We start from the raw sequence: 57,414 nt of genomic DNA, 5'->3' as shown, positions 1-57,414 counted from the left end.
AGTTGGCGATGGACATGATCGGACGTGCCGGCATCTGGGGCATGGAGTTTCTGGTGATCGGGGCCGTGCTCTGGCTGCATCAGCGCAACATTCGCCTCTGCTGGCGCCCCCTCAACTGGATCGGCATGTACTCGCTGACCGTCTTCATCTTCCACAAGAGCATCTTCGTGCACCTGTGGGGCCCGCTCCTGCTGTGGTGGACCGCCCGCCAGGGCACCATACTGCCCAACAATTTCGGCCTCATCATGGCGCTCAGCGCTACCAGCGTGCTGCTCATCTACGCCTTCCAGCGCTCCGGCATCATCTGCCACCTGATGGGCATGCATCAGGATCGGGACTGGGTGCGGCTCTATGGCAACAAATAAGCACTGGCTGGTGCTGCTGCTCCTGGCGCTGCCGGTCTGCGCCAAGGAGCTGGCCATCGGCGGTCAGTGGCAGCTGGACAGCAAGCAGGCGGGCAGCGGCAGCAGCGACAGTACCCAGTTCTGGGTCGGCTACGAACGGGAGACCCAGGTCGGCCTCATCTTCGCCGACGGCCAGAGCGCCGGAGTGGCGCTGCCGCTCTACGACAAGAGCTTTATCGCCCTCGGCGTCAGTCCGATGGAGGTGATCGACCGTACCCGCTTCAGCGCACTCTGGCGCCTGGGCTGGCAACTGGATGACGATCACCAGCTGACCCTGGGCCAGCTCTATGACGTCAGCGGGCGCTATGGCCAGCTCTGGTACATGGAGCACAGCCTGCCGCTGCCTGCCGGGCTCTCCCTCAATCTCTGGCTGACCCGCGGCAGTAAGGCCCACATGGCCGCCTATGGGGCGGACGAAGGCTTGCGGGACTGGGGGCTCACGCTGGAGCGCAGCTGGTGCTGGCAGCAGTGGCGACTGGGCACCGAGATCGGCGCCAAGCAGTGGCTCATCAAGGAGCATGACTGGCAACCGGTGATCAACCTCACCTTGAGCTATCACTTCGGAAAATAACCAAATTGGGGGCAAATGAGCCCCCACCTCTTCCCTCCAGTAGGCTTCATGCCATACTGACAACACCTCAAATGACAAAACAGTCAATTTCGGAGTCCCGTGATGGGGAAAGAGCTTTTCGACGCCATGCCCGATCCGCCGCAGGCGGGGCAGTTGAGCGTGAACGAGCTGCAGCAGCTGTTCGAACTGGCCCCGTTTGGCATAGGCATCTTCGATCGCCACTTTCGCTGCCGCAGCGTCAACCAGACCCTGGCCAACCTCAACGGCCTCTCCCGGGAGGAGCACTACGGCCACACCCTGCGGGAAATAGTCCCGGCCCTGGCCCCCGTGCTGGAGCCCCTGTTCCAGCAGATCATCAGCAGCGGCGTCCCCCGGGTCGAGCTGAACCTGAGCGGCCATACCGCGGCCCATCAGGGCCAGCAACGCCACTGGCAGGCGATCTACAGCCCCATGCTCGACGAACAGGGCGTGCCCGACGGCATTCTCACCATAGTGCGCGACGTGACCGAACAGGTCGAGTCGCAGCGGCGGCTGCAACTGGCCATGAATGCCGGCCGGATCGGGGTGTGGGAGTGGCACGTCAAGGAGGACAGACTGCAGTTTGACGGCCGGGTCGAGCAGCTGCTCGGCACCGCCGCCAGCGAATTTCAGGGGGGAATGGAGCAGTTCATCAAGCGTTTCGACCCTCTCTCTGGCGAGCAGCTCAGGGCGGCGCTCAAGGGCACGGCCCCCATTCATCTCACCCTCGGTTACCTGGGGCCCGATCAGCAGCGAGGCTGGGTCGACATCCATGCCGATCACGTGGCGGCCAGCGAACATCTGGGGCGACGCATCACCGGGGTGATCCACGACGCCACCGATCGCTGCACCCAGGAAGACAAGCTGCGCCAGGCCAACGTGGTGTTCGAAACCGCCGCCGAGGGCATCATCATCATGGATGGCCAGCGCCAGATCATCTCGGTCAACCCGGCCTTCTGCAGCATGACCCAGTACGAGGAGGAGGAGGTAGTCGGCAAGTCACCGGAAGCCATCATGCACCCGCGCCGCCACACCGACATCGACTACCCCTGGCACACCCTGCTGCCCGGCAGCCACGCCTGGCATGGCGAGATGATGTGCCTGCGCAAGGATGGCGGCTACTTCACCTCCTGGCAGCATGTCAGCGCCGTCCACGACAGCCGCCACAACACCACCAACTATGTCATCGCCTTCTCCGACATCAGCGCCATTCGCAAGGCCGAGGCACAGCTCAACCACCTCGCCTATCACGATCCCCTGACCGAGCTCGGCAACCGCAACCTGCTGCAGGAGCGGCTTGAGCTGGAGATCAAGACCGCCCACCTCAACCGGCAGCAGCTCGCCTTGCTGTTTATCGATCTGGACGGCTTCAAGCTGATCAACGACACCCTGGGCCACCGGGCCGGGGACGAGCTGCTCAAGCTGCTGGCCGAGCGCATTCGCCGACTGCTGCACCACAACGACGTGGCAGCCCGGCTGGGCGGCGACGAGTTTCTGGTGCTGATCCCCTACTTCGAGCAGCCGGAGGAGCTGGCCAGGCTCGCCGAGCAGCTGCTGGCCCGCCTGCGCGAGCCGGTCGAGCTGGATCACGAGCGGGTGGCCGTCTCCGCCAGCATCGGCATCGCCCTCTATCCGGAACACGCCACCACCCCGGACACTCTGGTCAGTGCCGCCGACAGCGCCATGTACGAGGCGAAGAACCAGGGCCGCAACGGTTACCTCTTCTATACCCCGGACATGACGGAACAGACCCGGGAGCGACTGAGCATGGAGCAGGGGCTGTTCCAGGCCATCGAGCAGCAGCAGCTCTGCATCCTCTATCAACCCATGACGGATCTGGCCAGCAACCAGCTGAGCGGGCTGGAAGCCCTGCTGCGCTGGCAACACCCCAGCGAGGGCATGATAGGGCCGACCCGCTTCATTCCGGTGGCCGAGGAGTGCGGTCTCATCGAGCAGATCGGGGAGTGGGTGATGCGTACCGCCTGCCAGCAGGGGCAAGCCTGGCTGGCCGCAGGGCTGGCGGTGCCCAGACTGTCGGTCAATGTGTCGGTACGGGAGATGCGCTCGGCAGGTTACGTGGAGCGGGTCGCCGCCATCCTGGCCGAGACCGGTTTTCCGCCGCAGCGGCTGGAGATAGAGGTTACAGAGAGCATCATCCAGCGGGTCGACCAGAGTCTGCAGCTGTTCAAGCGGCTGAAGGAGCTGGGGGTGCAGATCGCCATCGACGATTTTGGCACCGGCTTCTCATCCCTGAGCCTGCTGAAAAGCCTGCCCATCGATCGGATCAAGATAGACAAGACCTTCGTGCAGGCGCTGCCCGATGACAAGCACAGCCGGGAGCTGTGCCGCACCATCGTCAACCTGGCCGACAGCTTGGGCATGATGGTGACCGCTGAAGGGATAGAGACCCAGGCCCAGCGCCAGTTTCTGCAATCCCTCCACTGTCAGGAGGGGCAGGGCTATCTGTTCAGCCATCCGCTGGCCGAGCCCCATCTGGCGGCGCAGCAGGCATCGGGCAGGAATCACTGGTGCTGAGCCCTGCACCAGGCGAGTGACAGCCACAGCCAACTCAATCGTTGAAGGTCAGCCTGGCGTCCCAGCCTTCGTCCTGCTGCCGACGTGACTCTTCCAGCAAGGAGTCCTGCGGATAAGAGGACTTTTTCTCCCCGAGGGTGACGGACACCGGCGGCTTGCGCGCCAGCCAGGCCTCGCTCAGCTGGCCGCTGATGTGATCCCGCAATGAGGGTGAATCGGGCTGTGTCGGTGTCAGTTCAAGACCGTTGGCATGGGGGGCGGCCAATGCGGCCTCATCGGTGACCTTCGGGGCCTCGAACTGCCAGAGGGAGGAGCAAAGAAGCAGGGTCAACACGGGGGCTGTCTCCATCGGTAAAAGCGACGTTTTACCCAATCGGCGATGAATTGTCATCGACGCGACTGTAAGCGGATGTTGCCATCTATCCAAAAGTCTAATTGCCCTCCCCCGCCAAAGGTATAAGTTGTTATCCAATCATTACAAAAATGTATTCAAAGGAGTGACACATGAGCGAGAGCAAGGTCTACCCGGTCAAAGCCCACATCAGCCAGGGCGCCCTGCTGGACAAAGCAGGCTATGAGGCCATGTACCAGGCCTCGGTGCAGAACCCGGATGCCTTCTGGGGCGAGCAGGGCAAGATCCTCGACTGGATGAAGCCCTATACCCGGGTCAAGAACACCTCCTACGATCCGGGCCACGTCTCCATCAAGTGGTATGAAGATGGCCTGCTCAACGTCTCTGCCAACTGCCTGGATCGCCATCTGAGCGAGCGCGGTGACAAGGTCGCCATCATCTGGGAAGGGGACAACCCGGCCGAGGATCGCAAGCTCACCTATCGCGAGCTGCACACCGAGGTGTGCAAGTTTGCCAACGTCTTGAAGGCACAAGGGGTGCATCGCGGCGACGTGGTCTGCCTCTACATGCCCATGGTGCCGGAAGCGGCCATCGCCATGCTGGCCTGTACCCGCATCGGCGCCGTGCACAGCATCGTCTTCGGCGGTTTCTCGCCAGAAGCCCTGGCCGGTCGCATCATCGACTCCGGCTCCACCATCGTCGTCACCGCCGATGAGGGGCTGCGCGGTGGCCGCCCGGTGCCGCTCAAGAAGAACGTGGATGAAGCGCTCACCAACCCGGAGACCAAGGTCAGCAAGGTGATCGTGCTCAAACGTACCGGCGGCAACATCGCCTGGCACAACCACCGCGATCTGTGGTGGCATGAAGCAACGGCTGCCGTCAGCAGCGACTGCCCGCCCGAGGCGATGGGGGCCGAAGACCCGCTGTTCATCCTCTACACCTCCGGCTCCACCGGCAAGCCCAAGGGGGTGCTGCACACCACCGGCGGCTATCTGGTCTATGCCACCCTCACCTTCAAGTACATCTTCGACTACCACGAGGAGGACATCTACTGGTGTACCGCCGACGTGGGCTGGGTCACCGGCCACTCCTACCTGGTTTACGGGCCGCTCGCCAACGGCGCCACCACCATCATGTTCGAAGGGGTGCCCAACTACCCGGCAACCAACCGCATGAGCCAGGTGGTGGACAAGCACCAGGTCACCATCCTCTACACCGCCCCCACCGCCATCCGCGCGCTGATGGCCAAGGGCAACGAGGCCGTTGAGGGTACCTCCCGTTCGAGCCTGCGCATCATGGGCTCGGTGGGCGAGCCCATCAACCCGGAAGCCTGGGAGTGGTACTACCGCACCATAGGCGACGAGCGTTGCCCCATCGTCGACACCTGGTGGCAGACCGAGACCGGCGGCATCCTCATCAGCCCGCTGCCCGGCGTCACCGATCTCAAGCCAGGCTCGGCCACCCGCCCCTTCTTCGGCGTGCAGCCGGCGCTGGTGGACAACATGGGCGAGCCGCTGGAGGGGGCCACCGAGGGCAACCTGGTGATCACCGACTCCTGGCCGGGCCAGATGCGCACCGTATTCGGCGATCACGAGCGCTTCGAGCAGACCTACTTCTCCACCTTCCCCGGCCGCTATTTCACCGGCGACGGCGCCCGTCGCGACGAGGATGGCTACTACTGGATCACCGGCCGGGTGGATGATGTACTGAACGTCTCCGGCCACCGCATGGGTACCGCCGAGATCGAATCCGCGCTGGTGGCTCATCCGAAGATCGCCGAAGCGGCAGTGGTGGGGGTACCGCACGAGATCAAGGGTCAGGGCATCTATGCCTATGTCACCCTGATCGCCGGCGAAGAGCCGAGCCGGGAGCTGCACAAGGAGGTGAAGGAGTGGGTCCGCAAGGAGATCGGCGCCATCGCCACCCCGGACGTGATCCACTGGGCCGAGGGGCTGCCCAAGACCCGTTCCGGCAAGATCATGCGGCGCATTCTGCGCAAGATCGCCACCGGCGAGACCGACAGCCTGGGGGATATCTCTACCCTGGCGGATCCGGGCGTAGTGGACAAACTCATTCGCGAGAAGTCCGAAGCCGCCTGATCCCGTCTGCCTTTTGCCTCCAAAGCCGGCCCAGTGCCGGCTTTGTCATTCCTGCTAGTGAGTGTTTTGACAGTCGACCGGATAGAGCAAAAAACAGACAGATGTAGAGATTAGACCAGTAAAATGCTGCTAATTTTCACGAAATCAATATAATTGCGAAATCTGTGTGCCAGTGCACACCGATTTGAGCAGAAAATGGCTAGATTTCTGGTAGTCCACAAGATAGCTGACAGATAGCAGCATTATCATCGAGGATGTACTCAATATGTCGCAAAAATACCGAATTCTCCTGCTCAACGGGCCGAACCTGAACCTGCTGGGCAAACGGGAACCGGGCATCTACGGCAGCAAGACGCTCGATGAGATCGTCGCCGATCTGACGCTAAGTGCCGGCGAACTCGGGGTCACACTGGAACACCTGCAATCCAACGCCGAACATGAGCTGGTCGGCCGCATCCACCAGGCCATGGGTCAGGTGGACTTCATCATCATCAATCCGGCCGCCTTCACCCACACCAGCGTCGCCATCCGCGATGCGCTGCTGGGTGTGGCCATCCCTTTTATCGAGGTTCACCTGTCCAACGTCCACGCCAGGGAACCCTTCCGTCATCACTCCTATCTGTCTGATGTCGCCAAGGGGGTCATTTGTGGGCTGGGGGCCGATGGCTACCAATTCGCTTTAACCGCGGCCGTGCACCAGTTGCGCGCGGCTTGATAATCACTGATCAGATAAAGAAGAAAGAGAATGCTAATGGATATCCGCAAAATCAAGAAGCTGATTGAACTGGTTGAAGAGTCCGGCATCGCCGAACTGGAGATCTCCGAAGGTGAAGAGTCCGTTCGCATCAGCCGCAACTTCTCCGGTCAGGTGACCGCTGCTCCGCAGATGATCATGCCGCAGGTTGCTGCTCCGGTAGCCGCTCCTGTCGCCGCCGCCCCGGCCGCCGCAGCACCGGCTGCAGACGCCACCCCGGCCGGTCACCTGATGCGCTCCCCCATGGTCGGTTCCTTCTACCGCTCTTCCAGCCCGGAAGCCAAGCCGTTCGTGGAAGTGGGCCAGCACGTCAATGTCGGCGATACCCTGTGCATCGTCGAAGCCATGAAAATGATGAACCAAATCGAATCCGACAAGGCCGGCGTGATCAAAGCGATCCTGGTTGAAAATGGTCAGGCCGTCGAATTTGACGAGCCGCTGTTCATCATCGAATAAGGGAAATCGCCACCCATGTTGGACAAAGTAGTCATCGCCAACCGCGGTGAAATTGCCCTGCGGATCCTGCGCGCCTGCAAAGAGCTCGGGATCAAGACAGTGGCCGTTCACTCCACCGCCGACCGGGAGCTCAAGCATGTGCTGCTGGCCGACGAAACCATCTGTATCGGCAAACCGGCCAGTACCGACTCCTACCTCAACGTGCCAGCGATCATCGCCGCCGCCGAGGTGACCGGTGCCGTTGCCATTCACCCCGGCTACGGCTTCCTCTCCGAGAACGCCGACTTTGCCGAAGTGGTCGAGAAATCCGGCTTCGTCTTCATCGGCCCGCGCGCCGAGACCATTCGCCTGATGGGTGACAAGGTCTCCGCCATCGAGGCGATGAAGAAGGCGGGCGTACCCTGCGTACCGGGCTCCGACGGTCCGGTTGACAGCGATGCCAAGCACAACGCCGCCATTGCCAAGCGCATCGGCTACCCGGTGATCATCAAGGCCGCCGGTGGCGGTGGTGGTCGCGGCATGCGCGTGGTGCGCAGCGAAGCCGAGCTGGCTGCCGCCATCGCGCTGACCAAGTCCGAAGCAGGCCAGTTCTTCAAGAACGACATGGTCTACATGGAGAAGTACCTGGAGAACCCGCGCCACATCGAGATCCAGGTGCTGGCAGACGGCCAGGGCAACGCCCTCTATCTGGGCGAGCGCGACTGCTCCATGCAGCGTCGCCACCAGAAGGTGGTCGAAGAGGCACCGGCGCCGGGCATCACCGCCGAGATGCGCAAGTTCATCGGTGAGCGCTGCGTGCGCGCCTGTATCGAGATCGGCTACCGCGGTGCGGGTACTTTCGAGTTCCTGTACGAAAACGGCGAGTTCTATTTCATCGAGATGAACACCCGTATCCAGGTAGAGCACCCGGTTACCGAGATGGTCACCGGCGTCGACCTCATCAAGGAGCAGCTGCGCATCGCCGCCGGCCAGCCCCTGTCGATCACCCAGCAGGACATCCGCATCCGTGGCCACGCCATCGAGTGCCGGATCAACGCCGAAGACCCGGCCACCTTCATGCCGTCTCCGGGCCTGATCCAGCGCTTCCACGCGCCGGGTGGTCTGGGCGTGCGTTGGGACTCCCACATCTACGCCGGCTACAAGGTGCCGCCCTACTATGACTCCATGATCGGCAAGCTGATCTGTTACGGTGAAAACCGCGACGTCGCCATTGCCCGCATGCGTCAGGCGCTGGACGAGCTGGTGGTGGAAGGGATCAAGACCAACGTCTCCCTGCAAAAAGAGATCATGAAGGACGAAAACTTCCAGCACGGTGGTACCAATATCCACTACCTGCACAAGAAGCTGGGTCTGTAAGACTCGCGTCCGCAGATCTTCTGCTGAAAAAGGGCCATGGCGACATGGCCCTTTTTTGTTATCCTTGCGCCCCTCGAAATTGTCGGAGGCCAAGGTGAACCGTTTTGCGCTCGCTCGTCGGGAAGCAGCACTCTGCCTGCTGCTGACCCTGCTCTACTTCCTTGCCTGGTATGGCACGGCCTATTTCATCCCCGAAGAGATCGAATTCTGGGATATGCCGCTCTGGTTCCTGCTCAGCTGCATTCTGATGCCGCTGCTGTTCATCGTGCTGTGCGGCCTGATGGTGGATCGCCTGTTCGTGGATATCCCCCTCGACTCCCAGCCCCTCGATGACAAGGAGCCTCCCCATGAATCTTGAGCTGATGCTGCCGCTGTGCATCTATCTGGTGCTGGTGCTGGGGGTCGGTTTCTGGGCCAGCCGCCACCGGGTGGGCGGTGACTTCGTGCAGGAGTACTTCATCGGCAACCGCAGCATGGGCGGCCTGGTGCTGGCCATGACCCTGGTGGCCACTTACACCTCGGCCTCCTCCTTCATCGGCGGGCCGGGTGCCGCCTACAAGATTGGTCTGGGCTGGGTGCTGCTGGCGATGATCCAGCTGCCCACCGTCTGGCTCACCCTGGGGGTGCTTGGCAAGAAGTTCGCCATCATCGCCCGCCGGGTCAATGCGGTGACCATCAACGACATGCTGTGGGCCCGCTACCAGAGCAGGGCCGTGGTGGTGCTGGGCTCGGTCACCATCATCCTCGCCTTCATCGCCACCATGGTGGTGCAATTCATCGGCGGCGCCCGCCTGCTGGAGACCGCCACCGGTCTCTCTTATCAGCAGGGGCTGTTCCTGTTTGCCGGCTGCGTGCTGCTCTACACGGTGATCGGCGGCTTTCGCGCCGTGGTGATGACCGATGCGCTGCAGGGGATCATCATGCTGATCGGCACCGGTGCCCTGCTGGTGGGGATCCTGATCGCGGGGGATGGTTTGCCCAACCTCATCCACCAGCTCAAGGCGATCGATCCCAAGCTGGTGAGCCCGCAGGGAGCCGGCGACATGCTGACCCAGCCCTTCATGCTGAGCTTCTGGGTGCTGGTCTGCGTCGGGGTGGTGGGACTGCCCCACTCGGCCCTGCGCTGTTTTGGCTATCGCGACAGCAAGGCGCTGCATCGCGGCATCCTGATCGGCACCATCGTCAGCGCCTTCCTGATGTTCGGCATGCACCTGGCCGGGGCGCTGGGCCGCGCCATCCTGCCCGGCATGGACAGCCCGGACAAGATCATGCCCTCACTGATGATGGAAGTGCTGCCCCCCTGGCTGGCCGGGGTCTTCCTGGCGGCCCCCATGGCGGCCATCATGTCCACCATCGACTCCCAGCTGATCCAGGCCTCCGCCACGTTGGTGAAGGATCTCTACCTCAACTACCTGAGCCCGGAGAAGGCCGGCCAGGAGAAGCTGGAGGTACGGGTGCCGCGCCTCTCCCTGCTCTGCACCCTGATCCTGGGTACCCTGGTGCTGCTGGCGGCGCTGCAGCCCCCCGAGATGATCATCTGGCTCAACCTGCTCGCCTTCGGTGGCCTGCAGGCGGTGTTCCTCTGGCCGCTGGTGCTCGGCCTCTACTGGTCACGGGCCAACGGCCCGGGAGCCCTGGCCAGCATGGTGTGCGGCATCCTCTGCTACGCCGTCCTGAGCCAGTGGGGGATCAAGCTGGCCGGCCTGCACGCCATAGTGCCGAGCCTGGCGCTGGGGCTGATCGCCTTCGTGCTGGTCAGCCTGCTCACCCCGGCTCCGAGCCAGAGCGTGCGGCGGCTCTTCGAACCTTGTTCAGCAATGGATTAATAAAGGGTTCCGAAACTATCCCAAAATGGGTGCTTTAAGGGTAAACTGTGCGCCATGTCACAAAACAGTGCGCCCTTATGCCCGTCCAAAACGCCAGACAGATCCTGACCCAAGCCCTGCAGCGACTCGGTTACGCCCTGTTGCTGCCGGTCTCCATCCTGCCGCTGGCGGCCCTGCTCTATCGGCTCGGCCAGCCGGACGTGCTGGATCTGGCGGTACTCTCCCTCACCGGTCGCGCCCTGTTCAGCCAGATGCCGCTCATCTATGCGGTGGCCATCGCCTTCGGGCTGAGCCGCCAGGGCGAGGGGAGCCAGGCGCTGGCCGGGGCGGTCAACTTCCTGCTGCTGAGCTCGGCGCTCGGCACCCTGGCCCCCGGCCTGCACAGCGACATGATCTGCGGCCTGCTGGGGGGATTGACCACCGCCATCGTCTACCCCTGGCTCAAGCGCCACCCCATGCCCCACTGGCTGCGGCTAATCAACGGCGATTTCACCAGCCTGCTCGCCTCGGCGCTGGCCTGTCTGCTGCTGGCCTTCCCCCTCGCGCTGCTCTGGCCGCTGCTGGAGCAGGGCATCACCCTGCTCGCCTCCGAGCTGCTCACCACCCCGCTCGGCGCCTTCTGCTACGGTGTGCTGAACCGGCTGCTGATCCCGCTCGGCCTGCACCAGGTGCTGGGCAGCCTCATCGGGCTGGGGGAGAGCAACCTGCAGGCGCTGGCCAGCGCCCAGCCGCTGCACGAAGGCTATGTGGCCGGGCTCTACCCCATCATCATGTTCGGCCTGCCTGGCGCCTGTTTCGCCATCTGGCTGCACCGCCAGCGCATGCAGCGGTTGCCGCAGGGGGGGCTGCTGCTCACCCTGGCGCTCACCTCGGCGCTGGTGGGCATCACCGAGCCCATCGAGTTCCTGTTCGCCTTCACCGCCCCCTGGCTGTTTCTGGCCCACGCCCTGCTGACCGGCCTGTCGCTCGCCACCTGCAGCGCGCTCGGCATCAAGGTGGGCAGTTACTTCTCCGCCGGCCTGCTGGACCTGGTGCTGAGCTACCACGCCGGCGAGCACAGCTTCTGGCTCATTCCGGTCGGCATCCTGTTCTTCGTCGCCTACACCTTGCTGTTCTATCAGCTGCTGGAGCGCACGCCCCTCAGCCTGCCGAGCAAGCCCATCGCCCCGGAACACTCGCGCCTTGCCAGCGTCGCCCCCTCCGACCCCCAGATGCTGGCGATCCAGTACCTCAAGGTGCTGGGGGGCATGGACAACCTGCAGGCAATGAGCGTCTGCCTGACCCGCTTAAGCCTGCGGGTGCGCGACATCTCGCTGGTGGATCAATCCCGTCTGCTGGGGCTGGGCTGCCTCTCCTGGATCCAGCTCAACGACCATCAGCTGGTGCTGGTGCTGGGCCCCAACGCCAGCCTCATTGAAGGGCAGATCCGCATGCTGGCGGAGCGCCAGTCGGTGCCACTCGGCCTCAAGCCCAATCAGGAGTCGGCCGGCCAGAGCGGCTGGTAACCTCAAGCAAACGGCAGGCGCTCGGCCACGAAATCCATCAGGCTGCGCAGGGCGGGGGCCAGGTGCTCCCGGCTCGGGTAGATGAGATAGAAGGGGTTGGGCGGCACGGCGAGCTCGGGCAATACCCTCTGCAAGCGGCCACTCGCCAGATCCCCTTCGCAGACGTGATGGGGCAGCAGGGCAATTCCCCCTTCGTTGATGGCCAGCTCCCGCAGCGCCAGCAGGCTGTTGCTGATACAGGCCCCCTGCGGCCGCCAGCCCCCCTCCTGCAGCGGCCACACCGGCAACGATGTGTGCACCAGGCAGGCGTATCGACCCAGCTCGCTCAGCTGTTGCGGCATGCCGTGGGCCGCCAGATAGGCGGGTGCCGCCACCAGATGGCGCGGCACCTGACCGATGCGCCGGCAGATAAGGCTGGAGTCTTTCAGCGGCGCCGCCCGTAGCGCCAGATCATAACCCTCCCCCACCAGATCGAGCTGCTCATCGCAGAGGGTCAGCTCCAGCACCACTTCGGGATAGAGGGCCCGAAACTCGGCCAGGATCCGGCCGAGCAGCAGGGTGCCGGTGGCCTCCGGCGCGGTGATCCGCACCCGCCCGGCCGGGGCCGCGCGCAGCCGCGCCATCGCCAGATTGGCGCTGCGGGCCAGCGCCAGCAGCGCCCGGCACTGCTCCACATAGACCTCTCCCTGCGGGGTCAGGCTCAGCCGGCGGGTGGTGCGCTGCAACAGGCGCACCCCGAGCTGGGATTCGAGCCGCGAGATCTTCTGGCTGACCGAGGATTTGGGCATGCCGAGCAGCTCGGCCGCGCCGGTAAAACTGCCCTGCTCCACCACGGTGGCAAACAGCCCCATCAGCTCCAGTTCGACATTGTTCATATATTCAAACAGTCTTTACCAATTACCCATCTTAATCTGAATAATCAACCAGACTAGAGTGGCTGGCAATCCCCATCCAACCGATTTGAAAGGAACTGCCATGAAAGCCATCGCCCTGACCCACTATCTGCCGAGCGATCATCCCGACTGCTTCATCGAGGCCGATCTGGCCGACCCGACACCGGGCCCGCACGACCTGCTGGTGCGGGTCAACGCCACCTCCATCAACCCGGTCGACACCAAGGTGCGCGCCCCCAAGGCCAAGGTCGAGAGCAGCCCGCGGGTGCTGGGCTGGGACGCCGTGGGCGAGGTGATCGCCGTCGGCCCTGAGGTGACCCTGTTCAAGGCGGGCGACCGGGTTTGGTATGCCGGCGACATCAGCCGACCCGGCAGCAACAGCGCCCTGCAACTGGTGGATGAGCGCATCGCCGCCCTCGCCCCCGCCAGCCTGAGCGACCTGGAAGCGGCCGCCCTGCCGCTCACCGCCATCACCGCCTGGGAGACCCTGTTCGAGCGCATAGGCCTCAGCCGCGAGAGCCGCGGACGGCTGCTTATCATCGGCGGCGCCGGCGGGGTCGGCTCCATCGCCATCCAGCTGGCCCGCCAGCTCACCGGCATGGAGGTGATCGCCACCGCCTCGCGCCCCGAAACCCGGGCCTGGTGTCTGCAGATGGGGGCCCATCAGGTGGTGAGCCATCACCAGTTGCAAGAGGAGCTCACCGCCCTCGGCATCAACCAGGTGGACGCCATCTTCTGCACCAATGCCACCGAGCAGCATTGGGATGCCATGGCCAGCCTCATCAGCCCGTTCGGCCATATCTGCACCATCGCCGAATCGAGCGAGCCCTGGGATCTCTCCCTGCTCAAGAGCAAGAGCGTCACCTTCAGCCAGGAGTTCATGTTTACCCGCTCCCTGTTCCAGACCCCGGACATGATTGAGCAGCACAACCTGTTGGGGCTGGTCGCCGCACTGGTGGATCAGGGCGTGGTCAAGAGCACCCTCAGCAAGGTGGTACCCGAGCTGACCCCGACGACCCTGGCTCAGGCCCATGCCGAGGTGGAAGCCGGCCGCATGGTGGGCAAGCTGGTGATCGACATGAGCCGGTTCGGCAACTAATCCCTTATGGGTAAAAACTGCACCATCATGGGGTGAACTCACCAGTGACAAGCCCCATCACTGCACAGCACATATCAGGCAACAGACAGTCACCACGCAGCTTCACCATAAAAAAGCCAAAAAAAGGGGCCATCCCGCCGGGATGGCCCTAAATACCTGAACGTTGGGGTAACAATCACACACATATCCTTATGCAGGACCTCTGAACCTTTGCAGCTAGTGTGCCAATCCCGCCCCCCTCCCCGCTTGCTTGCCACATTGTGCCCTGCCACCTGGGTCTGTAGCCCCCGGCCATTCTGCGGGCAAAAAAAAGCCACCCGAAGGTGGCTGAAAAAGATGACGGAACTTTCCTAGAGCAAAGCATTCAGCGGGAACAGGTTGCTTCCCGTCACCCAATGAGGAATACATGAACCGTGCCAACTCGGCAAAGTCCGCCTCCTCCACCACACTGCATGGGCAAACCACGACAGCACACGCCCATGATGATAGAATCCCGCGGTTTCACATTTATGAAGAGTCGACGCCATGCCCTGGATACAAATTCGAATCAACGCCACTGCCAAGACCGCAGACAAGGTGAGCAACATGCTGCTGGGGCGTGGTGCCCAGGCGGTGACCTTTATGGATGCCAAGGATGTGCCCGTCTATGAACCCATGCCGGGCGAAACCCCGCTGTGGGGCGAGACCGAAGTAATGGGGCTGTTCGACGCCGAAACCGATCCGGCGCCCACCATCGCCTTCTTCCAGCAGATCTTCGGCGAAGACGTGGGCTACAAGGTGGAGCAGCTGGAAGACAAGGACTGGGTGCGCGAGTGGATGGATCACTTCCACCCCATGCAGTTTGGCGAGCGGCTGTGGATCTGCCCGAGCTGGCGCGACGTGCCAAACCCCGATGCGGTCAACGTCATGCTGGACCCGGGCCTGGCCTTCGGTACCGGTACCCACCCCACCACGGCGCTCTGCCTGCAGTGGCTGGACGGGCTGGATCTGGCTGGCAAGACAGTGGTCGACTTTGGTTGCGGCTCCGGCATCCTCGGCATCGCCGCCCTGAAACTGGGCGCGGCCCGGGTCATCGGCATCGACATCGATCCGCAGGCCATCCAGGCCAGCCGTGACAACGCCAAGCGCAATGGCGTCGCCGATCAGATCGAACTCTACCTGCCGGCGGATCAGCCGCAAGATGTCGAAGCAGACGTGGTGGTCGCCAACATCCTGGCCGGCCCGCTGCGCGAGCTGGCGCCGCTTATCGCCGGCCACGGCAAGGCGGGCAGCCTGATGGCCCTCTCCGGCGTGCTGGAGAGCCAGGCGCCGGAGCTGGAGACCATCTACGGCCAGTGGTTCGAGATGGACCCGACCGCCGTCAAGGAAGAGTGGTGCCGTCTCTCCGGCCGCAAACTCGGCTGAGAAGCAACAAGCTATGGCGGCTGCCAACCCATCGGCCGCAAACTCGGCTGATAAGCAATAAGCCACGGCGGCTGCCAGCCCATCAGCTACAAACTCGGCTAAGCGGCACTTGCCAAACTATCAACGGGGCTCCTACACGGGAGCCCCGTCTGTTTTCGGCCCGCCGGCGGCAGCCGCTTCTTCGCTGATTCCACCACCCAGCGCCATACATGCTCATTTGACCACACAGCTCACCCCGTTTCCGGTAGGATAGGCCGCCAGTCCCCCCTGCGACACGGAGTGCTTATGCGGATTGCCATACTGGACGACTATCAGGATCAGGTGCGTCATCTGCCCTGCTTTACCCGCCTGGCGGGCCACGACGTCACCATTCTCACCCGAAGCGAACCTGACCCCGAGCGCCTTGCCGCCAGGCTGGCAGGGGTGGAGGCGCTGGTGCTCATCCGCGAGCGCACCCGCATCGACGAAGCCTTGCTGCGCAGACTCCCCTCCCTTCGGCTCATCAGCCAGACCGGCAAGATCAGCCAGCATATCGACCCCCTCCTGTGTCAGCGCCACGGGGTGGCCGTCGCCGAAGGCATCGGCAGCCCGGTGGCGCCCGCCGAGCTCTGCTGGGCCCTCATCATGGCGGCCTCCCGCCACCTCCCGGCCTATTGCCATGCCCTCGCCCAGGGGCAGTGGCAGCAGTCCGGCACACTGGGGCTGGGGCGTACCTTGCAGGGGCTGACGCTCGGCATCTGGGGCTACGGCAAGATTGGCAGACTGGTGGCCGGTTACGGTCGGGCCTTCGGCATGTCGGTGCTGATCTGGGGCAGCGAGGGCTCCCGCCGGCAGGCCGAGCAGGATGGCCATGCCAGCGCCTGTGACAAGGAGAACTTCTTTCGCGAGGCCGACGTCCTCTCTTTGCATCTGCGCCTGAACGAGGCCACCCGTGGCTGCGTGACCCGCGCCGATCTCGCGCGGATGAAGGCCGACTCCCTGCTGGTCAACGTCAGTCGGGCGGAGCTTGTCGAGCCCGGCGCCCTTTATGCCGAACTCGCCGCCAACCCGACCCGGCGCGCAGCCCTCGACGTGTTCGACGCAGAGCCCGCCACGGTGCAGAGCGAGCCTTTGCTGCGCCTGCCCAATGTGCTGGCTACGCCTCATCTCGGCTATGTGGAGCGCAACAGCTACCAACTCTACTTTCAGGCCGCCTTTGACAACCTGATTGCCTTTGCCGAGGGCAGGCCGACCAATCTGGTGCTGCCCGTAGCGGGCCGCTGATCACGGTTATCCGGCGACCGGGCCGCTAGCATGTATAACCCAGGCGCCACAAAGACAAGCCACAGGAGCCCCCATGACCGAGTACGACAAGATGATCGCCAGCCAGCCTTACAACTGCATGGCACCGGAACTGGATCTGTTGCGCCGGGAGACGGCCCGCCTGTACCGCCGCTTCAATCGCAGCGACGAGGAGGATGAACAGCTGGCGCTGCTGCAGCAGATCGTCGGCGAGCTGGCCCAGGGCGCCTTTATCTGCCCGCCCCTCTACTGCACCTATGGCCGCCACATTCACCTAGGCGAGCGCAGCTACATCAACATGGGAGCCACCCTGCTGGACAACGCCCCCATTCGCATCGGCGCCGAGGTGATGATAGGGCCGAACGTGCAGATCTATACCGCCGCCCACGCGCTGGATGCCGATGAGCGGACTCAGGGGGTGGAGACCGCGCTGCCGGTCACCATCGAGGACAGGGTCTGGATCGGTGGCGGCGCCATTCTGCTGCCCGGTGTCACCATAGGGCGGGAGGCCATCGTGGGCGCCGGAGCCGTGGTCACCAAAGACGTGCCGGCCGGTGCCCGGGTGGCCGGCAACCCGGCCCGCGTATTGCCCGCCAAAGGCAAGACGCCGGTAAGCTAGCGGCGCGCACCGGAAACTACGGAATTAAGGGGAAAAGGTGACCTTTCCGGTCCTAGGAGGTTGAGGGTAGAGGTACCTAAAAAACGCCCATAAAAATGAAGCCCAATGTCATCAAGACGTTGGGCTGTAAAAAGGTGCTACGGAATTGCGACTCTCATCGCAGAAAATTAGAAGGGGTCACCTTCTAAACTGGCACAGGGATATTAACGAGGCGCAAACGTTTTACATAGCGTAATAAACCAGGATTGAGAACGGCATCTCACTATTTAAAAAATTCCCTGCCAGCCACGGCCTGCCTCTTGGCAATTTTTCATTTATCAGTACAGCCTGTCGCCAGAAACAAAAAAGCCCTGACAAGTCAGGGCTTTATCGACAGTCCATCAGACTAGAAGCGACGCACGAACTCGCTCACCGGCAGCTCGCGCAGCTTGCGGGCCTCCAGCATGGGGGTGCCGAGGTAGAGGAAGCCCACCAGCTGATCGTCTGTGCCAAGGCCAAGGCCGGCCTGGATCTGCTCGTCAAAGATAAACCAGCCGGAGCGCCAGATGCCGTTGAAGCCCTGGGCCTGGGCCGCCATCTGCATCGCCATCAGGGCGCAGCCGGCGGAGAGCTCCTGCTCCAGCCGCGGCACCTTGGGGTGCTCCTGATGGCGGGTCGCCACCGCGATCACCAGGGGCGCGCGCAGCGGAGCTTCCCGGCACTTCTTGATGCTCTCTTCATCCTCACCGCGGCTACGGGCGGCTTCCGCCAAAAGGGTGCCCAACCGCTCGCGGCCCTCCCCTTCGAACAGGATGAACTGCCAGGGGGTCAGGGTGCCGTGATCCGGCGCCCGCAGCCCGGCCTTGAGGATATTGTCGAGTACCTCTCCGGCGGGAGCCGGCTCGGCCAGACGGCCACAGGAGTGGCGGTTGAGCAATAACGTCAGTGCATCCATCAAAATCTCCTTCATTGAGAAAAGGTCGGGCCTAGGCTCAGAATGACCTGGAAAGATTGAGCCTCCATTCCCAGACATTCAGCCCCCCCTGACCCAGGCTGAGATAACCGGTACTGGCCGTGACCGTGGTGTCTCCACCCAGCAGAGTGCGCAGCCCGACCCGCATAGTGCCGCTCAACGGCTGGGTGCGGGCCATGTCCAGATTGCCCGTCAGGATATAGCCATCGTTAGGTCTCTCAAAGCCATAATCGAGACCCAGTTCCCCATAAGGCATCACCGGCACACCATCGCGGGTATGATAGAGCCGGCTCAGCTCCAGCGTCCCCGTCAGGTTGCCCTGGTTGTAACTGTCGCTCCCCCGTTCCAGCTGCAGGGGAAGGCCACGGTAATCCCCTTGCAACCGATAGCCGTCACTGCGGCCATGACTGTAACTGATCGCTAGTCGGGGACGGAGGGTGAACGCGTCCCACTCGAACTGGGCCGAGCCCCCCAGGTTGCCGCTCACGGACGTCGAACCGTAGTCACCGCTGAGAAACAACAAGCCTTGCTCGTTGTCCATCCAGCCATACATCAGGGTCGCATCCAGCATCCAGCGTTTCGACAATTGATAAGTGAAGTAGGGGCCCAGATTGTAGCCCCCTGCAGCCAGCCTCATTCCCCCTTCGAAGGCACTTGCCTTGCTGTCGAGTCGGGAGACGGCAAATCCCAGCGACATAGCCTGATCGAGACGAGTCTCTGCCCCCAAGGTAAACACATTGGTACTGCCGGACAGATCGCTCCCTTCCCGGTGATCCGCTATGTCGTAGTAGACCTCGTCCCCCCACAAGGCCCAGCGTCTGGGCTGTGGCTGCCCCACCACAACCACAGCCTCCCGGGAAGAGGAACAATCCGGATATCGATCGTGCAGAGTGGGCGGCAGCTGTGCTCGCTCGTCTGCCATGACGCACAATCTGGTTTCATTCCAGGCGCGCTCGCTCGCCAGCTCTCCGGCCGGATGCGTTACCATCGGGAGCACAGGTGTGGGCTGCAGACCTGTGGGCGGCTGTAAAACTCCGGGTCGAGTCGGCATCACTCCCTGCGGCGGCAGAGTGCCAACCGGCGGTGTTACGCCGCCGGGCAGGGTCGGCATCATCCCCTGTGGCGGTAAAGTGCCCACCGGCGGTGTTACGCCGCCGGGCCGGGTCGGCATCATCCCCTGAGGCGGCAAAGTGCCCATCGGCGGTGTTACGCCACCGGGCCGGGTCGGCATCATCCCCTGTGGCGGTAAAGTGCCCACCGGCGGTGTTACGCCGCCGGGCAGGGTCGGCATCATCCCCTGCGGCGGCAAAATGCCCATCGGTGGTGTTACGCCGCCGGGCCGGGTCGGCATCATCCCCTGCGGCGGCAAAGTGCCCATCGGCGGTGTTACGCCGCCAGGCCGGGTCGGCATCATCCCCTGCGGCGGCAAAGTGCCCATCGGTGGTGTTACGCCGCCGGGCCGAGTCGGCATCATCCCCTGCGGCGGCAAAGTGCCCATCGGCGGTGTTACGCCGCCGGGCCGGGTCGGCATCATCCCCTGTGGCGGCAGAGTACCTATCGGCGGTGTTACACCGCTCTCGGGAGGCAAAACAGCGATAGGAGGGAGCGGCCTGGTCGGCAGAGTGGGCGGAGTGAAATTACCGGGAAAGGTGAAATGTCCATTTTGCTGGTTATCCGTATCGAGCAGGACTCGTTTACCTGATGTCGTATCCAGATAGGCATATAGCTTGTGGGTACCGCCGTTTTGTACCTCGGGTGACAGGGTCAGATGCAGGCCTCTGCGGTCCTGACTCCAGTTGTCATAGACTTGCCCCTGCTTGGCCGACTCCACCTCAAACTGGCCGGATGACACGGCTGAGAGCCAGACCGAATGCAGTTGATCGCTGGTCCAGCCAAGAAAGATCAATCTGCCGGCTGGATCCGCCAACGCCGGTGAGCAATACAGCATCACCGCCAATGCGACTGAGCCAACACGAGGAGCAGGGTTGCAGACTGGGTTTATGGGTGTTGCCGGGCACATGGTAATGTCCTTATTGCCTTGTCCGGGAGAGGGGATTGGTCGACACGTTCAGGCCAATGGTGGCACCAAGGGGGCATATCTGGCTTGCTGAGCCTGCCCCCGTCTGGCGGTACATCCCTCATGACGCCAGACAGGTATTTGTTGACCCTATGTTAATTTCAGTCAAGCCACAAGCGCCGGTTCTGCCAGAGCAAGGAGATTTCCTATGCAAAGAGGGGCTTGTCGCCCCTCTCGCTTTCCCGTGCCTGAACCTCTTCTAGATGAGGGCCGCCAGCTCGGCCCCCTGGCGGATGGCGCGCTTGGCATCCAGCTCGGCGGCCACGTCGGCGCCGCCGATGATGTGTACCGGCTTGCCCGCCGCCTGCAGACCGGCCTGCAGCTCCTTGAGCGGCTCCTGGCCGGCGCAGATGATCACCTGATCCACCGGCAGGCACAGCTGCTGGTCGCCCACCCGGATGTGAAGCCCCTCGTCGTCGATGCGCAGATACTGCACGCCGGAGAGCATCTCCACCTTGCGGTTCTTCAAGACGGTGCGGTGGATCCAGCCAGTGGTCTTGCCCAGGCCATCGCCCACCTTGCTCTCCTTGCGCTGGAGCAGCCAGATCTGGCGCTCGGGGGCGTCGATCACCGGGGTCGTCAGACCGCCGCGCTCGCCGAGCTGCTTGTCGATGCCCCACTCCTTGAGCCAGTGATCCCGGCTCTGGCCCCCATCCACCCGTTTTTCCACCAGATATTCGGCCACGTCGAAGCCGATGCCGCCGGCGCCGATCACCGCCACCTTCTCGCCCACCGGCTTGTGATCCCGCAGCACGTCCAGGTAACTCAGCACCTTGGGATGCTCGATACCCGGAATGTTGGGGGTGCGCGGGCGGATACCGGTGGCGAGGATCACCTCGTCAAAGCCGCCGCCAAGCAAGCTCTCGGCACTCTGGCGCTGGCCCAGATAGAGCTCGACGCCGCACTTTTCCAGCCGCTTGGCAAAGTAGCGCAGGGTTTCGTGAAACTCCTCCTTGCCCGGGATCTGCTTGGCAAAGTTGAACTGACCGCCGATTTCGCTGGCCTGATCGAACAGGCTCACCTGATGGCCACGCTCGGCGGCGTAGCAGGCAAACGCCAGCCCGGCGGGGCCGGCCCCCACTACCGCCAGCTTCTTGGGCTGGGGCACCCGGCCGAAGTTGAGTTCGGTCTCGAAGCAGGCGCGCGGATTGACCAGGCAGGAGGCCCGCTTCTGCTTGAAGATGTGGTCGAGGCAGGCTTGGTTGCAGGCGATGCAGGTGTTGATCTCGTCCGCCCGGTTCTCGGCGGCCTTGATGACGAATTCGGGGTCGGCCAGGAAGGGGCGCGCCATGGAGACCATATCCGCCTCGCCGCCCGCCAGAATGCGCTCGGCCACCTCTGGGGTGTTGATGCGGTTGGTGGTAATAAGCGGCACCTTGAGGTGTTTTTTCAGCTCGGCGGTCACCCAACTGAAGGCGCCGCGCGGCACGCTGGTGGCGATGGTGGGAATGCGCGCCTCGTGCCAGCCGATGCCAGTGTTGATGAGAGTGACCCCCACCTGCTCCAGCGCCTTGCCGAGCGCAATCACCTCTTCCAGCGTCGAGCCCTGCTCTACCAGATCCAGCATGGAGAGGCGGAAGATGATGATGAAATCCGGCCCGACCCGCTCGCGGATGGCGCGGACAATCTCCACCGGGAAGCGCATGCGGTTTTCGCTGCTACCACCCCAGCCGTCGGTGCGCTTGTTGGTGCGCTCGCAGATGAACTGGTTGATGAGGTAGCCTTCCGAGCCCATCACCTCGACCCCGTCGTAGCCCGCGCTCCTGGCCAGTTGCGCGGTGGAGGCGAAGTCGCGGATGGTGCCGCGGATCTGCCGTTCGCTCATGGCGCGCGGCTTGAACGGAGAGATGGGGGCCTTGAGGGCACTCGGCGCCAGGCTGAACGGATGATAGGCGTAGCGGCCGGCATGGAGGATCTGCAGCGCTATCTTGCCCCCCTCCTGATGCACCGCACTGGTCACCTTCTTGTGCTTGGCCACCTGCCAGGGAAAGCTCAGCTGGGAGCCGTGGGGCACCAGTCGGCCACGCAGGTTGGGGGCGATGCCGCCGGTCACGATGAGGCCGACCCCGCCCCGGGCCCGCTCGCCATAGAAGGCGGCCAGCTTGTCAAAGCCCCCCTTCTCCTCTTCGAGGCCGGTGTGCATGGATCCCATCAACACGCGGTTGCGCAGCTGGGTAAAGCCCAGATCGAGGGGGGTCAGCAGGGTCGGGTAACGGCTCATCATGAACTCCTTGTCGGGGCCGGGCTGGATGGCACCACGCCCATCCCCCGCCGTCCGGACTCAGGCCTGGAACAAGGCGGCAGCATGGGTGGGCGGCTCACAGGGCCTCCAGTTAATTTTTTGTTATCAAACCGAGGCTAGAGTAAAGAATCAAAAATGCTTTTTCAAACAAATGTTTGGACAATTTTTCGGCGAACAGACGTGTTCCGAACTCACCGGCTCCGATCCTCTCCAAGCGGAAATGGCATTTCACCGGCCAACTGGTTAATAATGGCGCTTCCCTCCCCATTAACAGGGCGATAACGCGACTATGTCTATTTTCAAAGGTCTGGGTTGGCTGTTTCGCAGCCTGTGGCGCCTGCTCAATTTCACCCGGCTGATGCTGGTCAATCTGCTGTTTCTCGTCGTGGTCTTGATCATCGTCTTCAGCGTCAGCCAGAAAGAGGCCCCCAGCGCCCCCATCGAAGGGGCCCTCACCCTCAATCTCTCCGGCGTACTGGTGGAACAGCGCTCGCAAACCGATCCCACGGTGCAGCTGCTGCGCCAGGTGGACAACAGCGACGAGCTGCCCAGCGAGATCGTTCTCTCCGATCTGCTGTGGGCCATCAAGAACGCCAAGGATGACGATCGCATCAAGGCGCTGGTGATCAAGCCCCAGGGGCTGCAGGGCACCAGCTTCTCCAAACTGCAGGAGGTGGCGAACGCCATCGATGCATTCAAGGAGAGCGGCAAGCCGGTCATCGCCATGGCCGACTTCTACACTCAGGGCCAGTACCTGCTGGCCGCCCACGCCGATCACGTGCTGCTCAACCAGAGCGGCGCCGTGGTGATCGAGGGGCTCGGCGTCTACCAGACCTACTACAAGTCGGCGCTGGAGAAGCTCAACATCACCCCGCACGTGTTCAAGGTCGGCACCTACAAGTCTTTCGTCGAACCCTATACCCGTGACGAGATGTCTCCCGAGAGCAAGGAAGCGAACCAGCGCTGGCTGGATCAGCTGTGGCAATCCTATGTGGCCGACGTGGCCGAGCAGCGTGAAATCGAACCGGACGCCGTGGCGCCAGGCAAGGATCGCTTCCTCGAGCTGCTGCGCAAGGCCGGCGGCAACGCGGCCAACTACGCCCTCGACAACGGTCTGGTGGACCAGCTGGCGACCCGCGACGAGATGACCCAGGCGGTGATCAAGGAAGTGGGCGAGAGCGATGACCACGGCTGGAAGGGGGTTGGCCTGAAAGAATACCTGGCCGCCATTCCGAACCAGTATCCCCAGAGCGGCAAGGATGAGGTGGGCCTCATCGTCGCCAGCGGCGCCATCATGGATGGTGTCCAGCCTGCCGGCACCATCGGCGGTGACAGCCTCTCCGATCTGCTGGCCGATGCCCGCCGCGACGACAAGGTGAAGGCCGTGGTGCTGCGGGTTGACAGCCCCGGCGGCAGCGCCTTCGCCGCCGAGCAGATCCGCGCCGAGCTGCTGGCCCTCAAGCAGGCCGGCAAGCCGGTGGTGATCTCCATGGGCAGCTACGCCGCCTCCGGTGGCTACTGGATCTCCGCCGATGCGGACAAGATCTTCGCCTCCCCCACCACCCTCACCGGCTCCATCGGGGTGTTCGGCATGTTCGCCACCATCGACAAGGCGCTCTCCCAGTACGGAGTGCACACCGACGGCGTCGGCACCACCGACTATGTCGGCGTCGGCCTGACCCGTGCCCTGCCGGAACACGTCGGCCAGGCGATCCAGTTGAACGTGGAGGATACCTACCAGCGCTTCGTCGGTCTGGTGAGCAAGGGCCGTGGCCTGAGCCCGGAAGAGACCGAGAAAGCGGCCGAGGGCCGGGTCTGGACCGGCCAGGACGCCAAGGCACTGGGCCTGGTGGACGAGTTTGGCGATCAGGAGGCGGCCATCAAGGCGGCAGCCGAGCTGGCCAACCTCAAGGAGTGGCAGGTCGCCCCCATCGAGCAGGAAGAGTCGGCCAAAGACAAGTTCCTGCGCCAGCTGTTCGACAGCAGCGCCCAGGTGCTGGCTTCGCACCTGCAGAGCTGGCTGCCGGCCGGCCTTGGCAAGGCGCTGGTGGAGGTGAACCGCAGCCTGGACCCGCTGACCCGCTTCAACGATCCGCAGGGCACCTACGCCCTCTGCCCGGTCTGCACGCCCTGATCGGCAACCAACGCAAAAAAACCGCCAATCGGCGGTTTTTTTATGGTGCAGTGAAAGTGCTCAGCCCAGCAGGCCGGCACCGTGCCAGTGCTGCAGTTCGGCCAGCACCCGGGTCTCCCGCGCCGTCCACTGGGGGCAGGAGCCCGCCAGCTGGGTCTTGTTGGTCTGCAGCGCCTCGGCCAGCTCGAACCAGCCCGGCGTGAAGCCGAGCCTGATCTCGTAGGGCTGGGGCCGCGGCTCGCTCCAGTTCTCCCCCACCTGACAGAGGTAGTAGAAGGAACGGATACAGTAGGCGTCGTAGTCGGTCTCGCGGGCCGGACGGTACTCCCGCGTCTGCCCGAGCAGGGCGCCGACCGCCACCAGCTCGGCGCCACACTCTTCGCGCAGCTCGCGGGCCAGGGCCGTGTTGTGGCACTCCCCGTGCTCGATGCCGCCACCGGGAAACATGAGATCGCCGTTGACACTGGAGTGCACCAGCAGCAGCTGGTCGCCACGCAGCACGATGGCCCGGACTGTGACCCGCTCCAGCTGGCGGCCATCCGTATTGACCCGGCCGTGGGTGAGCCGGATGTCGAAGGGGTGCGGCCAGTCGCTGGCCAGAGGTTCAATGTGGTTCATCAGGACTCAGGGACGATAGGTTCCGCTTTTCAGCTGTTCGACCAGGATGGCGGCCTGGCTGTCCAGACCCTCCTGCTGTTGTTTGCTCAGGGAGTGGTAGAGGCTGAAACGGCTGGCCGACACCTCGGCGGCGTTCTGGAACGACTCGCTCACCTTGCCCCACAGATAGGCCTGCCCGTACTCCTTCTGGCCCATGTAGAGGGTGCTGAGGGAAGTGAGGATGCGGCCGTTCACCTGATCCCCTTCCCGGTAGAGAGAGAGGGCGTGCTGCATCAGCGCGATGGCCTTTTGCGGCTCGCGCTTGGCATAGATGCCCCCGAGCGCCAGCTGCAGTTCGGGCTCCTCCAGCGCGGGCTGCCCCTCCAGCGCCAGAAACTGCTGGCGGGCCAGCTCGTTGGTGTTGTTGGTCCAGTGCCAGAGCAGCAGATAGGGATCCTTGGCGTTGCGGGTGGCGGCATCGAGCTGGGCCAGCTGGTCGCCGGCCGCCAGCATCCCCTCCACCCGCGGGCTCTTCTGCTCGCGGGCATTCTTGTACTCGATGTTGGTGGAGCGTTCGGCACATTTGAGGTAGCGCTCCAGGTTGCGCATCAGCTCATACTTGCGCCGATCCGTCCCCTCCTCCTTGAGATAGAAGCGGCTGCGAATGATGTCGGTACGCTCGTAGCGGCACCAGCCATCGTCTACCAGATCCTGACAGAGCTCGGGATGGTTGCTGCAAATATTGTGGATCCGGTCGTCATTGCAGCCCGCAACGGCAAGGCCGACGGAAAGCATGATGAAGGTCTGTCGCAGGGGCAAATTGGCCATGGCTCACATCTTGTTGAAAACGCAGGTTGATAACAACGGGAGCCTCGAGCGGCCACCTACGGCTAGCAAACCGGTTACATATCCATTACAATGCGCGCGCCGTATAAGGCCGCGACTGCAGAATAATATAACGAAATATACACCCCTACACTGATCTGCATTCGACGAATTTCTATTTGCCCCAACAACGTGAAATAAAGGATCTGGTTAATGACCCACGAGCACTATCTGCAGGCGTGGCAGGAGAGCCAGGAGCTCGCCGAAGCCATGCAACCCCTGATCGGTCGCCTCTACCGTCAGCAAGGGATCGAGATCACCATCTTCGGACGCCCGCTGCAAAACGCCTCCACCATCGATATCCTCAAGGCCCACCGGGTCGTTCGCCGCCACCAGGGAGCCCCCCTCCCGATCCAACAGAGCTTTCCCCTGCTGCAAGCCATCCTGGCCCTGAACCCGACCGCCGCCGAGATCGATCTGGGCAAGCTGGCCGTGGGTTACTGGCAGGATCACCAGGATGACGCCGGCATCGACGACTACCTGCGTGCCAAGCTGGCACCGGCCCTGGGTCGCGGCGTACCGGCTCCGACCGACGTGGTGCTGTACGGCTTCGGCCGCATCGGCCGTCTGCTGGCCCGGTTGCTGATCGAGCGCACCGGCGCCGCCAACTCCCTGCGGCTGCGTGCCATCGTGGTGCGTGGCGGTCGCGACGGGGATCTGGAGAAGCGTGCCAGCCTGCTGCGCCGTGACTCGGTACACGGCCCCTTCAACGGCTCCATCGAAGTGGATGTGGAACGCAGCGCCATCATCGCCAATGGCACCTTCATCCAGGTTATCTATGCGAACAGCCCGGCCGACATCGACTACACCGCCTACGGCATTCACGATGCGCTGATCGTCGACAACACCGGCGTCTGGCGTGACGAGGCGGGTCTGTCCGAGCACCTCAAGGCGCGCGGCGCCGCCCGGGTGCTGCTGACCGCTCCCGGCAAGGGGGAGATGAAGAACGTGGTGTTCGGGGTCAACCACGAGGTAATAGGCCCGGATGACAAGATCATCTCCGCCGCCTCCTGCACCACCAACGCCATCACCCCTGTGCTCAAGGTGATGCAGGACAAGTACGGTATCCGCCACGGTCACGTGGAGACGGTCCACTCCTACACCAACGACCAGAACCTCATCGACAACTATCACAAGGGCGAGCGACGCGGTCGCAGCGCGGCCCTCAACATGGTGATGACCAGCACCGGCGCCGCCAAGGCGGTGGCCAAGGCGCTGCCCGAGCTCAAGGGCAAGCTGACCGGCAACGCCATCCGGGTGCCTACACCCAACGTGTCGCTAGCCATCATCAACCTTTCGCTGGAACAGACCACCGATCGGGAGAGCCTCAACGCCTATCTGCAGCAGATGGCGCTGAGCTCCGCCCTGCATCGCCAGATAGACTTCAGCGCCAGCACCGAGCTGGTCTCCTCCGACATGGTGGGCTCCCGCTTTGCGGGCATCGTCGACTCCCAGGCCACCATCGCCGAGGGGGATCACTGCGTGCTCTACGTATGGTATGACAACGAGTTCGGGTACAGTTGTCAGGTAGTGCGGGTGATGGAGCAGATGGCTGGCGCAGTTCGCCAGGATCTGCCGGTCTGATCCCGATTCGTCATGGCTCAATGTGCAAGGAGAAGGCCGGATGTCGTTTCAACAAGGTGAGTTTTTGCAAGCAATCAGGCAGATGCCCGCAGAGGTGTACGAACGCCTCAAGACGGCGGTCGAGCTCGGCAAGTGGCCCGATGGCAAACCGCTCACCGACGAACAGAAGGCCACGTCGTTGCAGGCGGTAATGGCCTGGCAGGCGATGCACCTTGAGAACCCTGAGCACATGAACATCGGCCGTGACGGCGAGATCGTGATGAAGAGCAAGAGCGAGCTCAAGCGTCAGTATCGCGACGAGGAAGAGATAGTGCGGGTCGACCTCAGCCACTGAGGTAGGCCGCACGTCACCTATCGCGGTAACGGAACGAAAGAGGGGAGCCATTATGGCTCCCCTCTTTTTTATCTCTGCAGAGTGATACCCCTCATCCCCGGCCCTTCTCCCGCCAGGGGAGAAGGGAGCAGGCTCGCAGCTGCGAACCGTAAGCGGGCCACCTGCCGGCGATCTTCATGGCAAACCTCGCCACCTCGATCTATCCCCTATCCCCCCATGGTAGGGAGGTCAGAAGCTGTTCACAACCTGTCGCGAGAAGACGTCAACAAGGTGAAGAGCAGCGCAGGAACCGGAGTGTATACGCATACATGAGGATTCCGAGCAGCACATGAGCCTTGATCACGGCTTCGCAGTAAGGTCGTGGACAGTTTCTCAGGGGGTCAGCTCACCCCGCAGGGACTGCTGCATCAGCTCGCGGATGCGCGGCGCCGGCAGATCCTGGCTCAGCAGGAAGTGCAGCTTGGTCAGCGCCGCCTCGGCGGTCATGTCGAAGCCCGAGATGACCCCGGCCCGCGACAGGGCGTTGCCGGTGGCATAGCCCCCCATGTTGACCTTGCCGTGCAGACACTGGCTCAGGTTGACGATGATGACGCCACGGGCCGATGCCTCGGAGAGCAGCGCCAGCATGGCCGGATTCTGCGGCGCATTGCCCACCCCGAACGAGAGCAGGATCAGCGCCCGCACCGGCTGCTGCAGGATGTTCGCAATCACCTCGGCCGAGATGCCGGGATAGAGGGTCACCACACCGATGGGCTGGGGGGTGATGTCGTGCAGCACCAACGGCCGCTCGGACGGCACGCCCAGCTCGCCTGCCTCCAGCGAGATGGCGATGCCGGCATTGAGCAGCGGCGGGTAGTTGGGCGAATCGAAGGCGTGGAAGCCGTCGGCGTGCACCTTCTTGCTGCGGTTGCCGCGATAGAGCTGGTTGTTGAAGAACAGCGTCACCTCGTGGATCGGGTAGTTGGCCGCGATGTAGAGGGCGTTGAGCAGGTTCTGCTGACCATCGGAGCGCAGCTCCGCCAGCGGGATCTGGGAGCCGGTGATGATCACCGGCTTGTGCAGATCCTCGAGCATGAAGGAGAGCGCCGAGGCGGTGAACGACATGGTGTCGGTGCCGTGCAGGATGACGAAACCGTCGTATTTCTCGTAGTTGTCACGAATGTCCTCGGCGATGCGCTGCCAGTCCGCCGGCGTCATGTCGGAAGAGTCGATGAGGGGCGCATATTCGTGAATATGGTAATCCGGCATCTCGGGACGATGGAACTCGGGCATCCGCGCCAGACAGTCTTCCATGAAGCCCGCCATCGGCACATAGCCGTGGTCGGAACGCTGCATCCCTATGGTGCCGCCTGTGTAGGCGATATAGATGGACTTCTTCACACCCTCTCCTCTTTGATGGGCACAACAGCCGCGAATCGTGGCTCAAACGGGACGAAACGGTGGCATCGACTGCCTGCCGCATTCGCCATGGGCCGAAAGCCCGCACATGATAGCGCGCCAGGCCGCAGGCTCACATCCCACCAGTGCCGTCCGCGGGCCAAAAACCGCCGAATTATAGGGACTGGCGCCCCAAATGACAGCCAGGAAATAGCCCTCACCCCGGCTTGCACCGCAACTAACCCGATAGTGTTAAATTTCACAACAAACACAATGAGCGACCATTTATCTGACAAATGTGGATATAAGTGGTGTTTTTTGCTACTATCCGCTCGATTTTTCATAAATCTCATCTGGATGCCTGATCAATTCAGGCCCGCACCGGTCCCATTCTTACGTGGGGCGGGGGCATGTCGCCCCTTCTTTGTTGGCACCTGAGCCACACTGTTTTTATCCCGGCTGAATCTGTGAGTCTGCATCAACGAAAGACACAGCCAATCAACATGGGAGTACTGAATGCTACAACTTGATTCCTACGCCACCCTGGTCGCAGCCACCCTGGTGTTGCTGCTCGGTCGTCTGCTGGTGACCCGAGTCGGGCTGCTGCGCACCTTCAACATCCCCAAACCGGTTGCCGGCGGCCTGGTGGTTGCCCTGGTGCTGCTGCTGCTGCGCGCCACCCTGCAGATGGAGCTGCAGTTCGATACCAGCCTGCAAACCCCGCTGATGCTGGCGTTCTTCGCCTCCATCGGTCTCTCCGCCGATCTCGCCAGTCTCAAGCGCGGCGGCAAGGCGGTGCTCACCTTCCTGCTGGTGGTCACCGGCCTGCTGCTGGTGCAGAACAGCCTGGGGGTGGGTCTGGCCACCCTGCTCGGTCTGGATCCCCACATGGGACTGCTGGCCGGCTCCATCACCCTCTCCGGTGGCCACGGTACCGGGGCGGCCTGGGGTGCCACCTTCACCGAGAAGTACGGGGTGCAATCCGCCGCCGAGCTTGCCATCGCCTGTGCCACCTTCGGCCTGGTGCTGGGGGGCCTGATCGGTGGTCCGGTGGCCCGCTATCTGGTGAAGAAGGTGCAGGTGCCCGGCGAGGAGCACAACCGGGACGACGCGCCGCAAGGCTTCGAGATGCCGGACATGGAGCGCCCGCTCACCACCTTCAGCCTGATCGAGACCCTGGCGCTGATCGCCATCAGCCTGAAGGGGGGCGAGATGCTCTCCGCCTACCTCAAGGGCGGCGCCTTCGAGCTGCCGGTGTTCGTCTGCGTGCTGTTCGTCGGCGTGCTGCTGCGCAACGTGCTGACCCTGCTCAACTGGCACGAGGTGAGCGACCGCGAAGTCTCCCTGCTCGGCAACGTCAGTCTGTCGCTGTTCCTGGCGATGGCGCTGATGAGCCTGCGACTGTGGGATCTGGCCAACCTGGCGCTGCCCATCTTCATCCTGCTGGCGGCCCAGACCGTGGCCATGGCGCTCTACGCCATCTTCGTCACCTTCCGGGTGATGGGCCGCAACTATGATGCGGCCGTGCTGGCAGCGGGCCACTGCGGCTTTGGTCTGGGGGCCACCCCCACCGCCATCGCCAACATGCAAGCCATCACCCAGCGCTTCGGTCCCTCCCACCTGGCGTTTCTGGTAGTGCCCATGGTGGGCGCCTTCTTCATCGACATCATCAACGCCATGGTGATCAAGCTGTTCCTGGCACTGCCCTTCCTGTAATTCATTTCCCGTCAGACGTATATGAACAGAGCCCACCCCCTGGTGGGCTCTGCCATTTCTGCTCGCCAGCTTCTCTGCACCACTTCCTTCATGGATAGCCGTGGCGAGACCCATAAACAAAAAGCCCCGCACTCGGCAGAGTGCGGGGCTTGGTCATGGCGGCCGTGTTCGCCGCGTTCAAGCACTTACAGGATAAAGGTCGAGACCTGCTTGTTCAGGTCGGTGGCCCGCCCCTTGAGACTCTCGGCCTGATCCAGATCGCGCATGGCGGCGGCGGTGATCTCGTCACTCACATCCTTGATGGCGGTGGTATTCTGGGTGATCTCGCCGGTCACCTGGGTCTGCTCCTCGGCGGCCGTGGCGATCTGGCCCGCCATGTCGGAGATGAGGCTGACTGCCTGGGTGATCTCTTCGAGCGCAGCGGCAGCGGCATCGGCGTCTTTCACGCTGTTGTCCGCCAGCCCCTGACTGGTCTGCATCAGGCTCACCGCACGGGCCGTGGTCTGCTGCAGGGTCTCGATGGTGGACTGGATCTCCTGGGTTGAGTCCTGGGTGCGGCGCGACAGCACCCGCACCTCATCCGCCACCACCGCGAAACCGCGACCCTGTTCACCGGCGCGGGCCGCTTCGATGGCCGCGTTCAGCGCCAGCAGGTTGGTCTGCTCGGCGATGCCCTGAATGGTGGAGAGGATGCCGGAGATGGCCTGGGCGTGGCGGCTCAGCTCGCCGATCACCTCGGTCGCCTGCCCCACTTCCTCGGCCAGACCGTTGATGGACTGACGGGTCTGGTTCACCAACATCTTGCCCTGCTCACTGCTCTGGGCGGACTGCTGGGCCGCGGCGGCGGTGTTCTCGGCGTTGCCGGCGATCTCCATGGTGGCGCTCGCCATCTCGGTAACCGCGGTGGCGACCATGGTCACCTCCTGCTGCTGGCGCTGCAACTCGTCCACGGCGGCCTGGTTGGTCACCAGACTGCGCTCGGCATCGGCGTTCAGCTCGTTGGCCAGCTGACGGATGTTGCCGATCAGCTGGTGCTGGCTGCCGACGAAGCGGTTGAAGCTGTTGGCCAGCTGACCCACCTCGTCGTTGGTGTCGATCTTGATGCGCTGGGTCAGATCGCCGTTACCGTCGGCGATGCGGGCCAGGGCCTGGGAGACCTTGCCAAGGGGCCCCAACAGCAGGCTGACCAGCCAGGAGATGGCGAGGATGCTGCCTACCAGCACCAGCAGGGCCAGGCCGAGCTGGGTCATCAGCAGGGAAGAGAGCGGCGCCTCCAGGGTCTCCTTGTCCAGCACCAGCACCAGCTCCCAGTCGGTGTCTGGGATATCCACCGCCCACAGCAGCTTGTCGCGCCCTTCGCCGTCGAAGTAGGCCGGCACCAGGCTGTTGCTGGTCTTGCTCTGTTCGATCAGGGCATTGGTCAGATCGTTGTCGATCTCGGTGGCCGGTTTCATCGCCTTGGCCGCGTCCTTGTAGGCGATGACGGTGCCGTCCTTGTGCATCATGATGGCGAAACCGTCGGCCGGCAGCTTCATCTTGGTGACGTCTTCCACCAGGGAGGCGATGGAGAGGTCGCCGCCGACCACGCCGCCCTGCGCCGGCTGGGCCAGGGTCACCACCATGATGTTGTAGGCCACGTCAAGGTAAGGCTTGGTGACGATCATGCCACCCTTGCCCATCGCCTCCTGATACCAGCCGCGGGAGCGGGGATCGTAGCCGTCACGATTGATGGAGGGATCGGAGTCGTTCATCTTGCCGCTGCTCTCGCCAAAGTAGGTGAGCTGGAAGCGGCCGGAGACTTGCGCCTGTTGCAGGGCGTTGAGGGGTTCGGCACCGGCCTTGTTGCCGAGCGCCTGAATGACGTCGCGACGGGCCGCGAGCCAGTCACTGACGCTGGCGGCCTGCTGGTTGCCGAGGCGTTGCACCTGTTCCTGACTGCCTTGCAGCAACAGGGACTTCTGGCTGGTATAGCTCTGCCAGGAGAGCAGCAGGATCACCAGCGAGAGGGCGATGACCACTGACAACAGTATCTTCTGCTTGAGTGATAGATTTTTCATCATGCGTTCTTCTTATGGAGGTCAGGAACAGGATTTCCCAAAAAGTGCACAGCACTGCGTAGTTATTAACGACCCGTCGGCACAAAACTGAACCGGAAAATGGGGCGGTGGGCGATATTTTCCACCGAGTTGGGGAAAACTGCACCAGAAATTGACTACCGGGCACGCACAAGGACAGCCGACCCTGTTTATTCCTTCCACAATTGGCTAGAATATCCCGTTTTTAAATCACATCGACCCCGAGAGTTTTCACGATGTTTGAAGTCAATCCTGTATTAAACAAGCTTAAGGAGCTGTCTGAGAGGACCGAGCTGCTTAGGGGGTACCTTTGACTATGACGCCAAGAAAGAGCGTCTAGAAGAGGTCAACGCCGAGCTGGAACAGCCGGACGTCTGGAATGAACCCGAGCGCGCACAGGCGCTGGGCAAGGAGCGCGTCGCGCTGGAAAACGTGGTCGGCACCATCGACACCCTGACCCAGGGTGCTGACGACGTGGCCATGCTGGTCGAGCTGGCCGTGGAAGGCGAAGACGAAGATACCTTCAATGAAGCCGTGGCCGAAGCCGACGTGCTGGAGTCCAAGCTGGTGGATCTCGAGTTCCGCCGCATGTTCTCCGGTCAGCACGATCCCTCCGACTGCTACATCGACATCCAGTCCGGCTCCGGTGGTACCGAGGCCCAGGACTGGGCCAACATGGTGCTGCGCATGTACCTGCGCTGGGGCGATGCCCACGGCTACAAGCCCGAGCTGATTGAATGCTCCGAAGGCGACGTGGCCGGCATCAAGTCCGCCACCATCAAGTTCACCGGTGAGTACGCCTTCGGCTGGCTGCGCACCGAGACCGGCGTGCACCGCCTGGTGCGCAAATCGCCGTTCGATTCCGGCGGTCGTCGCCACACCTCGTTCTGCTCCGTGTTCGTCTACCCAGAGATCGACGATGACATCGACATCGAGATCAACCCGGCCGACCTGCGCATCGACGTCTACCGAGCCTCCGGCGCCGGTGGTCAGCACGTCAACCGGACCGAATCCGCGGTACGTATTACCCACATTCCCACTGGGGTCGTGGTACAGTGCCAGAACGATCGTTCCCAGCACAAAAACAAAGATCAGTGTATGAAGCAGCTGAAGGCCAAGCTCTATGAGCTGGAAATTCAGAAGCAGAATGCCGAGAAGCAAGCCCTCGAAGAGACCAAGTCCGACATCGGCTGGGGCAGCCAGATCCGTTCCTATGTGCTGGATGATGCGCGCATCAAGGATCTACGTACCGGCGTCGAAACCCGCAATACCCAGGCGGTACTCGACGGCGATCTGGACAAGTTTATCGAAGCTAGCCTGAAGTCAGGCCTGTAAAAAAACAGAACAGCAGGAATCACCATGTCTGAACAAACCACCACTCCGGAAGTCGACCAAACTCTCGAACTGAACAACGAGATGCAGGAGCGTCGTTCCAAGCTGGCCGCCTTGCGCGCCCAGGGCAACCCCTTCCCCAACGACTTCCGTCGTGACCACCTCTCCGGCGATCTGCACGCCGAGTTTGGCGACAAGAGCGCCGACGAGCTGGCCGCACTGGGTAAACGGGTGAAGATTGCCGGTCGCATCATGACCCGCCGGATCATGGGCAAGGCGTCTTTCGCCACCCTGCAGGACATGGCAGGCAAGATCCAGGTCTACGTCACCCGTGACGACCTGCCGGAAGGCTTCTACAACGAGCAGTTCAAGAAGTGGGATCTGGGCGATATCGTGGGTGTCGAAGGTACCCTGTTCCGCACCAACACAGGCGAACTCTCCGTTCACGTCTCCGACATTCGCCTGCTGACCAAGGCCCTGCGCCCGCTGCCCGAGAAGCACAAAGGTCTGACCGACCAGGAAGCCCGCTGCCGTCAGCGTTACCTGGATCTGATCGCCAACGAAGAGTCCCGCAAGACCTTCGTGACCCGTACCAAGGTCGTGGCCGGTATCCGCAAGTTCCTGAATGACAAGCGCTTCATGGAAGTGGAAACCCCCATGATGCAGGTCATCCCGGGTGGCGCTTCTGCCCGTCCGTTCATCACCCACCACAATGCGCTGGACATCGACATGTACCTGCGTATCGCTCCGGAACTCTATCTGAAGCGTCTGGTGGTCGGTGGCTTCGAGCGTGTCTATGAGATCAACCGCAACTTCCGTAACGAAGGTATCTCCGTTCGCCATAACCCCGAGTTCACCATGCTCGAGTTCTATATGGCCTACGCCGACTACATCGATCTGATGGATCTTACCGAAGAGATGCTGCGCACCCTGGCGCAGGACATCCTGGGCGACACCAAGATCCGTTACGCCAAAGAGGGCGAAGAGGGCCTGACCATCGATTTCGGTCAGCCGTTCCAGCGCCTCTCCATGGTTGACTCCATCCTCAAGTACAACCCGGATGTGACCCGCGACGATCTGGCGACCCTGGAGAAGGCCACCGCCGTCGCCAAGCGCCTGCACATCGAGCTGATGAAGAGCTGGGAACTGGGCCACGTGATCACCGCGATCTTCGAAGAGACCGTGGAGCACATGCTGCTGCAACCGACCTTCATCACCGAGTACCCGGCCGCCGTTTCTCCGCTGGCCCGTCGCAACGACCAGAACCCGGACGTCACCGACCGCTTCGAATTCTTCATCGGCGGCCGCGAGCTGGCCAACGGCTTCTCCGAGCTGAACGATGCGGAAGATCAGGCCGAGCGCTTCCAGGCTCAGGTTGACCAGAAAGCCGCCGGTGATGACGAAGCCATGTTCTACGACGCCGACTTCGTCACCGCGCTGGAACACGGTCTGCCGCCGACTGCCGGTCAGGGTATCGGTATCGACCGTCTGGTGATGCTGTTCACCAACAGCCACACCATCCGCGACGTCATCCTGTTCCCGGCTCTGCGTCCGCAGAAGTAAGGCCGTGGTAGAACGCTGCCGTCCATGACAATCAAAACGCCCCGCCACTGCGGGGCGTTTTTTATGGTGGACACAAACCGCTGGCGAACACTCAAGCCACCGTTAGTCTCGCGCTTATGAGGCAGGTGGCAGCAGCCACTCCCCCTGCCACAGGGTGACGGCCTGACCGGCCATCAGCACCCGATCTCCCTTCAATTCAAGCCGCAGCTCACCGCCCCTGGCCGAGATCTGGCGGGCCCGCAGTTGCTGTTTGCCGAGCCGTTCGGCCCAGAAGGGCACCAGGGCGCAGTGGTTGGAGCCAGTCACCGGATCCTCATCCACCCCGACCCAGGGGGCGAAGTAGCGGGAGACGAAGTCATGGTCCGGATCGCGCGAAGGCGCAGTCACCATCAGGCCGCGCCCTGGCTGCGCGCGCAGGGCCTGAAAATCTGGGCTGAGCGCGCGGACCTCCTCCTCGCAGGCCAGCTCCAGCAAGAACTTGGCACCGGCCGCCAGGGTTTGCAGCGGCTGACAACCGACCGCCGCCGCATAGGCTGGATCCAGCTCGAGCGGCGCCGGGGCAATGCGCGGGAAATCGAGCCAGATCCACGCCCCTTCGCACCGGGCCAGCAGCTCGCCGCTGCGGGTCTCGAAGCCAATGACCTCCTCCTCTGCCACCGCTCCCGTCTGCCACAGCACGTGGGCCGCCGCCAGGGTGCCGTGACCGCAGAGATCCACTTCCAGCTCGGGGGTGAACCAGCGCAGCTGGTAGCGGGCCCGGCCCAAAGGCACCAGAAAGGCGGTCTCCGACTGGTTGAACTCGGCCGCCATGGCCAGCAGGGTGGCATCCGGCTGACTCGGCCCCAGCGCCACCACCGCCGGGTTGCCGCCAAAGGGGTGCCGGCTGAAGGCATTGACATGAAACAAGCTGATGATCGACATTCACGCTTCCTGTGTGGGTAATACGGGCTCATTCATCGCCCTTTATACCATGAGAACCCTGTCGACCTGAGTCGCCTTGCCACCCTCTCCATCGCCTTTTTAATGCAGTAATAGAATAAAAAAGACATTTTTATTCTTTGTTGTTATCCATCACACCCCTTAACCTGACCAAAAATCAGACCATGGAAGACGTGTGTGATGCAATTGAAGGACTCCCTGACCAACCTGACTCCCCTCTCTGACGAGCAGCAGCGACAGCTGAGCCAGGCGCTATCGACCCTCAATACCCAGCAACTGGCCTGGGTGAGCGGTTATCTCTACGGTCTCTCCCAGGCGGGCAGCCAGCCGGCCGTGACCGGGGCAGCCGCCGCCCCCAGCGGCAATCTGACCATTCTCTACGGCTCCCAGACCGGCAACGCCAAGGGCGTGGCCAGTGCCATCAAGGCGCAGGCCGAGGCCCGTGGCCTGCCGGTGACCCTTACCTCCATGGCGGACTACAAACCCAAGCAGCTCAAGAAAGAGACCCACCTGCTGGTGGTAGTGAGCACTTACGGGGAGGGTGAACCGCCGGAGAGCGCGGTCGATCTGTACGAGCAGCTCAAGAAGGGCAAGGTTGGCAAGCTGGAAGGGCTCAAGTTCGCCGTGCTGGGGCTGGGTGACAGCTCCTATGAGTTCTTCTGCCAGACCGGCAAGGACTTTGACAGCCTGCTGACCAAGGCCGGCGCCGATCGGGTGCATGAACTCGCCAGCCTGGACGTGGATTATCAGGATGCCGCCAAGGCATGGGGCGAACAGGCGCTCAACGCCATCGCCGCCACCCTCTCTGCCGGTCCCACCGGCAGCAGCATCGCCAGCGCGGTCCAACAGGCTGTCGGCCACAGCCAGTACAGCAAGGAGAACCCCTTCCCGGCCAGGCTCTCGGTCAACCAGAAGATCACCGGTCGCGACTCGACCAAGGATATCCGCCACATCGAGATCAGCCTCGAAGAGTCCGGCATCCGCTACCAGCCGGGGGATGCGCTGGGCATCTGGTTTGACAACGATGCCGACCTGGTCGGTGAGGTCTTGGCGCTGGCTCATCTCTCCGGCGACGAGGCCACCGCTCGCGGCAGCCTGCGCGAAGTGCTCAGCCGCGAGTTGGAGCTGACCCGCTTGCACGGCGGCTTTATCACCGGCTTGGCAGAGACCTCGGACAACGCAGCCCTCAAAGATCTGGCCGGTGACAAGGCCCAGGTCAACGCCCTGGTGGCCAGCGCCCAGGTGGTGGATGTTCTGAAACGCTTCCCGACCGCGCTCACAGCCGAACAGCTGCTGGGCCTGCTGCGCCCGCTCACTCCGCGCCTCTACTCCATCGCCTCCAGCCAGAGCGAGGTGGAGGAAGAAGTGCACCTGACTGTCGGCGTGGTGCGCTACCCGCAGGAAGATGGCACAGTGCGCAGCGGCGCCGCCTCCTCCTATCTGGCGGACCGTCTGCCGGAAGATGCCGAGGTGCGGGTATTCGTGGAGCACAACGACAACTTCCGCCTGCCGCAAAACCCCGATACCCCCGTCATCATGGTGGGCCCTGGCACCGGCATAGCCCCCTTCCGGGCCTTCCTGCAGGAGCGGGAAGCGCAAGGAGCGGAGGGCAAGAACTGGCTCTTCTTCGGCAATCCGCACTTTACCCAGGATTTCCTCTATCAGGTGGAGTGGCAGCGTTATGTGAAGTCGGGCCTGCTGTCGAAGATCTCCCTCGCCTTCAGCCGGGATCAGGCCAACAAGATTTATGTGCAGGACCGCCTGCGCGAGGCAGGGCTCGAGCTCTACCAGTGGCTGGAAGCAGGCGCTCACTTCTATGTGTGCGGCGACGCCAACCACATGGCGAAGGATGTGCAGGAAGCCCTGCTGGATGTGATTGCCGAACATGGCCAGAAGAGCCGTGAGGAAGCAGAAGAGTATCTGAGCGAATTGCGTCGTGCCAAACGTTATCAAAGGGATGTCTATTGATGAGCAAACAACCTCTCTCTCACCAAAAAGCAGGACCGGTGGAAGGACCGCTGGCCGACAACGAACGTCTGAAACGCGAGAGCAACTTTCTGCGCGGCACCATAGAGCAGGATCTCAAGGACCCGCTCACTGGCGGCTTCAACGGCGACAACTTCCAGCTGATCCGCTTCCACGGCATGTATCAGCAGGATGACCGCGACATTCGCCCCGAGCGCGCCGCCCAGAAGCTGGAGCCCCTGCACAACGTCATGCTGCGTGCCCGCCTGCCCGGCGGCATCATCACCCCGGCCCAGTGGCTGGTGATCGACAAGTTCGCCGAGGAACACAGCCTGTACGGCAGCATCCGCCTGACCACCCGCCAGACCTTCCAGTTCCACGGTGTGCTCAAGCGCGACATCAAGCTGATGCACCAGACACTGAACAGCACCGGCATCGACAGCATAGCCACCGCCGGCGACGTGAACCGCAACGTGCTCTGCACCAGCAATCCGGTGGAGTCCGAACTGCATCAGGAGGCCTACGAGTGGGCCAAGAAGATCTCCGAGCACCTGCTGCCCAAGACCCGCGCCTACGTGGAGATCTGGCTGGACGGCGAGAAGCTGGGGGATGACGAGGAGCCGATCCTGGGTTCCAACTACCTGCCGCGCAAGTTCAAGACGACCGTGGTCATCCCGCCCCACAACGATGTGGACATCCACGCCAACGATCTCAACTTCGTGGCCATCGCCGAAGGTGGCAAGCTGGTGGGCTTCAATGTGCTGGTGGGCGGGGGGCTGGCCATGACCCACGGCGACACCAGCACCTACCCGCGCAAGGCGAGCGATTTCGGCTTCGTGCCCCTCTCCCACGTGCTGGAAGTGGCGGCCGCCGTGGTCAGCACCCAGCGCGACTGGGGCAACCGGGTCAACCGCAAGAACGCCAAGACCAAGTACACCCTTGAACGGGTGGGGGTCGAGGCCTTCAAGGCCGAGGTGGAGAGCCGCGCCGGCATCCAGTTCGGACCGGTACGCCCCTATGAGTTCACCAGCCGTGGCGATCGCTTCGGTTGGGTAGAGGGGATCGACGGCAAGCACCATCTGACCCTGTTCATCGAGAACGGCCGCCTGCTGGACTTCCCGGGCAAGCCCCTCAAGAGCGGCATGCTGGAGATCGCCAAGGTACATCAGGGGGATTTCCGTCTCACCGCCAACCAGAACCTCATCATCGCGGGCGTCCCGGCCGGCGAGAAGGCCCGCATCGAAGCGCTGGCGCGCCAGTACGGTCTGCTGGATGACGGCGTGAGCGAGCAGCGCAAGCAGTCCATGGCCTGCGTGGCCCTGCCTACCTGCCCGCTGGCGATGGCCGAGGCCGAGCGCATGCTGCCGGCGTTTGTCACCGACATCGAGGGGCTGCTGACCAAGCACGGTCTGGCGGATGACGCCATCATCTTCCGTGTCACCGGCTGCCCCAACGGCTGCGGCCGCGCCATGCTGGCGGAGGTGGGACTGGTGGGCAAGGCGCCGGGGCGCTACAACCTGCACCTGGGTGGCAACCTCGAGGGGACCCGCATCCCGCGCCTGCACCTGGAGAACATCACCGAGCCGCAGATCCTGGCCGAGCTGGACGCCCTGATCGGCCGTTGGGCCAAGGATCGCAACCCAGGCGAGTGCTTCGGCGACTTCGTCATTCGCGCCGGGATCATAGCCCCGGTCATCGACTCCGCGAGGGACTTCTATGCAGCCTGAACAGACTGATACAGCCCGGCTGGCGCGCACCGCCGACGGTCGGCTCGACCTCGACGCCCTGCTAGCCCTGGGCCGGGAGGAGCAGGTCGAGGCGCTGGTTCCCCTCAACCGGGAGCTGGACGCCATGAGCGCCCCCGAGCGGGTGCGCTGGGCCCTGGCCAACCTGCCGGGGGAGCATGTACTGTCGTCGAGTTTCGGCATCCAGGCGGCGCTGATGCTGCACCTGGTGAGCCGCGAGCGGGCCGATGTGCCGGTGGTGCTGACCGACACCGGTTATCTCTTCCCCGAGACCTACCGTTTCATCGACGAGCTGACCGAGCGTCTCGCCCTCAACCTCAAGATCTACCGGGCCGAACTCAGCCCGGCCTGGCAGGAGGCCCGCTTCGGCCTCCTGTGGGAGCAGGGCGTGGAGGGGATCACCCGCTACAACCAGCTCAACAAGGTGGAGCCCATGGACCGCGCCCTGAACGAGCTGGGCGCCCGCACCTGGTTCTCTGGCCTGCGCCGGGAGCAATCCGGCAGCCGGGGCAAGCTGCCGGTGCTGGCCATCCAGCGCGGTCGCTTCAAGTTCCTGCCGGTCATCGACTGGAGCAACAAGGACGTCTTTTACTACTTCAAGGAGTTCGACCTCCCCTACCACCCCCTGTGGGAGCAGGGCTACCTGTCGGTGGGCGATGTGCACACCACCGCCAAGTGGGAGCCCGGCATGAGCGAGGAGCAGACCCGCTTCTTCGGCCTCAAGCGCGAGTGCGGCCTGCATGAGGAAGGTGGCGAGAGCGACGGCTCCGGCATCTGAGCCAGACGTTCTCCCCGCACGGCTCCCATAAAAAACGCCCGGCAACTGCCGGGCGTTTTTCTTTGCGTAAAGGGTGACGTACCGCCCCTCATTACCTGGCGGCGGCGCGCGCCTGGGTCAGCCAGTCGTTCACCAGCGCCTCGTGGCCCTTGAGCCAGGCATCGGCGTGACGCTCCACATCCGCCGGCTTGTTCTGCCCCTTGTTCATCAGACCGTTCTGCACGTTGATGTCATTCAGTGGCAGCTTGACGATGGAAAAGAGCTTGGCGGCCGCCGGGTTGGCCTCGGCGAACCGCTTGTTGGCGACGATGTGCATGGTGTTGACCGGGAAGCCATAATTCTTGCCGTTCGGCAGCCGGGTCTTGGCCGCATCAGGGCCATCGGCGGGCACCTGCAGCCACACCACATCCCTGCCGGGCACCAGCTCGCTGCTGAGCCAGTAGGGGGTCCAGGTGTAGTAGAGCACCGGCTTGCCGCTCTTGAAGCGGGCCTGGGTATCGGCGATGAGCGCCGCATAGTTGCCCTGCTTGTGGGTGACGGTGGGGGTCAGCCCGAACTCGGCCAGATGGCGGTTGATCGCCTCTTCGCAACCCCAGCCCGGGTTGCAACCGATGAGATCGGCCTTGCCGTCGCCATCGCCGTCAAACAGCGCAGCCAGCTTGGGATCCTTGAGCTGTCCCAGGTTGGTGATGCCATAGCGGGTCGCGGTCTGCTTGTCGATGAGATAACCCTGGGCGGCCCCGGCCACATAGGTGCCCTCACGGAAGAACACCTTGTCCCCCCCCGCCTGCTCATATTTGTTGTTCTGCAGCGGTATCCAGTTGAAGGCCAGAAAAGTGCCATCCCCCTGCGCCACCGAGGCGTAGGCCACGTTGTAATCCACCTCCTGAGCCGGCTGGACGTCATAGCCGAGGCGCGCCATCAGCTTGCTGACCAGCAGGGTCTGAAAGCTCTCCTCCGGCAAGGAGCTCTGCAGGGGCTGAACGCGCACGCCCTCCCCCGGCAGCTCGGTACTGGCCATGGCGAGCGGACCGAACAGCTGGGCGCTCAGCAGCAGGGAGCCCAGGGTCAGCCTTTTGGTGATCAGTCTCATGCATTTACTCCTTTGTAATCGATTGGCTTGTCGCGACCGAGCAGGCGCAGCAGCAGGGCGGCGGGGCCGCGCTGATACCAGCGTCCGGTCCGGCTGCGATCCGGCTGTCCCATCGCCTGGGTCAGGCGGTCGAGCACGATGGCCAGCAGCACTATGCCGAGGCCGCCGATGGAGGCGAGTCCCATGTCGAGCCGGCCGATGCCACGCAGCACCATCTGGCCGAGGCCCCCTACCGCGATCATGGAGGCGATCACTACCATGGAGAGCGCCAGCATCAGGGTCTGGTTGACCCCGGCCATGATGGTGGGCATGGCGAGCGGCAGCTGTACCTTGAACAGCAGCTGGGAGGGGCTGGCACCGAACGAGTGGGCCGCCTCTACCAGATCGGCGGGCACCTGGCGGATCCCCAGCATGGTGAGCCGGATCATCGGCGGCAGCGCAAAGATGACGGTCACCACCACCCCGGGCACGTTGCCGATGCCGAACAGCATCACGATGGGGATGAGGTAGACGAACGCCGGGGTGGTCTGCATGGCATCCAGCAAGGGCCGGGTCCAGCGCGACAGTCGCTCGCTCCGCGCCAGCAGGATGCCGGCCGGCAACCCGAGCAAGACGCAGAAAAAGAGCGAGGTCAGTACCAGCGACAGGGTCACCATGGCATCGGACCAGGCGCCGATAAGCCCCACCATCACCAGCGAGACCAGGGTCCCCAGCGCCATGCGACCGTTCACCAGTTGCCAGGCGATCAGGGTCAGCAGGCCGATCATCAGGGTGGAGGGCACCGTCTGCAGCAGATGGGTCATGCCGTTCAGGGTCAGCTCCACCGGCGCGCGGATCAGCTGGAACAGCGGTCGCAGGTTCTCCACCAGCCAGCCGATGCCACCCTCGACCCAGCTGTCCAGCGGCACCAGCGCCTGCTGGAAGGGATCCAGCCAGTCGACGGCGGCTGTGGTATCCACCGTCTCGATCTGGTTCTGCCAGTCGGTGGCGGCGGTGGCGGTATCGCTCCAGGGATCGGCCACCTCGGTGGCACTGGAGGCCGTGGCGCCCCAGGGGTCGGCCGCCACCTCATCGGCCCGCAGGGAGGGGCTCGCCAGCAGCACCAGGGCCAACAGCCCGCTCAGCAAAAAATGGGAATTCATCCGCTTCATGCCGGGGTACTCCTGTCCAGGGTGTTCAGCAGGTTGGCCTTGGAGATGAGGCCCAGATAAGTGCCATCCTCCTCGACCACGGGCACCTGACAGGGGGCGGCCGCCACCTGACTGATCAGTTCGTTGAGGGCGGTGTCCGCCAGGATGGGCTGGATGTCCGCCAGCAGCGCCTGCTCCAGGCTGCCTTTGGCCCTTACCGCCTGACCGAGCGACTCCACCGAGACGACCCCGAGGAAGCGGCGCCGGCGATCCACCACGTAACCGAACTCCCGCTCCTGCTCCTTGAGCTGGCGCAGGGCATTGCCCGGCCCGTCGGTGGTGTGCTTCTTGATGAGCGGCATCTGCTTGCGGCTGGCCACATCACGGGCGCTGAATACATGGGCCAGATCCACCCCGCGAAAGAAGGCGCGCACATAGTCGTTGGCGGGCTGGTTGAGGATCTCGTCCGGGGTGCCGACCTGCACCAGCTGGCCGTCCTGCATGATGGCGATGCGATCGCCGATGCGCATCGCCTCGTCCAGATCGTGAGAGATGAAGACGATGGTGCGCTGCTGGCTGGCCTGCAGCTTGAGCAGCTCATCCTGCATCTCGGTGCGGATCAGTGGATCCAGCGCCGAAAAGGCCTCGTCCATCAGCAGGATGTCGGGGTCATTGGCAAGGGCACGGGCCAGCCCGACCCGCTGCTTCATGCCGCCGGAGAGGGCATCGGGGAAGGCATCGATCCACTGCCCCAACCCCACCTGCTGCAGCGCCTGGCGGGCGCTCTGCTGACGTTCCGCCAGCGGCACCCCGGCCAGCTCCAGCCCGAAGGCGGTGTTTTCCAGCACGCTCAGGTGCGGCATCAGGGCGAAGGACTGGAATACCATGCTGATCTTCTTGCGCCGTACCTGACGCAGCTCGCTGTCGGAGATGGCTGCGATGTCCTCACCATCGATCAGCACCTGGCCGCGGGTCGGCTCGATCAGCCGGTTGAAGAGACGCACCAGGGTGGATTTGCCCGAGCCGGAGAGGCCCATCACCACGAAGATCTCCCCTTCGTCGATGGCCAGATTGACATCCTGGACCCCCAGGGTCTGCCCGGTTTTTTGCAGTATGCTGGCGCGGTCATGGCCTTTGGCCAGCAATTTGAACGCTTTTTCCGGCTGATCGCCGAAGATTTTGTAGAGTGATTTGACCTCGAGTTTGACTGTCATATTGTCCTTTTTTCTTGGCCGACGGGCTGCCTGGCAAACCGTCGAACGTGAGCCAATTACTTTTAACCCTAAGCAATTAACAACGAAAACAAAAGAACCATAAGAGTCTCATCAAAAGGATTAATTTTTAATTTATTGATTTTTAAAGACTATTTTTAGGCATAAAAATGCACTCAGGAGTAATGAAACCCTGTCATTCCAACCGAATAAATCAATATAACCCCATCAAAATCAACGACAGATAGGCATGTAACGCGAGAAAAACAGAGCAATAATGGGAGGGAAAAGGAGGGAACATGTCTCTCATTAGCGGGCCAACACATTTAGTTACAACACTAACTATAATATTGTCATTCGCTGCCACACTTCCACTGTGAAATAGAGGCCTGAGGTGTGGCGTGTCCACGCGATGGCACATCGCAATACCTGGGTATTCAATCCCTGTCCCGGACAGCAAAAAGGCCCCTTGTGCAACACAAGGGGCCTTTCATCAACCGGGGAAATCCGCCAGCCGTCAGCGCCGCTGCCAGGTCTCGAAACGGTAGGGGTGGGGGTTCTTCTCGTCGGGCTGATGTGACTCGCGCTCGATACAGGACCAGTCGCCCTCGTCAAAGGCCGGGAAACGGGTATCCCCCTCCACCGCCAGATCGATGCGAGTCAGATAGAGCCTGTCGGCCCGTGGCAGCAGCTGGCCGTAGAGATGACCGCCCCCGATCACCATCAGCTCGGCCACGTCGTTGCCGGCCAGCAGCGCCAGCGCCGCGTCCACCGAGTCGATGACCTCCACGCCGTCAGCCCGGTAGTCGGGGTTGCGGCTGATCACCAGATTGCGGCGGCCAGGCAGCGGCCGCCCAATGGATTCAAAGGTCTTGCGCCCCATCAGCACCGGCTTGCCCAGGGTCACCCGCTTGAAGTGGGCCAGATCCGCCGGCAGGTGCCAGGGCATCTGGTTGTCCAGGCCGATCACCCGATCGTGGGCCATGGCGGCAATCATGGAAATCATCATGGGGTCAACCTCTCGCACCGTCTGTCAGATAATGGGGCGATTACGGTACACGACCAGGGAGGGGATCGCCAAACCGAAACTCAGGGCCCCCACGATAAACAACGCCTTGAGGCCGTTCTCCACCGCGCTCTGGATAAGCTCCATGGTCACCCCGGAGATATTGAGCTCCACCACGGCGATCATCGCCTTGAAGGCATAGCTGCCCGGGATCATGGGGATGATGGAGGCGACGCTGAACACCGGGCGCGGCGCCAGCAGCCGGCGCGACCAGTAGACGCAGACAAAACCGACCGTGGTCGCCGCCGCCAGGGTGGCCCACTCGATGGGCATGCCATGGTGAATGAGCAGGGTACGCAGGCTGTGAGCCAGTGCGCCGCCCATGGCGCAGTACTTCAACATCCGTGGTGGCACGTTGAACAGCATGGCAAAGCCCACTGCCGGAATGGCCGACCAGAAGGCATCCTTGACCAGCAGCCAGAGCAGATCCATCATGGCACCCTCCCCCAGCTTCCTGTCACCGACATGGCGAGAATGATCCCGATATGGTTCCGCGCGCTGATGGATAACCGGTTTGCCCCGAGCAACAGGGTCGATACAACGTCAAAGCTCTTCATACCTTCCACCCCCAGATACCGGTCACCGACATGGCGAGGATGATCCCGATATGGTTCCGCGCGCTGATGGATCGCCGGTTTGCCCCGCTCAACAGGGTCGATACAGCGTCAAAAATCTTCATACCTTCCACCCCCAGATACCGGTCACCGACATGGCGAGGATGATGCCTATCGCCGCGCTGATGGTGAGCAGGGTCGCCGTGCCCCAGCGGGCCAGCCCCATGTTGAAGTAACCCTTCACCATGTCGGAGACCGCATTGATGAGCGGAAAGCCCGGCACCAGCAGCAGTACGCTGGCCGCCATGGCGAGATAGGGCTGGGCCCCCCAGTTGAAGAAGGTCGCGCTGGAGGCGAGCAGGGTGGCGATAAAGCCGGTGGTGGCAAAATTGATGAGGGGGCTGTGGTGATGACGCGCCATCAGCTGGCGCGCCCGCATGGCGACCGAAGCCGAGAAGCAGGTCACCAGGAAGATGGGCCAGTCACCGCCAAACAGCAGACTGAAGGCACCGCAGGAGAGCCCCACCATGGGCACCACCAGCCAGGGGTGATAGTGGAACGGTACTATGGCCTCCAGGCGCTGACGCACTTCCCGCGCGCCGATCAGATCCTTCTCCGCCATGATGCAGATTCGCTGGATCTCGCACACCACCTGCATGTTGATGCCGTGCTCGCGCACCCGCCGAGTGGTGGTGACGCAACTGCCCTGATAGAGGCTGGTGAGCACGATGGCGCTGGAGGAGATGGCCATCTCGACGCTCTCCAGCCCGAGCGCCATGCCGAGCCGGACCGTGGTCTGCTCTATGATGCGACTCTCGGCGCCGAACTGGGCCAGCATCTGGCCCACCTTGACGATGATCCGGGTGATCTCCGTCTGCTGTTCCCGCGACAGCACCCGCCTTGGTGTGATACTTCTCATAATCCCTTCGAGTCGTAGCAAATTAAAAAAGTGTCGCCATGTTAGCCTAACTATCGGCGCCGTTCATCTACACATATCACGCCAATAAACAAACTCAAATAAAATAAAAAGCGACACAAAAATACATCAAATAGATTACAAATCACCCCAAACTGTTCAACGCCAGTCAGATAGCCTCACCCGGAAACCACAACAATGACGGGAATATATCAAAATGACTCACCCGGAATAATATTATTTTTTCTTGCGATAATAATCACTGAAATAGAGGATGTTGTTCTCTTTATATTCCGGTAGCGGTTCAACATAATCAGGATTATTGAGCTGAACCATTTCACAGCGCATGGAATAAAAGGAGTCGTGCATCATGGCGGCAATCCGGATGCAGCTGTCCATGTTGTTCTTGGCCAGCTGGCGCTGACAGTCGATGCGAAATTGCAGGCCGCGCAGGCGCATTTGCTGCTGCGGGCTGACCCGGTCTATCAGACCTTCTATCTCTTGCTGAAGCAACTCGTCGAGCCGCTCGGGCTCCGCTACCGCCAGCCGTTTCAAGGTATCAAAATCAGGCAACTCCATATGCCCTCCCGCGGCCAGCCGCTGCATGGTGATACTCAAACAACAACAATCGGTTCATATTTTCACCAATCGCTTCAGGTGTTATATAAGCCGAACCCCGCTGCGGTTCAATCCATGAGGCCGGCTTTCCCCTCCCGCTGCGCCAAAAGATGACGGCGCATGGAAACCCCGCCCCGGTTATTCGTTATGGATCAAGCGATTATTCCTGAATATCTGCGGCGGGTTTGTTTATACATTTTTGGCACGGCAATATGCCGATGTTATGTCTTATTGAAAGGAAGCGGCCAATATAGTTTGCCATTTGACGCTCGCCTTCGCGCCGCGATCTGGCTGGTTTAACATATCTTGCTGATTATGTTATTTTATTTGCCACTTATAGCGGCAACCAAGAGCAGACCATGAGCAAGGCAAGAATCGGTATCGTCACCGTCAGCGATCGCGCCAGTGCGGGCATCTACGAAGATCTCTCCGGCAAGGCCATCATCGACACCCTGAACGCCTATCTGACCTCGGAATGGGAACCCCTTTATGAGGTGATCCCCGACGAGCAGGAGCAGATCGAGGCAACCCTGATCCGGCTGGCGGATCAGGAGCAGTGCAGCCTCATCGTCACCACAGGTGGCACCGGGCCGGCCAAACGGGACGTTACCCCGGAGGCAACCGAGGCGGTGTGCGATCGCATGATGCCTGGCTTTGGCGAGCTGATGCGGGCCGAATCCCTCAAGTTCGTGCCGACCGCCATCCTGTCGCGCCAGACCGCCGGTCTGCGCGGCAGCTCGCTCATCGTCAACCTGCCGGGCAAGCCCAAGTCCATCCGCGAATGTCTGGATGCGGTCTTCCCCGCCATCCCCTACTGCATCGATCTGATGGAAGGCCCCTATCTCGAGTGCGACGAGACCGTCATCAAGCCGTTTCGCCCGAAGAAATAAAAGCTGGGCGGGGATTTGCCCCGCCCTTTGCTTATTTGCGGCCGTACACCTTGACCCCGGCCCGACTCCCTTCCGAATTGCCGTATACCTCGATCCGCTTGATGCAGAGCCGGCTGCCGAGGGATTTCCACTCCGACTCCTGATCCTCTCTCAGCTCCTTGCCGAAATAGAGGGTCTTGCTGCGATCATTGCCATAAAACACCTTGACCCGCTCCAGGGTTAATTCCCGCCCAGCCTTGACCATGATGGATTTGGTCGGCCGGCAGGCGAGCATGGGGATGATGGCGGGATGATCGCCGACCCCGAGCAGAATGGTCTTGCCCAGCCGAAATTCATCATCGGCCATGGCCGGGGCGGCCAACGCCCACAACAAGGTGGATAACAGAACGCCCTGAATGACGCGCAGACGCTTGGTGGAAAAAGAAAAAGCAGATAACACAGACATGATGCCTCCCGAAAAAAACGGGGGGCATATTAATTCATCAAGGCTAAACCCAACCTGTACCGGTGCCCTGCCTGGCAGGGCACCGACACTCAGGACCAGCGCTTGAAGATGAGGGAGGTGTTGATGCCGCCGAAGGCGAAGTTGTTGGACATCAGGTACTCCACCGCCAGCGTGCGACCGCTGCCCACCACGTGATCGAGCGGAGCGCAGGCCGGATCCGGCTCGGTCAGGTTGATGGTGGGGGCAAACCACCCCTCTTGCATCATCTCCAGCGCCAGCCAGGCCTCGATGGCGCCGCAGGCCCCCAGGGTATGGCCGAAGTAGCTCTTGAGGGACGAGATGGGGGTGCGGTCGCCGAAGATGGCGGCGGTGGCGTGACTCTCGGCGATGTCGCCGCGCTCGGTGGCGGTGCCGTGGGCGCTGATATAGCCGATATCCTCAGGCTGGAGCCCGGCCTGGGCCAGCGCCATCTCCATGCAGAGCTGCATGGTCTCCTGCTGAGGCTGGGTCACGTGGGCGGCATCGCAGTTGGTGGCAAAGCCCACCAGCTCGGCGAGGATGGTGGCACCGCGCGCCTGCGCATGTTCCAGCTCCTCCAGCACCAGGGTGCCGGCCCCCTCGCCTATCACCAGCCCGTCCCGCTGTCGGTCAAACGGACGCGGCGCCAGCTCCGGGTTGTCGTTCATCTGGCTGGTGGCAAACAGGGTATCGAATACCACGGCCTCCGACGGGCAGAGCTCCTCCGCCCCGCCAGCCACCATCAGGGTCTGGTAGCCGTGCTTGATCGCCTCAAAGGCGTAGCCGATGCCCTGGCTGCCGGAGGTACAGGCGCTGGAGGTGGGAATGACCCGCCCGCGCAGGCCGAAGAACAGCCCGGTGTTGACCGCCGCCGTGTGCGGCATCATCTGCACATAGGTGGTGGCTGTGATGCTGGCGGTGCTCTTGTCGTTGAGCATGACCCCGAAGGCGCGAATGGGATCCGTGCTGCCGGTGGAGGAGCCGTAGGCGATGCCGGTGCGCCCATCGGTGAGCACCGGGTTGTCCAGCAATCCCGCCTGCGCCAGCGCCAGCTCGGTGGCGACGGTGGCCAGTGCCGAGACCCGCCCCATGGCGCGGGTCTTCTTGCGCGGATAGTGGGCCGGCAGCGTGAAGTCCGGAATGGGGGCCGCCAGCCGGGTGTTGAGGCCGTCGTAGATGGCCCACTCCGGCATGTTCACCACTGCATTGCGCCCCGCCTGCAGGCGGGCCCGCACGCTCGGCCAATCCTGCCCGAAGGCGGTCACCCCGGCCATGCCGGTGACTACGACTCGCTTCATACCATGCCTCCGTTGATGGAGATGACCTGGCGCGTGACATAGCCGGCGATGTCGGACATCAGATAGGAGACCAGACCGGCCACCTCGTCGGCCTGCCCCATCCGCTTGAGCGGAATGATCTTCATCGCCTCCGCCTTCACCTCCTCGTCCACCATGCCGGTGTCGATGAGGCCGGGGGCTACGCAGTTGACGGTGATCTTGCGCTTGGCAAGCTCGAGGGCCAGTGCCTTGGTGGCCCCCATGATGCCCGCCTTGGCGGCGCTGTAGTTGACCTGGCCCCGGTTGCCCATCAGCCCGGACACCGAGGAGATGGTCACGATGCGCCCGCCCCGGCGCAGGCCGATCATCGGCATGATGCAGGGCTTGAGCAGGTTGTAGAAGCCGTCCAGGTTGGTGTGCAGCACCCCGTCCCACTCCTCGTCGGTGAGGGCGGGAAAGGCGCCGTCACGGATGATGCCGGCGTTGCAGACCACGCCGTAATAGGCGCCATGCTCGGCCATGTCGGCCTCCAGCCGCGCGCGGCACCCCTCGCGATCGGCGATGTCGAACTGGAGCAGACGCCCCTCTCCCCCGGCCGCCTGCAGGCTGGCCAGGGTGGCTTCGGCGCCGGCCCGATCGCTGTGGTAGTGCACCACGATGGAAAAACCGTCGGCCGCCAGCTTGAGGGCGATGGCGCGGCCTATCCCCTTGCTGGCGCCCGTGACCAATACGCTAGAGATCATGAAGCTTCCTCAGGCTAACAAATCGGACAATTCGCCGGGGCTCGGCTGATAGGTGGAGAGCCGCGCCTGGGCGCACTCCTCCCCCTCCAGCAGGATCCGGCAATCAAAACTGGCCATGCCGCCGTCTTGCAACAGGCAGCACGCCTCTATGGTGAGCAGGCTGCCGGCCATGAAGGCGGGGCGCAGGCAGCGATACTTGCGACTGCCGAGCAGCATGCCGATGCGCACCGGCTCACCGCGCAGGCGCCCCTGCATGCCGGCCCAGGCGGCGATGGTCTGGGCCATCAGCTCGATGCCGACCCAGCCGGGCAGATTGCCCTCACCATCCAGCAGCAGGGCATGGCGGGCACCGATGCGGGTCTCGCAGCGCGCCTGCTGGGCATCCGCCGCGCAGAGCCGGTCCAGCAGCAGCATGGGGGCCTGGTGGGGCAGCAGGGTCTCGATGGCGGGCAGTGAACCTGACTCATTCATGGTGAACGCTCCCAAACAGCAGGCTGACATTGTTGCCACCGAAGGCAAAGGAGTTGGAGAGCACCCGGGGCGCCGCCAGTGGCACCTCGCCGCTCACCAGCCGGATGGGGGCCAGGGCCGGATCCGCCGTGGTCACCCGCTGGGGCGGCAGCGGCAGCGCGCGCTCCAGCAGCAGGCAGGCGAGCGCGGCCTCGATGGCTCCCGCCGCCCCCAGGGTGTGACCGGTGAGCGGCTTGGTGGAGCTGCAGGGCACCTCGGCACCAAACAGCCGGTGCACCGCCTGGCTCTCCATGGCGTCGTTGAGGCGGGTGGCGGTGCCGTGCAGGTTGACGTAGCCCACCTGCGCCGGCGTCAGGCCCGCCTGGGCCAGTGCCATGCGCATGGCCGCCTCGGCGCCGATACCGTCTGGATGGGGCGCCGAGATGTGCCAGGCATCGGAGGACTCCCCCGCCCCCAGCAGGGCCAGCGGCGCAGGCGTGCGGCTCAACAGAAACAGCGCCGCCCCCTCGCCGATGTTGATCCCTTGGCGCGCCTCATCGAACGGCTGGCAGCGCGCACAGCTGAGGGACTCCAGGCTGTCAAAGCCGTTGAGGGTGAGCCCGCACAGGCTGTCGGCGCCGCCCACCAGCACGACGTCTGCCAGTCCGGCCGCCAACAGCCGCTGGCCACTGATGAAGGCGCGCGCGCTGGAGGAGCAGGCGGTGGAAATCGTCCAGGCCGGCCCGGTCAGGCCGAGGTGGCGGGCCAGAAATTCCGACGGCGAGCCCAGCTCCTGCTGGCGATAGTCAAAGGCGGGCGGCACGGCTTCCCCGCACCGGGCGGCGGCCACCGCCAGCTCGGCCTCGCCGATCCCGGCGGTACTGGTGCCTAACACCAGGCCGACACGGTCGCAGCCAAAGGTGGCCAGCGCCTCATCGAGGGCGGGCCGGATCTGGGCCAGCGCCGCCAGCAGCAACTGGTTGTTGCGCGAGGCGTAGGGGGCCAGCGCCGCCGGGATGGCCGGCAACTCCCCCTCCACCCGCCCGACCGGGGTCAGCCGGCCATCCAGCAGCGCCGTCTGGTGTCGATCCAGCGGGCTGATGCCCTCTCTCTGCCAGGCCAGCAGCGCCTCGGCGCTGGCATCACGCCCCGTCCCCAGTGCCGAGACGAGGCCATAGGCGGCGATATAACAGCTCATTGGCTCAGGGTCTCCAGTTGCAGGCGGTAGTTGAACACGTGTTGCTGCAGGCCGACCGGCTCGCGCACGCCGTCTGCGTCGCGATAGCGGATCTCGGTGACCAGGGTGCCATCGGGGGCGCGCAGCCGGCGCAGCGGCCCCTCGTCACGCAGCGTCCAGCCCGGCGGCAGTTGCGGTTGCCAGCTGGCCAGCGGCCAGTAGCAGAGCATCACGTCCGCCAGCACCTGGCTCACCGGTGGCATGCCGCTGGTGAGCAGCGGGCTGAGCTGGCGGGTGGAAATCCCCTGCTGGTCATAGCGCACCAGAAACAGCCGTACCCCGCTCGGGGTCAGCCCCACCAGGGTCAGCTGGTGGCCGTCCGCCTCCAGCACCGTCATCAGCTGGTGGTTGCTCCCCCCCACGCTGGCGGTCAGCAGTTGCTGGCGATAGAAGGGGGCGGCCAGCACGGGGGCCGGCAGCGTCATGACGGTCCCCTTGTCGAGATAGGCGGTGGGGGTCGGCTGGCTGCTGCAACCGGTCAGCAGCAGGATTACGAACACGAACAAGGCTTTCATGATGAGGTTGGCTCCCGGCCATGTGGCCCCGGCAACTGCGGTCGACCCCGGTCCAGTACCAGGGGTGAGAGCAGGAAGGCGGTAAAGATACCGCCGCTCAGCACCAGACCAAAGCCCGCGATGGCGGGGGTGTGACTCAGCGCCAGCAGACCGAAGGCCAGCTGGGTGGTGAGGTTGGCCAGCAGGATGGCGAGCAAGGTGGAACTCTGGCGCGCCGCCTCGTTGCCGCTATGGGCAAAGAAGAGGCCGTAGTCGATGCCGATGCCGAAGATGAGGCTGAGCGCCAGCACCCCGAACAGGGTGAGCGGCTGGCCGCAGGCGGCGAGCAGCGCCAGCCCCATGGCCAGCGCAATCAGGTTGACCAGCAGCACCCGGGCCGCTCGCGCCGCCCCCATCCGCCGCCACAGCAGCAGGGCCACCAGCGCGATGGCCACCGACAGCAGCTCCGCCAGCTTGATGCGGTAGTGGGCGAACAGCTGGCTCCACTGGCTGCGCTGATCCTGCCAGTAGACCCCTGGCTCGGCCGCCGCCAGCGCCGTCAGGGCTCCTTCGTCTGCCACCCCCACCAGCGGCACCCAGATGGCGACGCGGCCATCCGCCAGGGCGTGCCACAACAGGCGACTCCCCTCGCTGACCGGGCTGGCCAGCCAGGCGGCCGGGGTCAGCCAGTGTGGCTCGCGCACGGGCGGCTGCAGCGGCAGGCCGGCCGCCTTGAGCCGGCTCACCACCTCTGGCAACAGGGCCCGAATGGCGGCGGCATCCTCCTGCTGGCGTGCCAGCGAAGGCAGCCAGCGGGCCAGCGAGACGAACGCCTGCAGCGCACCGCGCTGTTGCAGTTCGGCCAGCCGGCCATCGAGCCGCTCCAGCCGTTGCAGTGCCTGCTCGCCGTCCGCTCCCGTCACCAGCAAGCCCTGCATGCCCCCCTGCTGGCCGGTGAGGGCCTGGATCCGCTGCTCCTGCCCCTGCAGCACCACCGGCAGAGGCTGCAGCCGGCGGATGTCGTCATCCACCTGCAACCGGCTGATGCCGAGGGCCGCCAGCAGCAGGCAGCAGAGCGGCAGACCGATGCGCAGCAGCGGGCGTTGCTGCCAGGCCAGCAGCCAGCCCTGCAACCAGCGCTGGCCCCGCAGCGGCCTTGTCGGCAGCGGGCCGGCCCAGCGCGGAAACAGGCAGAGCACCGTGATGAAGGCACTGAACAGCCCAGCCAGCGCGCACACCGCCAGCTGCTGCAAGCCGGGGAAGGGGGCGAACCAGAGCAGGCCATAGCCGATCAGGGTGGTCAGCACCGCCAGCGACAGGCTCGGCAGCAACTTGAGCCGGGTCTGGTGCGGCGTCTCGTCGTCGCCGTGCAGCCGCCGCTCGCACAAAAAGTGGATGGCGTAGTCGATGGCGATACCGATGAGGCTGCTGCTGATCACCAGGGTGAAAACATGAATCTCGCCGAACAGGATGAGCACTGTGCCGAGCCCCCACATCAGCCCTACGCCGATGGGCAGCAGGGAGAGCAGCAGCGCCCGGGTGGAGCGAAACACGCCCCAGATGAGCAGGATGACCCCGACCATGGAGCCCAGCCCTATGGTGGAGATGTCCTGCTGGGCCAGCTGGCTGGCGTGCTGGCTGTAGAAGAGGGTGCCGCGGCGCAGCAACTCGGCGCCGGGATAGGCCTCGGCGAGGCGCTGCTCGGCCCCGGCCAGTTCGCTCAGCAGCGCCTGGTTGCGCTGGATGTCGAAGGCGGAGAGATCCAGCTCGGCGCGCACCATGTACCAGTCGCGCCCCGCCTTGTCCCGGCTCACCAGCCAGCCCTCCTTGAGCTGCATGGGGCCGCGGGCCTCGGCCAGCACCCCGGCCCGGGTCAGCAGCAGAGGGTCGCTCTGCCACTCGGCACGGGAGACACCGCCGAAGGGGGAGTAGATCTGGCCGAGCACCCACTGGCTCCACCCCTCGGCCCCCCCGGCAAGCCGGGCCCGGCTTGCCGGATCCAGCCGCTGCCAGGCCAGCTCGTGCAGATAGCGCTGCCAGGCGGGGGCCAGCTCGGGCTGATACCCCTTGATGCGGGACAGGGCTGGCAGCTCGCCAAGCTGCTGCGCCCAGAAGGTGGCGGCGGCGCGCCCGTCCTGGCCGGCGGGCAGGCTCAGCAGCCAGACCAGCTGGCGGTCGAGCTGCTGCAGCAGACCCTGCTGCAGGGCCGGGTCCAGATCGCTGCGGGACTCGTGGGGCAGCAGATCCATCAGGCTGGTGTTGATGCGGCTGTGGGGCAGTTGCCAGGCAAGCACCGCCGCCAGCAGCAGGCAGAGCCCGATCCAGAGGGTCCCGAGCCGGCGCCAGGTGGTTTCAGCGTGCAGCAAGGTGGGCTCTCCTCGTCCCGGCGGGGACGGCGCGCTGGCGCAGCGGGATACTAGTGGACAGCAAAGCGGGCCTGCTCCTCAGGGGTCAATGGCAGGGGGCGCTCGCGCCAGTCGCTGAAGCGAATGCGGGTGCTGTCACCCTGCTTGTCGGCGATGAGCAGCTGATCCAGCTGCCCCTGCCCGCTCAGGGTGAGGCTGGCGAACACCTTGTCGAGCGGCGCCAGGGTCGGCACCAGCACCAGCTGCCAGCCATCCTCCGTGCTGTGAAAGTCGATGTTGAAGTAACGGCTCAGGGTCGCCTCGTCCGAGCCGAACAGCGCCAGCAGCATCTGGCTGAACTCCAGCAGCTGGGGGTTGTCGATGACGGTGGCGGGCTGGCCCGCCATCTGCTGCACCATGCGCGTCGGCGTCAGGACAAGGGTCAGCGGGAAGGGCTTCTGCTGCTGCCACCAGAGCCCCAAATCGCGCACCAGCAGCAGCTCGCCGGAGGCCTTGAGCGGCTGGCTCAGCCCCGCCACCTGCTTCTCCTGCTCGAAGCGGGCCTCCTTGGCCTGGCTCAGGGCGAGCAGCTGCTGCACCTCGGCCCGGCTCAGAGGCGCCGCCTGCAGCGGCCATGTCAGCAACAGGATCAGACCGGCCAGCAGCAGCCCCATCAGCCGGCTCACTGGCTCACCCCCAGCTTGTCCAGCAGCACCTGGGGCGAGGCCAGACACATCTCGCCGCTCGCCTTGCTCACCGCCACCTGGATGCTGTAACCCTTGCTGGTGCGGGTGCCGCTCACGGCGTCGCTCAGCAGGTAGTCGATCTTCAAGCGGTTCTGGTACTCGGTCAGGGTGGCGCGCACCCGCACCCGCTGGCCGAAGCGCAGCGGTGCCAGGTACTTCATCTGGGTGTCGATGATGGGCCAGAGGTAGCCGGAGGCCTCCATCTGCGGGTAGTTGTAATCGATAAGATCGAGCAGGGCACAGCGGGCTAGCTCGATGTAGCGAAAGTAGTGGCCGTGCCAGGCGACTGCCATCATGTCCACGTCGTGGAACGGGATCGTCACTTCTATCTCGGTGCTGATCTGCCAGGGTTCTTGCTGCATGGTTGTTCTCACAAGTCGTCTCCCCGCCAGCGCGACACAGCCACCCAGTCCACGTCGTGGAACGGGATGGCCACTTCTATCTCGGTACTGATCTGCCAGGGTTCAGGCGTAGTCTGGATACGGCTCATAGTGAAGAGTCCTGATAGAGGGGATAGTGGCGCTGGCGAATGCGGGCGATCAGCGCTCTCAGCTCGGGCTCGAGCCCCCGGTCTTCCAACAGCGGGGCAAACTCGGCCCGCACCTCCGTGACCATGGCGGCCAGCGCCGAGCCAAGCGGGCGGGTGAAGGGGGTGGGCCGGGCGAGGCGCAGCCCCACCCCCTGCACCGCCGCCAGCAGGCAGGCGGCCCCTAC

General features: G+C 63.5%; 50 protein-coding genes and 1 pseudogene (1 of these 51 only partly in view). 24 read left to right on the top strand and 27 right to left on the bottom strand.

Features of this window, described 5'->3' with window-relative positions; translation table 11 throughout:
• From BN1143_RS21365 to BN1143_RS21355, 3 genes are all read left to right on the top strand, one after another.
• Window positions 1-365, top strand: the end of a protein-coding gene (locus BN1143_RS21365) for a hypothetical protein (protein WP_042052152.1). 778 nt of this gene lie to the left of the window's left edge; 365 of the gene's 1,143 nt are visible here — the last part of the coding sequence; its start codon lies beyond the left edge, outside the window; its stop codon occupies window positions 363-365.
• A complete protein-coding gene (locus tag BN1143_RS21360; RefSeq protein WP_042052149.1) occupies window positions 352-975 on the top strand; it encodes a hypothetical protein in 624 nt (207 codons plus the stop codon). Before BN1143_RS21365 ends, BN1143_RS21360 begins: the two co-directional genes overlap by 14 nt.
• Before the next feature lie 102 nt (window positions 976-1,077).
• The gene (locus BN1143_RS21355) at window positions 1,078-3,528 is read left to right on the top strand and encodes a sensor domain-containing protein (protein ID WP_042052147.1); all 2,451 of its coding nucleotides are present in this window, start codon (window positions 1,078-1,080) and stop codon (window positions 3,526-3,528) included.
• A gap of 34 nt (window positions 3,529-3,562) precedes the next feature.
• Here the strand turns inward: BN1143_RS21355 and BN1143_RS21350 are convergent, their stop codons facing one another.
• Window positions 3,563-3,862 carry a hypothetical protein gene (locus tag BN1143_RS21350; protein ID WP_042052146.1) on the bottom strand — a complete coding sequence of 100 codons (300 nt, stop codon included), beginning with the start codon at window positions 3,860-3,862 and terminating at the stop codon, window positions 3,563-3,565.
• A 170-nt stretch (window positions 3,863-4,032) separates the two neighbouring features.
• On the opposite strand from BN1143_RS21350, the gene acs reads away from it, so the two are divergent.
• The 7 genes from acs to BN1143_RS21315 all read left to right on the top strand — a co-directional run bounded on the left by acs (window position 4,033) and on the right by BN1143_RS21315 (window position 11,876).
• A complete protein-coding gene (gene acs, locus BN1143_RS21345; protein WP_005298042.1) occupies window positions 4,033-5,979 on the top strand; it encodes an acetate--CoA ligase in 1,947 nt (648 codons plus the stop codon).
• 265 nt (window positions 5,980-6,244) lie between these two features.
• Window positions 6,245-6,694: a type II 3-dehydroquinate dehydratase gene (gene aroQ, locus BN1143_RS21340; protein WP_042052145.1), complete on the top strand. Its 450-nt coding sequence runs from the start codon at window positions 6,245-6,247 to the stop codon at window positions 6,692-6,694.
• 36 nt (window positions 6,695-6,730) lie between these two features.
• Complete coding sequence (gene accB, locus BN1143_RS21335) at window positions 6,731-7,189, top strand: acetyl-CoA carboxylase biotin carboxyl carrier protein (protein WP_005298038.1); 459 nt, start codon at window positions 6,731-6,733, stop codon at window positions 7,187-7,189.
• Between the two features lie 15 nt (window positions 7,190-7,204).
• Entirely contained in the window at window positions 7,205-8,545 is a 1,341-nt protein-coding gene (gene accC / locus BN1143_RS21330; protein WP_005298029.1) for an acetyl-CoA carboxylase biotin carboxylase subunit, read from the top strand.
• Window positions 8,546-8,624: 79 nt separating this feature from the next.
• A complete protein-coding gene (locus tag BN1143_RS21325) occupies window positions 8,625-8,903 on the top strand; it encodes a DUF997 family protein (protein ID WP_010633080.1) in 279 nt (92 codons plus the stop codon).
• Window positions 8,893-10,371, top strand: a complete 1,479-nt coding sequence (gene panF / locus BN1143_RS21320; protein ID WP_042052144.1) for a sodium/pantothenate symporter — start codon at window positions 8,893-8,895, stop codon at window positions 10,369-10,371. The genes BN1143_RS21325 and panF overlap by 11 nt, the downstream gene beginning before the upstream one ends.
• 77 nt (window positions 10,372-10,448) lie before the next feature.
• On the top strand, window positions 10,449-11,876 hold the full coding sequence (locus BN1143_RS21315) for a PTS transporter subunit EIIC (protein ID WP_042052142.1): 1,428 nt from the start codon (window positions 10,449-10,451) through the stop codon (window positions 11,874-11,876).
• A gap of 2 nt (window positions 11,877-11,878) precedes the next feature.
• Here BN1143_RS21315 and BN1143_RS21310 read toward each other — a convergent pair whose 3' ends face one another.
• Window positions 11,879-12,751 (bottom strand): LysR family transcriptional regulator, encoded by an 873-nt coding sequence (locus BN1143_RS21310; protein WP_005298022.1) that lies wholly within the window; start codon window positions 12,749-12,751, stop codon window positions 11,879-11,881.
• Window positions 12,752-12,851: 100 nt separating this feature from the next.
• On the opposite strand from BN1143_RS21310, the gene BN1143_RS21305 reads away from it, so the two are divergent.
• From BN1143_RS21305 to BN1143_RS21290, 4 genes are all read left to right on the top strand, one after another.
• Window positions 12,852-13,868 carry a zinc-binding alcohol dehydrogenase family protein gene (locus BN1143_RS21305; protein WP_042052141.1) on the top strand — a complete coding sequence of 339 codons (1,017 nt, stop codon included), beginning with the start codon at window positions 12,852-12,854 and terminating at the stop codon, window positions 13,866-13,868.
• Between the two features lie 525 nt (window positions 13,869-14,393).
• The gene (gene prmA / locus BN1143_RS21300; RefSeq protein ID WP_042052139.1) at window positions 14,394-15,272 is read left to right on the top strand and encodes a 50S ribosomal protein L11 methyltransferase; all 879 of its coding nucleotides are present in this window, start codon (window positions 14,394-14,396) and stop codon (window positions 15,270-15,272) included.
• A 285-nt stretch (window positions 15,273-15,557) separates the two neighbouring features.
• Window positions 15,558-16,535 (top strand): D-2-hydroxyacid dehydrogenase family protein, encoded by a 978-nt coding sequence (locus BN1143_RS21295; protein WP_017765183.1) that lies wholly within the window; start codon window positions 15,558-15,560, stop codon window positions 16,533-16,535.
• 73 nt (window positions 16,536-16,608) lie between these two features.
• Window positions 16,609-17,172 (top strand): sugar O-acetyltransferase, encoded by a 564-nt coding sequence (locus tag BN1143_RS21290; RefSeq protein WP_017765184.1) that lies wholly within the window; start codon window positions 16,609-16,611, stop codon window positions 17,170-17,172.
• Window positions 17,173-17,557: 385 nt separating this feature from the next.
• On the opposite strand, the gene BN1143_RS21285 is transcribed toward BN1143_RS21290, so the two are convergent.
• From BN1143_RS21285 to BN1143_RS21275, 3 genes are all read right to left on the bottom strand, one after another.
• A complete protein-coding gene (locus BN1143_RS21285; protein WP_017779913.1) occupies window positions 17,558-18,106 on the bottom strand; it encodes an NAD(P)H nitroreductase in 549 nt (182 codons plus the stop codon).
• A 37-nt stretch (window positions 18,107-18,143) separates the two neighbouring features.
• Entirely contained in the window at window positions 18,144-19,658 is a 1,515-nt protein-coding gene (locus BN1143_RS22820) for an autotransporter outer membrane beta-barrel domain-containing protein (RefSeq protein ID WP_231570720.1), read from the bottom strand.
• 742 nt (window positions 19,659-20,400) lie between these two features.
• Window positions 20,401-22,422 (bottom strand): NADPH-dependent 2,4-dienoyl-CoA reductase, encoded by a 2,022-nt coding sequence (locus BN1143_RS21275; protein ID WP_042052135.1) that lies wholly within the window; start codon window positions 22,420-22,422, stop codon window positions 20,401-20,403.
• 310 nt (window positions 22,423-22,732) lie between these two features.
• On the opposite strand from BN1143_RS21275, the gene sppA reads away from it, so the two are divergent.
• Window positions 22,733-24,577 (top strand): signal peptide peptidase SppA, encoded by a 1,845-nt coding sequence (gene sppA, locus BN1143_RS21270; RefSeq protein ID WP_042052133.1) that lies wholly within the window; start codon window positions 22,733-22,735, stop codon window positions 24,575-24,577.
• Between the two features lie 60 nt (window positions 24,578-24,637).
• Here sppA and BN1143_RS21265 read toward each other — a convergent pair whose 3' ends face one another.
• On the bottom strand, window positions 24,638-25,195 hold the full coding sequence (locus tag BN1143_RS21265; protein WP_042052132.1) for an NUDIX domain-containing protein: 558 nt from the start codon (window positions 25,193-25,195) through the stop codon (window positions 24,638-24,640).
• 6 nt (window positions 25,196-25,201) lie between these two features.
• Window positions 25,202-26,002, bottom strand: a complete 801-nt coding sequence (locus tag BN1143_RS21260; protein WP_017766725.1) for a DUF2989 domain-containing protein — start codon at window positions 26,000-26,002, stop codon at window positions 25,202-25,204.
• A gap of 210 nt (window positions 26,003-26,212) precedes the next feature.
• On the opposite strand from BN1143_RS21260, the gene BN1143_RS21255 reads away from it, so the two are divergent.
• Window positions 26,213-27,643: a glyceraldehyde-3-phosphate dehydrogenase gene (locus BN1143_RS21255; protein WP_017766724.1), complete on the top strand. Its 1,431-nt coding sequence runs from the start codon at window positions 26,213-26,215 to the stop codon at window positions 27,641-27,643.
• Between the two features lie 40 nt (window positions 27,644-27,683).
• On the top strand, window positions 27,684-27,977 hold the full coding sequence (locus BN1143_RS21250) for a YeaC family protein (RefSeq protein WP_010633068.1): 294 nt from the start codon (window positions 27,684-27,686) through the stop codon (window positions 27,975-27,977).
• 372 nt (window positions 27,978-28,349) lie between these two features.
• Here BN1143_RS21250 and ansA read toward each other — a convergent pair whose 3' ends face one another.
• The gene (gene ansA, locus BN1143_RS21245; RefSeq protein ID WP_005297986.1) at window positions 28,350-29,357 is read right to left on the bottom strand and encodes an asparaginase; all 1,008 of its coding nucleotides are present in this window, start codon (window positions 29,355-29,357) and stop codon (window positions 28,350-28,352) included.
• Window positions 29,358-29,870: 513 nt separating this feature from the next.
• Here ansA and gltS point away from each other — a divergent pair.
• Window positions 29,871-31,070, top strand: coding sequence for a sodium/glutamate symporter (gene gltS, locus BN1143_RS21240; RefSeq protein ID WP_017780300.1), 1,200 nt, complete (start codon window positions 29,871-29,873; stop codon window positions 31,068-31,070).
• 185 nt (window positions 31,071-31,255) lie between these two features.
• On the opposite strand, the gene BN1143_RS21235 is transcribed toward gltS, so the two are convergent.
• Window positions 31,256-33,127, bottom strand: a complete 1,872-nt coding sequence (locus BN1143_RS21235; protein ID WP_017780299.1) for a methyl-accepting chemotaxis protein — start codon at window positions 33,125-33,127, stop codon at window positions 31,256-31,258.
• Window positions 33,128-33,381: 254 nt separating this feature from the next.
• Here BN1143_RS21235 and prfB point away from each other — a divergent pair.
• Window positions 33,382-34,480 (top strand): peptide chain release factor 2 gene (prfB, locus tag BN1143_RS21230; protein ID WP_099358782.1). Its coding sequence is split into 2 segments (ribosomal slippage): window positions 33,382-33,456 and window positions 33,458-34,480, totalling 1,098 coding nucleotides; the frame shifts between segments, so codons are not numbered across the junction.
• 24 nt (window positions 34,481-34,504) lie between these two features.
• Window positions 34,505-36,040: a lysine--tRNA ligase gene (gene lysS, locus BN1143_RS21225; RefSeq protein ID WP_005297982.1), complete on the top strand. Its 1,536-nt coding sequence runs from the start codon at window positions 34,505-34,507 to the stop codon at window positions 36,038-36,040.
• A gap of 114 nt (window positions 36,041-36,154) precedes the next feature.
• On the opposite strand, the gene BN1143_RS21220 is transcribed toward lysS, so the two are convergent.
• A complete protein-coding gene (locus BN1143_RS21220; protein WP_042052129.1) occupies window positions 36,155-36,961 on the bottom strand; it encodes a PhzF family phenazine biosynthesis protein in 807 nt (268 codons plus the stop codon).
• Between the two features lie 198 nt (window positions 36,962-37,159).
• Between BN1143_RS21220 and BN1143_RS21215 the strand changes: the two genes are divergently transcribed.
• Genes BN1143_RS21215 through BN1143_RS21205 form a run of 3 tightly spaced genes read left to right on the top strand, consistent with a single transcriptional unit; the run spans window position 37,160 to window position 41,467 of the window.
• A complete protein-coding gene (locus BN1143_RS21215; protein WP_042052127.1) occupies window positions 37,160-38,947 on the top strand; it encodes an assimilatory sulfite reductase (NADPH) flavoprotein subunit in 1,788 nt (595 codons plus the stop codon).
• Entirely contained in the window at window positions 38,947-40,671 is a 1,725-nt protein-coding gene (gene cysI, locus BN1143_RS21210; RefSeq protein ID WP_042052125.1) for an assimilatory sulfite reductase (NADPH) hemoprotein subunit, read from the top strand. The genes BN1143_RS21215 and cysI overlap by 1 nt, the downstream gene beginning before the upstream one ends.
• Complete coding sequence (locus BN1143_RS21205; protein WP_024941470.1) at window positions 40,661-41,467, top strand: phosphoadenylyl-sulfate reductase; 807 nt, start codon at window positions 40,661-40,663, stop codon at window positions 41,465-41,467. Before cysI ends, BN1143_RS21205 begins: the two co-directional genes overlap by 11 nt.
• A 91-nt stretch (window positions 41,468-41,558) precedes the next feature.
• On the opposite strand, the gene proX is transcribed toward BN1143_RS21205, so the two are convergent.
• From proX to BN1143_RS21170, 7 genes are all read right to left on the bottom strand, one after another.
• Window positions 41,559-42,560 (bottom strand): glycine betaine/L-proline ABC transporter substrate-binding protein ProX, encoded by a 1,002-nt coding sequence (proX, locus tag BN1143_RS21200; protein WP_042052123.1) that lies wholly within the window; start codon window positions 42,558-42,560, stop codon window positions 41,559-41,561.
• Complete coding sequence (gene proW / locus BN1143_RS21195) at window positions 42,557-43,711, bottom strand: glycine betaine/L-proline ABC transporter permease ProW (RefSeq protein ID WP_042052121.1); 1,155 nt, start codon at window positions 43,709-43,711, stop codon at window positions 42,557-42,559. The genes proX and proW overlap by 4 nt, the downstream gene beginning before the upstream one ends.
• Complete coding sequence (gene proV, locus BN1143_RS21190) at window positions 43,708-44,904, bottom strand: glycine betaine/L-proline ABC transporter ATP-binding protein ProV (RefSeq protein ID WP_024941467.1); 1,197 nt, start codon at window positions 44,902-44,904, stop codon at window positions 43,708-43,710. Before proV ends, proW begins: the two co-directional genes overlap by 4 nt.
• A gap of 514 nt (window positions 44,905-45,418) precedes the next feature.
• Complete coding sequence (gene folA, locus BN1143_RS21185; protein ID WP_017766390.1) at window positions 45,419-45,910, bottom strand: type 3 dihydrofolate reductase; 492 nt, start codon at window positions 45,908-45,910, stop codon at window positions 45,419-45,421.
• A 24-nt stretch (window positions 45,911-45,934) separates the two neighbouring features.
• On the bottom strand, window positions 45,935-46,402 hold the full coding sequence (locus tag BN1143_RS21180; RefSeq protein WP_042052120.1) for a threonine/serine exporter family protein: 468 nt from the start codon (window positions 46,400-46,402) through the stop codon (window positions 45,935-45,937).
• Between the two features lie 240 nt (window positions 46,403-46,642).
• Window positions 46,643-47,440: a threonine/serine exporter family protein gene (locus BN1143_RS21175; protein ID WP_005297956.1), complete on the bottom strand. Its 798-nt coding sequence runs from the start codon at window positions 47,438-47,440 to the stop codon at window positions 46,643-46,645.
• A gap of 234 nt (window positions 47,441-47,674) precedes the next feature.
• Entirely contained in the window at window positions 47,675-48,016 is a 342-nt protein-coding gene (locus tag BN1143_RS21170) for a DUF3135 domain-containing protein (protein ID WP_005297955.1), read from the bottom strand.
• A gap of 398 nt (window positions 48,017-48,414) precedes the next feature.
• Between BN1143_RS21170 and mog the strand changes: the two genes are divergently transcribed.
• Entirely contained in the window at window positions 48,415-48,945 is a 531-nt protein-coding gene (mog, locus tag BN1143_RS21165) for a molybdopterin adenylyltransferase (protein WP_017781485.1), read from the top strand.
• Window positions 48,946-48,976: 31 nt separating this feature from the next.
• Here mog and BN1143_RS21160 read toward each other — a convergent pair whose 3' ends face one another.
• The 10 genes and pseudogenes from BN1143_RS21160 to BN1143_RS21115 form a co-directional block, all read right to left on the bottom strand.
• A complete protein-coding gene (locus BN1143_RS21160; protein ID WP_041204639.1) occupies window positions 48,977-49,390 on the bottom strand; it encodes a DUF2541 family protein in 414 nt (137 codons plus the stop codon).
• Between the two features lie 89 nt (window positions 49,391-49,479).
• Window positions 49,480-50,706 (bottom strand): beta-ketoacyl-ACP synthase, encoded by a 1,227-nt coding sequence (locus BN1143_RS21155; protein WP_005297952.1) that lies wholly within the window; start codon window positions 50,704-50,706, stop codon window positions 49,480-49,482.
• Window positions 50,703-51,428 carry a 3-ketoacyl-ACP reductase FabG2 gene (locus tag BN1143_RS21150; RefSeq protein ID WP_042052118.1) on the bottom strand — a complete coding sequence of 242 codons (726 nt, stop codon included), beginning with the start codon at window positions 51,426-51,428 and terminating at the stop codon, window positions 50,703-50,705. The genes BN1143_RS21155 and BN1143_RS21150 overlap by 4 nt, the downstream gene beginning before the upstream one ends.
• 9 nt (window positions 51,429-51,437) lie before the next feature.
• Window positions 51,438-51,899 carry a hotdog family protein gene (locus BN1143_RS21145; RefSeq protein ID WP_005297949.1) on the bottom strand — a complete coding sequence of 154 codons (462 nt, stop codon included), beginning with the start codon at window positions 51,897-51,899 and terminating at the stop codon, window positions 51,438-51,440.
• Window positions 51,892-53,076: a beta-ketoacyl-[acyl-carrier-protein] synthase family protein gene (locus tag BN1143_RS21140; protein WP_042052117.1), complete on the bottom strand. Its 1,185-nt coding sequence runs from the start codon at window positions 53,074-53,076 to the stop codon at window positions 51,892-51,894. Before BN1143_RS21140 ends, BN1143_RS21145 begins: the two co-directional genes overlap by 8 nt.
• Window positions 53,073-53,630, bottom strand: a complete 558-nt coding sequence (locus BN1143_RS21135) for a DUF3261 domain-containing protein (RefSeq protein ID WP_042052115.1) — start codon at window positions 53,628-53,630, stop codon at window positions 53,073-53,075. Before BN1143_RS21135 ends, BN1143_RS21140 begins: the two co-directional genes overlap by 4 nt.
• Window positions 53,627-55,975: an MMPL family transporter gene (locus BN1143_RS21130; RefSeq protein ID WP_042052114.1), complete on the bottom strand. Its 2,349-nt coding sequence runs from the start codon at window positions 55,973-55,975 to the stop codon at window positions 53,627-53,629. Before BN1143_RS21130 ends, BN1143_RS21135 begins: the two co-directional genes overlap by 4 nt.
• Before the next feature lie 50 nt (window positions 55,976-56,025).
• Entirely contained in the window at window positions 56,026-56,640 is a 615-nt protein-coding gene (locus BN1143_RS21125; RefSeq protein ID WP_082038676.1) for an outer membrane lipoprotein carrier protein LolA, read from the bottom strand.
• On the bottom strand, window positions 56,637-57,062 hold the full coding sequence (locus BN1143_RS21120; protein ID WP_042052111.1) for an acyl-CoA thioesterase: 426 nt from the start codon (window positions 57,060-57,062) through the stop codon (window positions 56,637-56,639). The genes BN1143_RS21125 and BN1143_RS21120 overlap by 4 nt, the downstream gene beginning before the upstream one ends.
• A 124-nt stretch (window positions 57,063-57,186) precedes the next feature.
• Window positions 57,187-57,414, bottom strand: a pseudogene (locus BN1143_RS21115) (histidine ammonia-lyase); the annotation flags it as partial.

It is taken from the genome of Aeromonas dhakensis (assembly GCF_000820305.1).
Classification (GTDB): Bacteria; Pseudomonadota; Gammaproteobacteria; order Enterobacterales; family Aeromonadaceae; genus Aeromonas; species Aeromonas dhakensis.
Note: the sequence above shows the minus strand (reverse complement) of the source record. Positions and strands in the feature narration are given on the sequence as shown.

Bases quoted from the DNA above. Each gene is read 5' to 3' on its own strand.
- acs (WP_005298042.1), top strand. From the start codon at position 4,033: ATGAGCGAGAGCAAGGTCTACCCGGTCAAAGCCCACATCAGCCAGGGC.
- BN1143_RS21235 (WP_017780299.1), bottom strand. From the start codon at position 33,127: ATGAAAAATCTATCACTCAAGCAGAAGATACTGTTGTCAGTGGTCATC.
- BN1143_RS21175 (WP_005297956.1), bottom strand. From the start codon at position 47,440: ATGAGAAGTATCACACCAAGGCGGGTGCTGTCGCGGGAACAGCAGACG.
- BN1143_RS21290 (WP_017765184.1), top strand. From the start codon at position 16,609: ATGACCGAGTACGACAAGATGATCGCCAGCCAGCCTTACAACTGCATG.
- gltS (WP_017780300.1), top strand. From the start codon at position 29,871: ATGCTACAACTTGATTCCTACGCCACCCTGGTCGCAGCCACCCTGGTG.
- folA (WP_017766390.1), bottom strand. From the start codon at position 45,910: ATGATGATTTCCATGATTGCCGCCATGGCCCACGATCGGGTGATCGGC.
- BN1143_RS21360 (WP_042052149.1), top strand. From the start codon at position 352: ATGGCAACAAATAAGCACTGGCTGGTGCTGCTGCTCCTGGCGCTGCCG.
- BN1143_RS21160 (WP_041204639.1), bottom strand. From the start codon at position 49,390: ATGTCTGTGTTATCTGCTTTTTCTTTTTCCACCAAGCGTCTGCGCGTC.
- BN1143_RS21355 (WP_042052147.1), top strand. From the start codon at position 1,078: ATGGGGAAAGAGCTTTTCGACGCCATGCCCGATCCGCCGCAGGCGGGG.
- BN1143_RS21295 (WP_017765183.1), top strand. From the start codon at position 15,558: ATGCGGATTGCCATACTGGACGACTATCAGGATCAGGTGCGTCATCTG.
- BN1143_RS22820 (WP_231570720.1), bottom strand. From the start codon at position 19,658: ATGATGCCGACCCGGCCCGGCGGCGTAACACCGCCGATGGGCACTTTG.
- BN1143_RS21145 (WP_005297949.1), bottom strand. From the start codon at position 51,899: ATGAATGAGTCAGGTTCACTGCCCGCCATCGAGACCCTGCTGCCCCAC.
- sppA (WP_042052133.1), top strand. From the start codon at position 22,733: ATGTCTATTTTCAAAGGTCTGGGTTGGCTGTTTCGCAGCCTGTGGCGC.
- proW (WP_042052121.1), bottom strand. From the start codon at position 43,711: ATGAAGCGGATGAATTCCCATTTTTTGCTGAGCGGGCTGTTGGCCCTG.
- BN1143_RS21205 (WP_024941470.1), top strand. From the start codon at position 40,661: ATGCAGCCTGAACAGACTGATACAGCCCGGCTGGCGCGCACCGCCGAC.
- BN1143_RS21180 (WP_042052120.1), bottom strand. From the start codon at position 46,402: ATGATGGATCTGCTCTGGCTGCTGGTCAAGGATGCCTTCTGGTCGGCC.
- accB (WP_005298038.1), top strand. From the start codon at position 6,731: ATGGATATCCGCAAAATCAAGAAGCTGATTGAACTGGTTGAAGAGTCC.
- BN1143_RS21265 (WP_042052132.1), bottom strand. From the start codon at position 25,195: ATGAACCACATTGAACCTCTGGCCAGCGACTGGCCGCACCCCTTCGAC.
- BN1143_RS21310 (WP_005298022.1), bottom strand. From the start codon at position 12,751: ATGAACAATGTCGAACTGGAGCTGATGGGGCTGTTTGCCACCGTGGTG.
- cysI (WP_042052125.1), top strand. From the start codon at position 38,947: ATGAGCAAACAACCTCTCTCTCACCAAAAAGCAGGACCGGTGGAAGGA.
- BN1143_RS21150 (WP_042052118.1), bottom strand. From the start codon at position 51,428: ATGATCTCTAGCGTATTGGTCACGGGCGCCAGCAAGGGGATAGGCCGC.
- BN1143_RS21260 (WP_017766725.1), bottom strand. From the start codon at position 26,002: ATGGCCAATTTGCCCCTGCGACAGACCTTCATCATGCTTTCCGTCGGC.
- BN1143_RS21120 (WP_042052111.1), bottom strand. From the start codon at position 57,062: ATGCAGCAAGAACCCTGGCAGATCAGCACCGAGATAGAAGTGACGATC.
- mog (WP_017781485.1), top strand. From the start codon at position 48,415: ATGAGCAAGGCAAGAATCGGTATCGTCACCGTCAGCGATCGCGCCAGT.
- BN1143_RS21155 (WP_005297952.1), bottom strand. From the start codon at position 50,706: ATGAAGCGAGTCGTAGTCACCGGCATGGCCGGGGTGACCGCCTTCGGG.
- accC (WP_005298029.1), top strand. From the start codon at position 7,205: ATGTTGGACAAAGTAGTCATCGCCAACCGCGGTGAAATTGCCCTGCGG.
- aroQ (WP_042052145.1), top strand. From the start codon at position 6,245: ATGTCGCAAAAATACCGAATTCTCCTGCTCAACGGGCCGAACCTGAAC.
- proV (WP_024941467.1), bottom strand. From the start codon at position 44,904: ATGACAGTCAAACTCGAGGTCAAATCACTCTACAAAATCTTCGGCGAT.
- proX (WP_042052123.1), bottom strand. From the start codon at position 42,560: ATGAGACTGATCACCAAAAGGCTGACCCTGGGCTCCCTGCTGCTGAGC.
- BN1143_RS21135 (WP_042052115.1), bottom strand. From the start codon at position 53,630: ATGAAAGCCTTGTTCGTGTTCGTAATCCTGCTGCTGACCGGTTGCAGC.
- BN1143_RS21140 (WP_042052117.1), bottom strand. From the start codon at position 53,076: ATGAGCTGTTATATCGCCGCCTATGGCCTCGTCTCGGCACTGGGGACG.
- prmA (WP_042052139.1), top strand. From the start codon at position 14,394: ATGCCCTGGATACAAATTCGAATCAACGCCACTGCCAAGACCGCAGAC.
- BN1143_RS21305 (WP_042052141.1), top strand. From the start codon at position 12,852: ATGAAAGCCATCGCCCTGACCCACTATCTGCCGAGCGATCATCCCGAC.
- BN1143_RS21250 (WP_010633068.1), top strand. From the start codon at position 27,684: ATGTCGTTTCAACAAGGTGAGTTTTTGCAAGCAATCAGGCAGATGCCC.
- lysS (WP_005297982.1), top strand. From the start codon at position 34,505: ATGTCTGAACAAACCACCACTCCGGAAGTCGACCAAACTCTCGAACTG.
- BN1143_RS21315 (WP_042052142.1), top strand. From the start codon at position 10,449: ATGCCCGTCCAAAACGCCAGACAGATCCTGACCCAAGCCCTGCAGCGA.
- BN1143_RS21220 (WP_042052129.1), bottom strand. From the start codon at position 36,961: ATGTCGATCATCAGCTTGTTTCATGTCAATGCCTTCAGCCGGCACCCC.
- panF (WP_042052144.1), top strand. From the start codon at position 8,893: ATGAATCTTGAGCTGATGCTGCCGCTGTGCATCTATCTGGTGCTGGTG.
- BN1143_RS21255 (WP_017766724.1), top strand. From the start codon at position 26,213: ATGACCCACGAGCACTATCTGCAGGCGTGGCAGGAGAGCCAGGAGCTC.
- BN1143_RS21285 (WP_017779913.1), bottom strand. From the start codon at position 18,106: ATGGATGCACTGACGTTATTGCTCAACCGCCACTCCTGTGGCCGTCTG.
- BN1143_RS21215 (WP_042052127.1), top strand. From the start codon at position 37,160: ATGCAATTGAAGGACTCCCTGACCAACCTGACTCCCCTCTCTGACGAG.
- BN1143_RS21275 (WP_042052135.1), bottom strand. From the start codon at position 22,422: ATGAGCCGTTACCCGACCCTGCTGACCCCCCTCGATCTGGGCTTTACC.
- BN1143_RS21170 (WP_005297955.1), bottom strand. From the start codon at position 48,016: ATGGAGTTGCCTGATTTTGATACCTTGAAACGGCTGGCGGTAGCGGAG.